Source organism: Borrelia sp. P9F1 (assembly GCF_030436115.1).
Lineage (GTDB): Bacteria > Spirochaetota > Spirochaetia > Borreliales > Borreliaceae > Borrelia.
This window is the reverse complement of sequence record NZ_CP129407.1, coordinates 456,688-514,358: the sequence shown is the minus strand read 5'-3', so window position 1 is coordinate 514,358 and position 57,671 is coordinate 456,688. Positions and strand designations below refer to the sequence as shown.

Annotated in this window: 66 protein-coding genes, 4 tRNA genes, 1 other RNA gene and 1 pseudogene (2 of these 72 only partly in view); 13 read left to right on the top strand and 59 right to left on the bottom strand. The window is 34.4% G+C overall.

The features are described from left to right. The 23 genes in view from secY to tuf are tightly spaced (at most 46 nt apart) and all read right to left on the bottom strand, a layout consistent with a single transcriptional unit that may run on beyond the window. Positions 1-917 carry the 5' portion of a preprotein translocase subunit SecY gene (gene secY / locus QYZ68_RS02560; protein WP_301384010.1) on the bottom strand. Its footprint begins 388 nt before the window's first position, so only the first 917 of its 1,305 coding nucleotides appear in the window; its start codon is at positions 915-917; its stop codon lies off the left edge, out of view. Positions 918-929: 12 nt separating this feature from the next. Beyond that, a complete protein-coding gene (gene rplO / locus QYZ68_RS02555; protein WP_301384009.1) occupies positions 930-1,367 on the bottom strand; it encodes a 50S ribosomal protein L15 in 438 nt (145 codons plus the stop codon). Further along, positions 1,360-1,671, bottom strand: coding sequence for a 50S ribosomal protein L30 (gene rpmD, locus QYZ68_RS02550; protein ID WP_301384008.1), 312 nt, complete (start codon positions 1,669-1,671; stop codon positions 1,360-1,362). The genes rplO and rpmD overlap by 8 nt, the downstream gene beginning before the upstream one ends. A gap of 3 nt (positions 1,672-1,674) precedes the next feature. Next, positions 1,675-2,169 (bottom strand): 30S ribosomal protein S5, encoded by a 495-nt coding sequence (rpsE, locus tag QYZ68_RS02545; RefSeq protein WP_231760511.1) that lies wholly within the window; start codon positions 2,167-2,169, stop codon positions 1,675-1,677. 12 nt (positions 2,170-2,181) lie between these two features. Next, positions 2,182-2,541, bottom strand: a complete 360-nt coding sequence (gene rplR / locus QYZ68_RS02540; RefSeq protein ID WP_301384007.1) for a 50S ribosomal protein L18 — start codon at positions 2,539-2,541, stop codon at positions 2,182-2,184. Between the two features lie 17 nt (positions 2,542-2,558). Beyond that, positions 2,559-3,101 carry a 50S ribosomal protein L6 gene (gene rplF, locus QYZ68_RS02535; protein ID WP_301384006.1) on the bottom strand — a complete coding sequence of 181 codons (543 nt, stop codon included), beginning with the start codon at positions 3,099-3,101 and terminating at the stop codon, positions 2,559-2,561. 12 nt (positions 3,102-3,113) lie between these two features. Further along, positions 3,114-3,512, bottom strand: coding sequence for a 30S ribosomal protein S8 (rpsH, locus tag QYZ68_RS02530; protein ID WP_301384005.1), 399 nt, complete (start codon positions 3,510-3,512; stop codon positions 3,114-3,116). Positions 3,513-3,521: 9 nt separating this feature from the next. Then, entirely contained in the window at positions 3,522-3,707 is a 186-nt protein-coding gene (locus QYZ68_RS02525; protein ID WP_301384004.1) for a type Z 30S ribosomal protein S14, read from the bottom strand. A gap of 14 nt (positions 3,708-3,721) precedes the next feature. Then, positions 3,722-4,270, bottom strand: coding sequence for a 50S ribosomal protein L5 (rplE, locus tag QYZ68_RS02520; RefSeq protein ID WP_301384003.1), 549 nt, complete (start codon positions 4,268-4,270; stop codon positions 3,722-3,724). 3 nt (positions 4,271-4,273) lie between these two features. Continuing rightward, complete coding sequence (gene rplX / locus QYZ68_RS02515) at positions 4,274-4,579, bottom strand: 50S ribosomal protein L24 (protein ID WP_301384002.1); 306 nt, start codon at positions 4,577-4,579, stop codon at positions 4,274-4,276. A 10-nt stretch (positions 4,580-4,589) separates the two neighbouring features. Then, positions 4,590-4,958 carry a 50S ribosomal protein L14 gene (gene rplN / locus QYZ68_RS02510; RefSeq protein ID WP_301384001.1) on the bottom strand — a complete coding sequence of 123 codons (369 nt, stop codon included), beginning with the start codon at positions 4,956-4,958 and terminating at the stop codon, positions 4,590-4,592. A gap of 27 nt (positions 4,959-4,985) precedes the next feature. Continuing rightward, positions 4,986-5,240: a 30S ribosomal protein S17 gene (rpsQ, locus tag QYZ68_RS02505; RefSeq protein ID WP_301384000.1), complete on the bottom strand. Its 255-nt coding sequence runs from the start codon at positions 5,238-5,240 to the stop codon at positions 4,986-4,988. A 4-nt stretch (positions 5,241-5,244) separates the two neighbouring features. Then, on the bottom strand, positions 5,245-5,445 hold the full coding sequence (gene rpmC / locus QYZ68_RS02500; protein WP_301383999.1) for a 50S ribosomal protein L29: 201 nt from the start codon (positions 5,443-5,445) through the stop codon (positions 5,245-5,247). Between the two features lie 3 nt (positions 5,446-5,448). Beyond that, complete coding sequence (gene rplP / locus QYZ68_RS02495; RefSeq protein ID WP_301383998.1) at positions 5,449-5,865, bottom strand: 50S ribosomal protein L16; 417 nt, start codon at positions 5,863-5,865, stop codon at positions 5,449-5,451. A gap of 42 nt (positions 5,866-5,907) precedes the next feature. Then, the gene (gene rpsC / locus QYZ68_RS02490; protein ID WP_301383997.1) at positions 5,908-6,726 is read right to left on the bottom strand and encodes a 30S ribosomal protein S3; all 819 of its coding nucleotides are present in this window, start codon (positions 6,724-6,726) and stop codon (positions 5,908-5,910) included. Between the two features lie 3 nt (positions 6,727-6,729). Further along, complete coding sequence (rplV, locus tag QYZ68_RS02485; protein ID WP_301384425.1) at positions 6,730-7,092, bottom strand: 50S ribosomal protein L22; 363 nt, start codon at positions 7,090-7,092, stop codon at positions 6,730-6,732. A 4-nt stretch (positions 7,093-7,096) separates the two neighbouring features. Next, entirely contained in the window at positions 7,097-7,375 is a 279-nt protein-coding gene (rpsS, locus tag QYZ68_RS02480; RefSeq protein WP_301383996.1) for a 30S ribosomal protein S19, read from the bottom strand. 9 nt (positions 7,376-7,384) lie between these two features. Further along, the gene (gene rplB / locus QYZ68_RS02475; RefSeq protein ID WP_301383995.1) at positions 7,385-8,218 is read right to left on the bottom strand and encodes a 50S ribosomal protein L2; all 834 of its coding nucleotides are present in this window, start codon (positions 8,216-8,218) and stop codon (positions 7,385-7,387) included. Positions 8,219-8,239: 21 nt separating this feature from the next. Continuing rightward, positions 8,240-8,536 (bottom strand): 50S ribosomal protein L23, encoded by a 297-nt coding sequence (gene rplW, locus QYZ68_RS02470; protein WP_301383994.1) that lies wholly within the window; start codon positions 8,534-8,536, stop codon positions 8,240-8,242. 24 nt (positions 8,537-8,560) lie between these two features. Beyond that, positions 8,561-9,190 carry a 50S ribosomal protein L4 gene (rplD, locus tag QYZ68_RS02465; RefSeq protein ID WP_301383993.1) on the bottom strand — a complete coding sequence of 210 codons (630 nt, stop codon included), beginning with the start codon at positions 9,188-9,190 and terminating at the stop codon, positions 8,561-8,563. A 1-nt stretch (position 9,191) separates the two neighbouring features. After that, entirely contained in the window at positions 9,192-9,821 is a 630-nt protein-coding gene (gene rplC / locus QYZ68_RS02460; RefSeq protein WP_301383992.1) for a 50S ribosomal protein L3, read from the bottom strand. Between the two features lie 38 nt (positions 9,822-9,859). Further along, on the bottom strand, positions 9,860-10,168 hold the full coding sequence (gene rpsJ / locus QYZ68_RS02455; RefSeq protein WP_120104268.1) for a 30S ribosomal protein S10: 309 nt from the start codon (positions 10,166-10,168) through the stop codon (positions 9,860-9,862). Positions 10,169-10,214: 46 nt separating this feature from the next. Further along, positions 10,215-11,399, bottom strand: coding sequence for an elongation factor Tu (tuf, locus tag QYZ68_RS02450; RefSeq protein WP_301383991.1), 1,185 nt, complete (start codon positions 11,397-11,399; stop codon positions 10,215-10,217). 531 nt (positions 11,400-11,930) lie between these two features. On the opposite strand from tuf, the gene QYZ68_RS02445 reads away from it, so the two are divergent. Next, complete coding sequence (locus tag QYZ68_RS02445; RefSeq protein WP_301383990.1) at positions 11,931-12,257, top strand: hypothetical protein; 327 nt, start codon at positions 11,931-11,933, stop codon at positions 12,255-12,257. Between the two features lie 99 nt (positions 12,258-12,356). On the opposite strand, the gene QYZ68_RS02440 is transcribed toward QYZ68_RS02445, so the two are convergent. The 17 genes from QYZ68_RS02440 to QYZ68_RS02355 form a co-directional block, all read right to left on the bottom strand. Next, positions 12,357-13,715, bottom strand: a complete 1,359-nt coding sequence (locus QYZ68_RS02440; protein ID WP_301383989.1) for an MATE family efflux transporter — start codon at positions 13,713-13,715, stop codon at positions 12,357-12,359. A 104-nt stretch (positions 13,716-13,819) separates the two neighbouring features. Further along, on the bottom strand, positions 13,820-15,181 hold the full coding sequence (locus tag QYZ68_RS02435; RefSeq protein WP_301383988.1) for an MATE family efflux transporter: 1,362 nt from the start codon (positions 15,179-15,181) through the stop codon (positions 13,820-13,822). Positions 15,182-15,204: 23 nt separating this feature from the next. Then, complete coding sequence (gene murA / locus QYZ68_RS02430) at positions 15,205-16,488, bottom strand: UDP-N-acetylglucosamine 1-carboxyvinyltransferase (RefSeq protein ID WP_301383987.1); 1,284 nt, start codon at positions 16,486-16,488, stop codon at positions 15,205-15,207. Between the two features lie 47 nt (positions 16,489-16,535). Next, on the bottom strand, positions 16,536-17,357 hold the full coding sequence (locus tag QYZ68_RS02425; RefSeq protein WP_301383986.1) for a YmdB family metallophosphoesterase: 822 nt from the start codon (positions 17,355-17,357) through the stop codon (positions 16,536-16,538). A 245-nt stretch (positions 17,358-17,602) separates the two neighbouring features. Continuing rightward, positions 17,603-18,109, bottom strand: a complete 507-nt coding sequence (lspA, locus tag QYZ68_RS02415) for a signal peptidase II (protein WP_301383985.1) — start codon at positions 18,107-18,109, stop codon at positions 17,603-17,605. A 9-nt stretch (positions 18,110-18,118) separates the two neighbouring features. Next, on the bottom strand, positions 18,119-18,865 hold the full coding sequence (locus tag QYZ68_RS02410) for a Nif3-like dinuclear metal center hexameric protein (RefSeq protein WP_301383984.1): 747 nt from the start codon (positions 18,863-18,865) through the stop codon (positions 18,119-18,121). A gap of 2 nt (positions 18,866-18,867) precedes the next feature. Continuing rightward, positions 18,868-19,557, bottom strand: a complete 690-nt coding sequence (gene pgeF, locus QYZ68_RS02405) for a peptidoglycan editing factor PgeF (protein WP_301383983.1) — start codon at positions 19,555-19,557, stop codon at positions 18,868-18,870. Next, the gene (gene lptB, locus QYZ68_RS02400; protein ID WP_301383982.1) at positions 19,554-20,345 is read right to left on the bottom strand and encodes an LPS export ABC transporter ATP-binding protein; all 792 of its coding nucleotides are present in this window, start codon (positions 20,343-20,345) and stop codon (positions 19,554-19,556) included. Before lptB ends, pgeF begins: the two co-directional genes overlap by 4 nt. After that, positions 20,323-21,018 carry a hypothetical protein gene (locus QYZ68_RS02395; protein ID WP_301383981.1) on the bottom strand — a complete coding sequence of 232 codons (696 nt, stop codon included), beginning with the start codon at positions 21,016-21,018 and terminating at the stop codon, positions 20,323-20,325. The genes lptB and QYZ68_RS02395 overlap by 23 nt, the downstream gene beginning before the upstream one ends. Next, the gene (locus tag QYZ68_RS02390; RefSeq protein ID WP_301383980.1) at positions 21,015-21,551 is read right to left on the bottom strand and encodes a hypothetical protein; all 537 of its coding nucleotides are present in this window, start codon (positions 21,549-21,551) and stop codon (positions 21,015-21,017) included. Before QYZ68_RS02390 ends, QYZ68_RS02395 begins: the two co-directional genes overlap by 4 nt. 474 nt (positions 21,552-22,025) lie before the next feature. Next, on the bottom strand, positions 22,026-22,535 hold the full coding sequence (locus QYZ68_RS02385; RefSeq protein WP_301383979.1) for a nucleoside-diphosphate kinase: 510 nt from the start codon (positions 22,533-22,535) through the stop codon (positions 22,026-22,028). A gap of 279 nt (positions 22,536-22,814) precedes the next feature. Then, positions 22,815-23,399 carry a recombination mediator RecR gene (gene recR, locus QYZ68_RS02380; protein ID WP_301383978.1) on the bottom strand — a complete coding sequence of 195 codons (585 nt, stop codon included), beginning with the start codon at positions 23,397-23,399 and terminating at the stop codon, positions 22,815-22,817. A gap of 3 nt (positions 23,400-23,402) precedes the next feature. Then, positions 23,403-23,702 (bottom strand): YbaB/EbfC family nucleoid-associated protein, encoded by a 300-nt coding sequence (locus QYZ68_RS02375; protein WP_301383977.1) that lies wholly within the window; start codon positions 23,700-23,702, stop codon positions 23,403-23,405. 3 nt (positions 23,703-23,705) lie between these two features. Further along, positions 23,706-25,328, bottom strand: coding sequence for a DNA polymerase III subunit gamma/tau (gene dnaX / locus QYZ68_RS02370; protein ID WP_301383976.1), 1,623 nt, complete (start codon positions 25,326-25,328; stop codon positions 23,706-23,708). 156 nt (positions 25,329-25,484) lie between these two features. Further along, positions 25,485-25,582: signal recognition particle sRNA small type (gene ffs, locus QYZ68_RS02365), an RNA gene on the bottom strand. Between the two features lie 2 nt (positions 25,583-25,584). After that, positions 25,585-25,671, bottom strand: a tRNA-Ser gene (locus QYZ68_RS02360). Positions 25,672-25,686: 15 nt separating this feature from the next. Continuing rightward, positions 25,687-25,760 (bottom strand) — tRNA-Arg (locus QYZ68_RS02355). A gap of 135 nt (positions 25,761-25,895) precedes the next feature. Here QYZ68_RS02355 and QYZ68_RS02350 point away from each other — a divergent pair. Beyond that, positions 25,896-26,585 (top strand): RsiV family protein, encoded by a 690-nt coding sequence (locus QYZ68_RS02350; RefSeq protein WP_301383975.1) that lies wholly within the window; start codon positions 25,896-25,898, stop codon positions 26,583-26,585. A gap of 37 nt (positions 26,586-26,622) precedes the next feature. On the opposite strand, the gene QYZ68_RS02345 is transcribed toward QYZ68_RS02350, so the two are convergent. From QYZ68_RS02345 to QYZ68_RS02330, 4 genes are all read right to left on the bottom strand, one after another. Beyond that, positions 26,623-26,709, bottom strand: a tRNA-Ser gene (locus QYZ68_RS02345). Positions 26,710-26,771: 62 nt separating this feature from the next. Beyond that, positions 26,772-26,860 (bottom strand) — tRNA-Ser (locus QYZ68_RS02340). Positions 26,861-26,924: 64 nt separating this feature from the next. Then, positions 26,925-28,232 carry a tetratricopeptide repeat protein gene (locus QYZ68_RS02335; protein ID WP_301383974.1) on the bottom strand — a complete coding sequence of 436 codons (1,308 nt, stop codon included), beginning with the start codon at positions 28,230-28,232 and terminating at the stop codon, positions 26,925-26,927. After that, positions 28,225-29,745, bottom strand: a complete 1,521-nt coding sequence (locus QYZ68_RS02330; protein ID WP_301383973.1) for a fibronectin type III domain-containing protein — start codon at positions 29,743-29,745, stop codon at positions 28,225-28,227. Before QYZ68_RS02330 ends, QYZ68_RS02335 begins: the two co-directional genes overlap by 8 nt. Before the next feature lie 121 nt (positions 29,746-29,866). Between QYZ68_RS02330 and uvrC the strand changes: the two genes are divergently transcribed. Continuing rightward, on the top strand, positions 29,867-31,666 hold the full coding sequence (uvrC, locus tag QYZ68_RS02325; protein ID WP_301383972.1) for an excinuclease ABC subunit UvrC: 1,800 nt from the start codon (positions 29,867-29,869) through the stop codon (positions 31,664-31,666). Positions 31,667-31,712: 46 nt separating this feature from the next. Here uvrC and QYZ68_RS02320 read toward each other — a convergent pair whose 3' ends face one another. Both QYZ68_RS02320 and holA read right to left on the bottom strand, forming a co-directional pair. Continuing rightward, positions 31,713-32,390, bottom strand: a complete 678-nt coding sequence (locus tag QYZ68_RS02320; protein WP_301383971.1) for a hypothetical protein — start codon at positions 32,388-32,390, stop codon at positions 31,713-31,715. Positions 32,391-32,422: 32 nt separating this feature from the next. Further along, the gene (gene holA / locus QYZ68_RS02315; RefSeq protein ID WP_301383970.1) at positions 32,423-33,412 is read right to left on the bottom strand and encodes a DNA polymerase III subunit delta; all 990 of its coding nucleotides are present in this window, start codon (positions 33,410-33,412) and stop codon (positions 32,423-32,425) included. A gap of 60 nt (positions 33,413-33,472) precedes the next feature. Here holA and QYZ68_RS02310 point away from each other — a divergent pair, with 60 nt between their 5' ends. Continuing rightward, on the top strand, positions 33,473-34,642 hold the full coding sequence (locus QYZ68_RS02310) for a glycosyltransferase (RefSeq protein WP_301383969.1): 1,170 nt from the start codon (positions 33,473-33,475) through the stop codon (positions 34,640-34,642). Here QYZ68_RS02310 and QYZ68_RS02305 read toward each other — a convergent pair. Further along, positions 34,626-35,492, bottom strand: coding sequence for a mechanosensitive ion channel family protein (locus QYZ68_RS02305; protein ID WP_301383968.1), 867 nt, complete (start codon positions 35,490-35,492; stop codon positions 34,626-34,628). The two genes, QYZ68_RS02310 and QYZ68_RS02305, sit on opposite strands and share 17 nt — an antisense overlap. Before the next feature lie 102 nt (positions 35,493-35,594). Between QYZ68_RS02305 and QYZ68_RS02300 the strand changes: the two genes are divergently transcribed. Genes QYZ68_RS02300 through aspS form a run of 7 tightly spaced genes read left to right on the top strand, consistent with a single transcriptional unit; the run spans position 35,595 to position 42,429 of the window. Further along, a complete protein-coding gene (locus QYZ68_RS02300; RefSeq protein ID WP_301383967.1) occupies positions 35,595-36,179 on the top strand; it encodes a chromate transporter in 585 nt (194 codons plus the stop codon). After that, positions 36,176-36,709: a chromate transporter gene (locus QYZ68_RS02295; protein WP_367317277.1), complete on the top strand. Its 534-nt coding sequence runs from the start codon at positions 36,176-36,178 to the stop codon at positions 36,707-36,709. Before QYZ68_RS02300 ends, QYZ68_RS02295 begins: the two co-directional genes overlap by 4 nt. A 2-nt stretch (positions 36,710-36,711) precedes the next feature. Beyond that, the gene (rpoN, locus tag QYZ68_RS02290) at positions 36,712-37,968 is read left to right on the top strand and encodes an RNA polymerase factor sigma-54 (protein WP_301383965.1); all 1,257 of its coding nucleotides are present in this window, start codon (positions 36,712-36,714) and stop codon (positions 37,966-37,968) included. Further along, positions 37,958-38,254 (top strand): HPF/RaiA family ribosome-associated protein, encoded by a 297-nt coding sequence (locus tag QYZ68_RS02285; protein WP_301383964.1) that lies wholly within the window; start codon positions 37,958-37,960, stop codon positions 38,252-38,254. Before rpoN ends, QYZ68_RS02285 begins: the two co-directional genes overlap by 11 nt. 6 nt (positions 38,255-38,260) lie before the next feature. Then, complete coding sequence (locus QYZ68_RS02280; protein ID WP_301383963.1) at positions 38,261-38,539, top strand: HPr family phosphocarrier protein; 279 nt, start codon at positions 38,261-38,263, stop codon at positions 38,537-38,539. Positions 38,540-38,583: 44 nt separating this feature from the next. Next, positions 38,584-40,659 (top strand): cation:proton antiporter domain-containing protein, encoded by a 2,076-nt coding sequence (locus tag QYZ68_RS02275; RefSeq protein WP_476390637.1) that lies wholly within the window; start codon positions 38,584-38,586, stop codon positions 40,657-40,659. 3 nt (positions 40,660-40,662) lie between these two features. Next, the gene (gene aspS, locus QYZ68_RS02270) at positions 40,663-42,429 is read left to right on the top strand and encodes an aspartate--tRNA ligase (protein WP_301383961.1); all 1,767 of its coding nucleotides are present in this window, start codon (positions 40,663-40,665) and stop codon (positions 42,427-42,429) included. 17 nt (positions 42,430-42,446) lie between these two features. Here the strand turns inward: aspS and QYZ68_RS02265 are convergent, their stop codons facing one another. From QYZ68_RS02265 to dnaA, 11 genes are all read right to left on the bottom strand, one after another. Further along, positions 42,447-42,857: an Hsp20/alpha crystallin family protein gene (locus QYZ68_RS02265; protein ID WP_301383960.1), complete on the bottom strand. Its 411-nt coding sequence runs from the start codon at positions 42,855-42,857 to the stop codon at positions 42,447-42,449. Positions 42,858-43,073: 216 nt separating this feature from the next. Continuing rightward, on the bottom strand, positions 43,074-44,153 hold the full coding sequence (gene fbaA / locus QYZ68_RS02260; protein WP_301383959.1) for a class II fructose-bisphosphate aldolase: 1,080 nt from the start codon (positions 44,151-44,153) through the stop codon (positions 43,074-43,076). A gap of 138 nt (positions 44,154-44,291) precedes the next feature. Then, positions 44,292-45,347: an NAD-dependent epimerase gene (locus tag QYZ68_RS02255; protein WP_301383958.1), complete on the bottom strand. Its 1,056-nt coding sequence runs from the start codon at positions 45,345-45,347 to the stop codon at positions 44,292-44,294. Positions 45,348-45,474: 127 nt separating this feature from the next. After that, a complete protein-coding gene (gene jag / locus QYZ68_RS02250; protein WP_301383957.1) occupies positions 45,475-46,185 on the bottom strand; it encodes an RNA-binding cell elongation regulator Jag/EloR in 711 nt (236 codons plus the stop codon). Between the two features lie 10 nt (positions 46,186-46,195). Beyond that, positions 46,196-47,818, bottom strand: coding sequence for a membrane protein insertase YidC (gene yidC, locus QYZ68_RS02245; RefSeq protein ID WP_301383956.1), 1,623 nt, complete (start codon positions 47,816-47,818; stop codon positions 46,196-46,198). After that, entirely contained in the window at positions 47,794-48,159 is a 366-nt protein-coding gene (gene rnpA, locus QYZ68_RS02240; RefSeq protein WP_301383955.1) for a ribonuclease P protein component, read from the bottom strand. Before rnpA ends, yidC begins: the two co-directional genes overlap by 25 nt. Further along, positions 48,140-48,295 carry a 50S ribosomal protein L34 gene (gene rpmH / locus QYZ68_RS02235; RefSeq protein ID WP_301383954.1) on the bottom strand — a complete coding sequence of 52 codons (156 nt, stop codon included), beginning with the start codon at positions 48,293-48,295 and terminating at the stop codon, positions 48,140-48,142. Before rpmH ends, rnpA begins: the two co-directional genes overlap by 20 nt. A gap of 91 nt (positions 48,296-48,386) precedes the next feature. Continuing rightward, on the bottom strand, positions 48,387-48,686 hold the full coding sequence (locus QYZ68_RS02230; protein ID WP_301383953.1) for a DciA family protein: 300 nt from the start codon (positions 48,684-48,686) through the stop codon (positions 48,387-48,389). After that, complete coding sequence (gene recF, locus QYZ68_RS02225; RefSeq protein ID WP_301383952.1) at positions 48,667-49,734, bottom strand: DNA replication/repair protein RecF; 1,068 nt, start codon at positions 49,732-49,734, stop codon at positions 48,667-48,669. The genes QYZ68_RS02230 and recF overlap by 20 nt, the downstream gene beginning before the upstream one ends. A gap of 18 nt (positions 49,735-49,752) precedes the next feature. After that, positions 49,753-50,916 (bottom strand): DNA polymerase III subunit beta, encoded by a 1,164-nt coding sequence (gene dnaN, locus QYZ68_RS02220; RefSeq protein ID WP_301384423.1) that lies wholly within the window; start codon positions 50,914-50,916, stop codon positions 49,753-49,755. Positions 50,917-51,168: 252 nt separating this feature from the next. Further along, complete coding sequence (gene dnaA, locus QYZ68_RS02215) at positions 51,169-52,623, bottom strand: chromosomal replication initiator protein DnaA (protein WP_301383951.1); 1,455 nt, start codon at positions 52,621-52,623, stop codon at positions 51,169-51,171. 272 nt (positions 52,624-52,895) lie between these two features. Here dnaA and gyrB point away from each other — a divergent pair, with 272 nt between their 5' ends. Both gyrB and gyrA read left to right on the top strand, forming a co-directional pair. After that, positions 52,896-54,800, top strand: a complete 1,905-nt coding sequence (gene gyrB / locus QYZ68_RS02210) for a DNA topoisomerase (ATP-hydrolyzing) subunit B (RefSeq protein WP_301383950.1) — start codon at positions 52,896-52,898, stop codon at positions 54,798-54,800. Between the two features lie 11 nt (positions 54,801-54,811). Beyond that, positions 54,812-57,244, top strand: a complete 2,433-nt coding sequence (gene gyrA / locus QYZ68_RS02205; protein WP_301383949.1) for a DNA topoisomerase (ATP-hydrolyzing) subunit A — start codon at positions 54,812-54,814, stop codon at positions 57,242-57,244. A 333-nt stretch (positions 57,245-57,577) separates the two neighbouring features. Here gyrA and QYZ68_RS05895 read toward each other — a convergent pair. Further along, a pseudogene (locus QYZ68_RS05895) lies at positions 57,578-57,671 on the bottom strand (hypothetical protein); its annotated part runs 421 nt beyond the window's last position; the annotation flags it as partial.

The window sequence follows — 57,671 nt, the reverse complement described above, 5'->3', positions numbered from 1 at the left end:
GTATAATAAAGTCCATTGGGTCTTAAATAGGACAAAACCTGTCTTGCAAGCGCAGAAGCTTCAGCAAACCCACTCAAAATCTGCAAGGGCAAAGTAATGAGAACAGACGCAAAAATGACAGGTAAAACACCTGATGGATTAAGTTTTATTGGCAAGTATGAACTCACAGCACTCCTTGAATTTGCTCTAGCATAGTGTATAGCAATTCTTCTTTGTGCCTTATACTCATATACAATCAGCACTACTACCACAACAAAAACGCCTAAAACCAATATCACAAAAACGGGATTAATATTTTGAGATGGGTCTCTCATCCCCTGAAACAAATTAAACAAAGCCGCCTGCAGTCTTACTACTATTCCTGAAAAAATTATCAAAGACACACCATTCCCAATTCCCCTTTGATTGACTTGTTCACCAAGCCACAAAAGTATAAAAGTCCCTGCCGTAACCGTCAAAATAGCAATAAAAATATATCTGTTAAAAGGCATATTAAGTGCACCTGGAATACTTCTAGCATAAAGACTAGTAGCATACCCCTGGGCTACAGCCGCGATAATCGTTAAATATTTTGTATATTTCTTAATCCTTTTCCTGCCTCCGTCACCCTCCTGCACTCTCTTAAGAGAAGGGAAAGAATAAACGAGAAGCTGTATGATAATCGAGGCTGATATATAAGGACCTACACCAAGCATAAACACAGAAAAATTACTAAAAGCACCGCCTGAAAAAAAATCAAAATAATTAGTGATTGAAAAATCCGCCTGCGCCTTAAAATAACTCCTAAGAGCCACAGGATTTATTCCCGGTATTGGCAAATACGAACCAACCCTAAAAATAAAAAGAATAGACAGAGTAAATAAAAACTTAGTCCTTAAATCCTTAATACTAAACAAATTGAAAAACAAATCTTTCATACCACTACCATTCTAAATTAATTTAACACCACAACCCACTTTTACTACAAGTTCAGATGCAGACTTTGAAATACGAGAAACTTCAAAATTAACCTTCTTAGTAAGCTTACCGTTAGCCAAAATTTTAATATTCTTAACATTCCTACCTACAAGCCCTTTTTCAAACAAAGTGCCACAGCTTACCACATCACCAGGTTCAAATTTCTTTTCTATATCATCAAGCCCCACAATCTCATATCTTACTTTATAATCATAATTAGAAAATCCTCTCCTTGGAAGTCTTCTATAAAGAGGAGTTTGCCCCCCCTCAAATCCAGGCCTTGGCGAGGTATTCCTAGCTCTCTGCCCTTTCTGACCTCGACCAGATGTCTTCCCAAGACCAGACCCTGGTCCCCTACCCAAAACTTTTCTAGCCTTATTAGCCCCCAAGGGACTCCTCAACTTAATCACTTGCCACCTCGCTTATTAAAACCATATTGATTACCCTACCAAGCATCCCCTGTACCGACTTGTCCAAACTATGCCTTCTTTTATCTCCTATTCTCTTCAATCCCAAAGCTCTCAACGTTTTAACCTTGTTACCCAATTTTCCAATCAAGCTTCTCCTGAGCTCAACCTCGACCTCAACACCACTCCTAGAAATAATCTCTCTATTTCCCTTCATCCTCTTAATAAAAGCCTTGTTTTTAGCTCTAGATCTTGAAGACTTAAACCTACTCTTCTTAAGCTGAAGTCTTAATTTTCTCTTAATCATAAATTAACCCCATAAAGTTCTTAAAGTCTTCCCTCTTATTCCAGCCACTTTTCTACCATCCAAAACCAAATCGAATGCCCTAAAAGTCGCCTTCACCACATTCATAGAATTATTTGACCCAAGAGATTTACTCAAAATATCATGCACCCCTACAGCCTCCATTACAGCACGCACAGGCCCACCCGCAATAATACCAGTACCCTCAGTGGCCGGCTTAATTAAAACCTTAGCCTTTTTAAAATCTCCAATAACCATATGAGGAAGCGTACCCTTCTTAATGGGAACAGACCTTAAATTTTTTCTAGCATTCGTAGAACTCTTCTTTATTGCATCACTAGCATCATTAGCCTTGCCAAATCCCCAACCAACACGCCCTTCTCCATCACCAATAACCATAAAAGCAGCAAAAGAAAACCTCCTCCCCCCTTTCACAACTTTAGTAACCCTATTAAGTGATATTAACTTCTCTATTTGTTTCTTCTGAACCTGAGCTTCCACTCTATCTCCCTCCTAAACATCAATACCAGCTTCCCTTAAAGAATTCGCAAAGCTTGCAATAAGTCCATGGTACTTATAACCGTTCCTATCAAAAACAAGTTTATCTATATTTTTCTCCTTAAGCCTACCTACAAGAACCTCTCCAAGTTTCCTTACATCATCAATATTTTTGCCCAATTTAAGGCTCTTCTCAAGAGTGGAAACACTCGCCAAGGTGCACCCCGCCACATCATCGACAACCTGAGCATAAAAATATCTATTGGACTTAAAGACAGTAACCCTGGGCCTGGCCGCCACTCCGAGCCCGATTCTGCCTCTTATTTTCTTCCTGCGTCTTATATTCCTTTTTTCAGCCTCTTTTATTCTCTTCATAAATAATCACCTAAAACCTATTTCTTTACTCCCGATTTTCCTACTTTACGCCTAATTATTTCATTGTCATATTTAATCCCCTTCCCCTTATAAGGTTCTGGCACTTTCAAGCTTCTAATCTCGGCAGCGACTTGTCCAACTCTGCACTTATCCACCCCCTCAACTGCAATCTTAGTATTACCATCAAGCTTAATAGAAACTCCCTCTGGTATCACATACTCAAACTGAGTTGAATACCCCAGATTGAAAAAGAGGCTACCCTCCTGCTGTTCCACCCTATAACCCACACCATTAATAATAAGAGATCTTGAAAACCCATCCGTCACTCCCTTAACCATATTAAAAATCAAACTTCTATAAAGCCCATGAAAAGCCCTCGTCTGCTTATCCTCAAAAGAACGCTCAACAAAAATGCTATCGCCCTCAACCCTAACCTTAATACCACCCCCCACTACCTGACTCAATCTACCTCTCTTCCCCTCAATCGTTACCAAATTGTCCGTAACGCCAACTTTAACAGAATCTGATATCTTTATGGGAAGCTTACCAACACGTGACATACATGCACCTCTTTACCAAACTGAACAAATGAGCTCACCACCCACCTTGTTATCTCTAGCCTTCTTTCCAGTAATAACGCCCCTAGAAGAAGACACAATCAAAATACCATAACCATTCTTTATCCTCGGCATTTTTTTATACGAAGAATAAACCTTTCTACCAGGAGTTGAAATAGCGTCTATCCTGTTTATAGCCGGATTCCTCTTATTATCATAATTCAACACCACCTTAATAAAAGAAATACCATTTTTGTCGAACAACCCATATTCTTTAATATACCCTTCTTCCTTGAGGATATTTAAAATCGACTTATTTATCCTAGACACCTTCAGCTCTACAGACTCATGCCTAACCCTACTTGCATTTCTTATCTTAGTTAACATATCCCCAACCGAATGCGTAACCGACATAAACTCTCCTTACCAACTTGACTTTGAAACACCAGGAATTAATCCAGCAGACGCATACTTCCTAAAACACACACGACACATACCAAAATCCCTCATATAACCCCTTGGCCTCCCACAAAGCTTACACCTACGATTTTGCCTTGTTCTATATTTTGGCTTCCGCAAAGCCTTAATTACCATTGACTTTTTAGCCATAAATACAAACTCCTTTAACTACTAAACGGCACACCAAACCTAGAAAGCAAAGCCTTCCCCTCCCTGTCACTTAAAGCCGTGGTCACTATCGTAACATTCAAGCCAGCCACCCTCTCTATTTTATCATAATCTATCTCAGAAAATATTATCTGCTCTGCTATCCCAAAAGAATAATTACCGTTACCATCAAAAGAATTGCCATTAACCCCCCTAAAATCTTTAACACGAGGCAATGCTAAATTGATAAGCTTGTACAAAAACTCATACATAACATTGCCCCTAAGGGTAACCATAGCACCAATTTCCTGTCCTTGTCTAATTTTAAAACCAGCAATGGCTCTCCTAGCCTTCGTCTTTACAGCCCTCTGGCCAGTAATCTGACTAAGCTCCGCAACAGCTGAATCTAAAAGCTTTTTATTCTTAACAGCTTCTCCAACCCCCATAGAAACAACTATTTTTTCTATTCTAGGGGCCTGCATGATAGACTTATACTGAAATTCCTCAGCAAGCTCTTTTACAATACTTTCCCTATAATATCTCTTAAGCTCAGGCACGTAACTCATAATCTAAACATTCTCCCCATTCTTCTTAAGAAATCTCTTCTTTTCATTGCCTTCAGATCTAAACCCTACCCTAGAAGCCACGCCACCCACAAACAGCATCACATTAGAGATATCCATAGCTGCCTCTTTATCAATTATCTTACTCTTTTCCTGAGGCGTTCTTGCCTTAACAACCTTTTTAACCATATTACAAGCTTCAACGGTAATCCTAGATTTCCCCCTATCAATACCAATAACTCTACCTATCTTCCCTTTATCTTTACCACAAAGAATCTTTACATTATCCCCCAATCTCAACTTTGTCTTCATAATTATACCTCTATATTACCTCTGAAGCCAATGAGACAACCTTCATAAAATTAGCGTCTCTCAGCTCCCTTGCGACAGGTCCAAAAACCCTCTTACCTCTTGGATTCAAATTAGCATCGAGTATAACACACGCATTATCATCAAATCTAACATAAGTTCCATTCCTGCGTCTTATCTCTTTTGAGGTCCTAACAACAACAGCCTTATGTACATCTCCCTTTTTAACAGGAGAATTAGGAATAGCCTGCTTCACAGCGACAACAATTATGTCTCCAACCCTAGCATAACGCTTCTTACTACCACCCAAAACTTTTACGCACTGAGCCAACTTACCGCCCGTGTTATCAGCAACCGTTAAATACGTCTGCATCTGCACCATATTACTCTCCTCTATAAAATAACAAAACTACTTTGACTTTTCCAAAACCCCAACAAGCATCCACCTCTTCTCCTTACTAATGGGTCGGGCCTCAATAATCTTTACCTTATCCCCAACTTTCGATTCTTCCTTCTCATCATGAGCCTTAACTCTTCTACTAACCTTTAGATATTTGTGATAAATAGGATGCATTCTTCTCTGAACAATTTCAACAACTATAGACTTACTCATCCTATCACTAACAACCCTACCGACCAACTCTCTCTTATTCTCTCTTGCCATACAACTAAACCTTCCTAACACCCATTTCATATTCATGAATCACTGTATTAAGTCTTGCAATATCCCGCCTTATCTCCCTTTTCTTTAAAGGATTCTCAACATGGCCCACAACCGTCTTAAACCTCAAATCCATATACTCTCTCTTCAGCGACATGCGCTTAGCCTTCATGTCATCAAAAGACATATCTTTAAATTTTTTCAACATAACCTACCTCAAATCTCTCCTTACAACAAATATCGTTTTAACCGGCAATTTGGAACTAGCAAGCACCATAGCTTCCTCGGCAAGCTCCTTAGCTACTCCAGCCATCTCAAACATAACAGTCCCAAGCCTAACAGGAGCATTCCAATGGTCAACACCCCCCTTGCCCTTACCCATTCTAGTCTCAGCTGGCTTCTTAGTGTAGGGAATGTCCGGAAATATTCTTATCCAAACTTTACCACCCCTCTTAACCCTACGAGTCATGGCAATACGAGCTGCCTCAATCTGCCTTGCAGTGATAAAATCTGTCTCAAGAGAAACAAGTCCATATTCTCCAAAAGATATTTTATTCCCCTTCTGCGCCTGTCCAGTAAGCCTCCCTCTTTGCCTCTTCCTATATTTAACCTTTTTAGGACTCAACATTTAACTCTCCTTAGGATCCTAGATATCAAAACTCTTCTTTTTTCAAAGAGAATCATCTCCAACCCCCGATTTTTCCTTAAAAAATTTACCCTCATCTACAACTCTTCTATTCTTACTATCCTGATTATTCCTATCTTGAAATACCACGCTCTTATCAAAATTTTCACTTCTTTCTCTTGCAGGCTTTTTATTTATTACCTGACCAGCATCCGAATTAATCTTCCTTCCCAAAAGTTCACCCTTAAATGCCCAAACCTTAACACCAATAATGCCATAAGTCGTCTGCGCCTCAACAAAACCATAATCTATGTTAGCCCTAAGAGTATGTAACGGGATTCTTCCTTCTTTAACCTCAAAACTTCTGGCAATTTCAGCCCCACCAAGCCTACCCGAAACCTTAATTTTGATCCCCTGAAGACCCTTCGAAATAGAAGATGAAAGTGCGGTTTTTAAAAGCTTTCTGTAAGAAACTCTATTCTCAATTTGCCTTGCTATTCCATTAGCAATAATCTGAGCATCAAACTCGGGCTTCTTAATTTCTTTTATCTTAATATTTATTTTTTTAGAAATCTTTCTAGTTAACAACTGTCCTATCTTTTCAAGGTTGGCGCCTTTAACCCCAATAACAGAGCCAGGCCTTGGAGTAGAAATCACCACTGTCACCCGTTGAAGATTATTTCTAATAATCTCTATGTCGGAAATATCAAACTTAATACCCCTGAGAAACTTCATAGTCTCCCGTCTTATTACGAAATCTTCATAAAGTATCTCTGAATACAACTTCTTATCAAAATACCATTTCGATTTCCAGTCTTTATTAATCTTTATTCTTAAGCTATAAGGATGCACCTTTTGACCCATATCTTACTCCCCACTTCCCATCTTTTCATCAACCTCAACAAAAATATGACAACTTCTATTAACCAGTCTATCGGCCCTCCCTCTAGCTCTAGGCCAAACACTCTTGCGACGCTTTCCATCATCAATCATAATAACCTTCACAATGATCATATCCTCAGAAAGATTTTTATTATGGTACATAGCATTTGATGCAGCCGATTTAACTACCTTACCCAAAAGCTTAGCCCCCTTATTGGGCATAGAATAAAGTATAGCAACAGCTTCAACATAAGACCTACCCCGTATGTTGTCAGCTATAGGCCTTACCTTCTTCGGGGAAGATGGCAGATTCTTGCCCCTCGCCGTGTATCTTCTATTTACAACCATACCCCTACTTCCTTCCCTTCTTATCTGACTTAGCATGCCCCCTAAAAATCCTTGTCGGAGAAAATTCACCAAGCTTATGCCCTACAAGATCTTCAGTAATATAAACAGGAATAAAAGACTTCCCGTTATAGACAGATATAGTAAGATTTACCATATCAGGTATTATTGTTGAAGCTCTAGAATATGTTTTAATAACCACCCTTTTCTCCTTACCAGAAGCTGCCAAAACTTTCTGGTAAAGACTTTTTTCTATAAAAGGTCCTTTCTTAATAGATCTTGCCACTACAATCTCCTACTTACTTCTTCGCTTAACTATAAATTTATCTGAGTATTTCTTCCTTTTTCGAGTTTTATATCCCTTGGTAGGCTGTCCCCAAGGAGATACAGGATGACGCCCCCCAGAAGTCTTCCCCTCTCCACCCCCATGAGGATGGTCAACAGGGTTCATGGCAACGCCCCTCACCTTAGGCCTCCTCCCAAGCCACCTACTCTTACCGGCCTTACCCCAAGAAACATTCATATAATCCCCATTTCCAACTTCTCCAAGAGTAGCCATACATTTCTTAAAAATCATGCGCATCTCTCCTGACGGAAGCTTAACGGTCACATAATCTTCATCAGAGGCAAGTATCATAGCATAACTACCAGCACTCCTTACAAGCTGCCCACCCCTTCCAAGATTAAGCTCAATATTATGTACCATCTTACCAACTGGAATATTCTCAAGAGGAAGCGAATTACCACTCCTTATTGGAGAATTTGGCCCGCTCTCCAATACATCACCAACTTTAATCCCCTTAGGAGCAATGGCATATCTCTTATCTCCATCCCTGTAAACAAGTAAAGCTATATTAGAACTCCTATTTGGATCATATTCGATAGACGCAACCCGAGCAGGTACCCCAAATTTATCCCTTCTACCAAAATCAATTTCCCTATACCTTCTCTTATGCCCACCACCCCTTCTCCTAACACTAATTCTCCCAGAAGAATCTCTTCCAGCCCTAGACATCTTTCCCTTAGTCAAAGACTTTAAAGGATCATTACTTTTACTCAAATCATCAAAGGACAAAGTTGTCTTATACCGCAAAGAAGACGTCTTCGGTCTATAAGTCTTAATACCCATATTTTTCTTTCTCCAAAACCACTAAAATATATCTATTTTATCTTCTTTTCTAAGATAGATATATGCCTTTTTCCATGAAGAAGTCTTTCCCTTGCCAATAGGATACCCCTTCTTTGAAACCACTACCTTACTTTTGCTTTTAACATTAAGAACGCTACAAGACACCGGAACAACACCAAAAAGCTCCTTAATCGCAGCACCAACATCTTTCTTATTCGCCTGCTTCTTAACCCTAAAAGTATAAACATTCATATTCTCCCGCTGAATATTAGTTTTCTCGGTAAGCACAGGCGAGATCATTATATCAAAAGCTTTCATATTTCATCCTTAACATTCCTTCTATTATTTAACATAAAATTCATTAAGCCCCCTGATAGCAGATTCAAGAGCTATTAAATTCTTGGCATAAAACAAATCAACAATCCTAAGTCTATTAAAAGATAAAATCTTCAAATCTCTAATATTTTTCCCTGCTCTCTTAACCATCTGATCATCATTACCCAACAGAATAACCGTTTTTCCATTGGTGCCTATAAAATTTTTCATTATCAAAGCAAGTTCTCTTGTCTTTCCCGACTCAACAGTAAAATCCTCTATAATTTTAAAACCATCTTCCACAGATGCACGCAAGCTAAGCACAGACCTAAAAGCAAGCCGCTTTACCTTCCTCGGTAATTTATAACTATAATCTCTTGGCTTTGGCCCCAAAGCAACACCACCACCAACCCAAATTGGATTCCGCCTAGTGCCCACCCTTGCACGCCCCGTGCCCTTTTGCTTCCAAGGCTTTTTAGAACTCCCCTTAACCTCAGCTCTAGTTTTAGTTGAAGCTGTCCCAACTCTCAGATTGGCTAGCTCATTCCGAATAGCATTATATATAGAGCCATAGCTAATATCAACGTTAAAGACCCTATCTTCCAAATCTATAGATCGAAGCTCTTGTCCTTCTTGAGAAAAAACTTTCCTTTCCATACTAAACACCCACTTTTCTAGCCTTTTTAACAATAACAAAAGAACCCTTAAATCCTGGCACAGCTCCCTTTACCAAAATAGCTCCCTTCTCTTCATCGATAAAAATAATTTCAAGATTTTGAATAGTTTGCTGAATACCACCCATTCTACCAGCCATTTTGGTCCCCTTAAAAGTCCTAGCAGGAGTAGTAGCCTGTCCGGTGCCGCCAAGGTGTCTGTGAAACTTAGACCCATGAGAGGAAGGGCCACCACTAAAGTTATGTCTCTTCATAGCTCCCTGGAAACCCTTACCCTTAGTAGTGCCAGTAATATCCACATACTTAACCTCTCTGAAAACATCAAGTTTAATCTCATCACCAGCATCATAACCCTTAAAGTCTCTAAATTCTATAACATACTTCTTAGGCTCAATATTCTCTAATTTTTTATACTGACCTCTTATCGGCTTTGAAACCTTCGAACTTTTAAGATCAACAGATCCCATTATAAGAGCGTCATATCCATCTTTCTCTACTGTTCTTTTCCCTATAACATAATTGGACTCAAATTCTATTACCGTAACAGGCACCACAACCCCATCTTCTTGAAATATCTGAGTCATGCCCACCTTTTTTCCAATCAATCCCAACATTAAAACACCTCAAATTAATATACTTAGCATCTCATCGCCTACTTAATATCCACTTCCACCCCCGCAGGCAGTTCCAATTTCATCAAAGAGTCCATCAAAGCAGAAGTAGGGTCCAAAATATCAATAAGCCTTTTATGAGTTCTCATTTCAAATTGCTCTCTCGATTTTTTATTAACATGAGGAGAACGCAAAACAGTATATTTCTTTATCTTTGTCGGCAAAGGAATAGGCCCCTTTATTTGAGCTTTAGATTTCTGAACAGCCCTAACAATAGACTCAGCGCTCTGGTCCAATATCTTAACATCAAAACTAAAAAGCCTTACCCGTATCTTATCTTTAGCAATCAATTTAATCTCCTAAACTTTAGGGACACAAAAAGTATCCCTATCCCCACTATTCCAATATTTCAAGAATACGTCCCGAAGCAACAGTTCTTCCACCTTCTCTCACAGCAAACTCAACATTTTTATCCATAGCTATTGAAGAGATAAGTTCAACAGAAATATCAACATTATCTCCCGGCATAACCATCTCTTTTCCTTCTAAAGCTACCATACCCGTAACATCTGTTGTTCTGAAGAAAAATTGTGGCCTATATCCTGGGAAAAACGGCTTATGTCTTCCACCCTCTTCCTTAGTCAAACAATATATAGATGCCTTAAATTTCTTATGAGGAGTAATTGTACCAATAGCGGCAATAACCTGTCCTCTTTCAATATCCTTCTTATCAACACCCCTAAGCAAAAGCCCAACATTATCCCCCGCTTGTCCTTCCTCAAGAATTTTTTGAAACATTTCAACACCAGTAACCGTTGTTCTCCTAGTTTCCCTAATTCCAACAATCTCAACTTCTTGCCCAACCTTAATAAGGCCTCTCTCAATACGTCCAGTAGCAACGGTACCGCGTCCGGATATAGAAAAGACATCCTCAACAGCAAGCAAAAACGGCTTATCAATGTCTCTCTCAGGAAGATCGAAGTAATTATCCATAGAATCAAGAAGCTCCTTTATGCACTTAGTTGCCTCAGGATCATCCGGATTTGACATAGCGCCAAAAGCCGACCCTTTTATTATCGGAGTATCACCAGCAAATCCATACTTCTCAACAAGTTCCAAAACTTCAACTTCAACAAGTTCAACAAGCTCAGGATCTGCTAAATCTAGTTTGTTCAAAAACACTATTATTTTTTTTATTCCCATTCTCTGTGCAAGAAGCAAATGTTCTTTAGTCTGAGGCTCTGCCCCACTGTCAGCCGCAACCAATAGTATAGCAGCATCCATCTGAGCTGCCCCCGTAATCATATTTTTAATGTAATCGGCGTGCCCAGGACAATCAACATGAGCATAATGCCTACTTGCGGTCTCATACTCAATATGCCTAGCATTAATCGTTATCCCCCTCGCCTTCTCTTCAGGCGCATTATCAATATCTTCATATTTAAGTGCACGAACATCCTTGTTTACCTTTGAGCAATAAATGCTAATAGCCGCCGTTAATGTTGTCTTTCCGTGGTCAACGTGCCCTATCGTACCAACATTCATGTGCGGTTTTGTTCTCTGAAAAACTTCCTTAGCCATGAATCACCTCCTAAACTCATATCCAAATCTTTATCTTTATACCCAGCCTCAAAATCCTTGTTTAAAGAATTCCACACTATTTCCCTAATAATATACAACAATTACAAAATAAATAGAACCGCCGCATTGTGCTGCATATTAAAAAGACTATCTCTTATTAGAAATTGACCCGACTTCCGTGTTTTTCTAAAAGAAACCCCCAACAACTCTGACATTCTACAAATTATTTGACATGTAGTCAATAACTTTATCATTTTATTCCAGATACAATCTTCTTTGAAATTGGTTAAATGAAGCAAAAAACAAACATAATGACGTACCACTTCCACAAGACCAAGTAAGCCATTTACATTTCTTATTCTCTTTGATATTACTCTATAATCAGCATAAATAAAGTGTATAAGAAGACCGCCTTAGGTACAATCGCGTAAACACTATGCATTATTATTTAATAATTGACTGTTAACTACATACAACAAGGTACAGCTAGTGAAAAAAATATCAAAAATTATTATAATATCCGCTATATCCATGAACGTGTCATGTATAAAAAACAATCCTGTGAGGGCGCAAAATACCACCAGAGAGCTCACCTATATTTTTAGTATAAAAAATACACAAAAGGTTGAAATAGTAGAATTTGAAGCTGACAGTAAAAACAACTTAATAATTACTCTTAAAAACAACAAAAAAACGGACATAAAACAAAACTCACTAGCAATTTTTAAAAAAGGTAACAAAACAGGTCATATAATAAAAGAAGGTCTTAAGGCAGGAGAAAAGAAAAAATTTAAATTGAATATCAGTGTAAACAAAAGAAAACAAAACAAATTCCATGTTTTCCTAAAACAAGATTGATAAATCGATTCTAGCTCTTGAGTTAGAACATTACTGCACCCACACACAATTTCAAGACTACTGGTCTGATTGCATAACTTCTTATAACTACTAAAATTACTATGTTGAACTACGCTGCGTCTTCAACCAATATTTTGTAAGAGTAAAGTACAATAAAATCCCAAAGGCCACATAATTTGAAATTATGAAAGCATATCCTAGAGAATCTTCCATGATTCCGAAATATTGAAAAATAAGCACAACCGGCAAGCGAATAACCCAAAGACGAACACAAACAATAACCATGACAAGTTTTGTAAATCCTGAACCAATCAGCCCTCCAAAAAAAACTTGCTGTAATCCATATCCAACAGTTCCAATTGATGCCAATAACAAATAATCATTAGCATAACTTAAAACTTCAAAATCATCTGTAAAAAAAGCTGCAATACTTTCTCTGAAAGATATTATAATTACATTAATTGTAAATAAAACTATTAAAGACAAAAAAAACCCCTTCTTTAAGGCATCTCCTATTCTATCGAAATTTTTAGCTCCAAGGTTTTGCCCAACAATTGTAATAATCCCAGTACCAATACTCATTCCGGGAAGGAGCAAAAATGCAATAATACTATTTGTAAGTCCGTAAGCGGCTAAAAATTTAGGACTAATTTGAATCACAAGATAATTGAAAACCAAAAAAGAAAGAGAAGTCATAATCTGTCCAAAAGCTGCTGGGAACCCTAAATTAAAAATATTTCTCATTACAGCAATATCTGGCATCATATCCCCTAAACTTATCTTAAATCCACGATTTAATCCATAAGTTAGAAACAAATAAGAAAAAACTGTTACTAATTTTGAAAAAAAAGTAGCCCAAGCAGCACCAGCAATACCTAAATCAAAAGCAAACATTAAAATTGGATCAAGAATAAAATTAATAACATTTGCAATCAAAATTATTATCATCGAAATAATGGTTTCACCTTGAGAATTCAATATATATACAATAGAAATACTTAAAAACATTACTGGTATCGCATATGCTGTTACATAAAAATAAGACTTGGTAAGCTCCCTAAGGTCGCCCTTAACAGACATAAAATCTAGAATAGAATCTATAGATAGTAAAATAAAGACCATAACAAACAGAGATGATATGAAATTTAAAAATAATAATTGTCCTGCATATTTTGAAAACTTAGAAAATGTTCCCTCTCCAATAGCTTTAGACATCAATGATATGCTTCCCATAGCCATTCCCATAGCAAAAACCATAATAAGAAAATTAATAGGACCTGTAAGAGACAGTGCAGCAAGGGGAACAGCACCAAGCTTTCCCACATAAAACATATCTGTCAGTTCGTAAAAAGCCTGAATAACATTAGTCACCAAAATAGGGAAACTAACAACTGACAATACTTTATATAAATTCCCTGCCAATATTAACTCTCTAGTTTTAGCCTGATTCGTTGCCATATGAAGCTCGCCTTTCATCACTTATTTTTACTAAACCACAAAGTTTCTAAAATAAGTTATTTAATTATAATATCTAATTTTAAACCACAAACAAAACAGACTACTCAACTAGTAAACTTTTTGTGCTTCCAAGAACCGTTAAGAACAATAACAAGAGTAATAAAGAACCCAGCATAACTTGGAATTACAGCAAAAACCCAAATATACTCAAAAATTACACCAAAATATTTAATAATTAACATAATAGGCATTGCAACAAGCCACACTCTAGTAAAAGTCACAACCATAACTAAATTGGTTAAACCAGAACCAATTAGAGCACCCTGAAGAGCAAGTTGAAAAGAAAACCCAACACTACCAATCGCAATAAAAAATAGATAGTGATTTGAATATTCTAAAACTGTTTTATTGTTGGTAAACAAAGATATTAAAAAATTTCTATTGATAATTAAAATTAATGTTGTAGAAATAGAAACTAAGCCTATGACAAAAAATCCCTTGCGCAAAGCCTCACTGGCTCTTTTTATTTTACTTATACCTAGGTTTTGTCCGATTATTGTTGCTAAAGCAGAACTAAAAGCCATTGCGGGCAGAAATAAAAATGTATCTATCATGTTAGAAATACCGTAAGCAGCCAAAAAATCAGTTCCGATTGTTACAATAAATGAATTGAAGATGATGAAAGAAAAAGATATCATAGCCTGACTCAAAGATGCGGGAATACCTCCTTTGAGCATTCGAAGCAAGTAATCAAAGTTAGGAATTAAATCTTTAACATAAATTTTTAGACATTTATTAAAACAGAAAGCCGCAATGGGATAACTTATAACGGCAACCAATTTTGAAAAAAGAGTAGCCCAAGCAGCACCAGCAATACCTAGATCAAAAGTAAATATCAAAATTGGATCAAGAATAAAATTAACAATATTTGCAATCAAAATTATTATCATCGAAATCACTGTGGAGCCTATTGCATTTAGTATGAATACAATAGCCATGCTTAAAAACATTACAGGTATCGCGTAAATAGCTATAGAAAAATACTCTCTTGCATAATTTCTAAGCTCTCCTACAGCACCGATATAACCCAAAATCGAATCAATAAAAATGAATGCTAATAAAGCTACCAGTATAGAAAGAAGAAAGCTTAAGGTTAATAGCTGCCCTGAGTATCTAGCTGTTTTCTTGTAATTGCCCTCCCCAAAACTTCTAGCTATTAAAGACACGCTACCTATGCCCATACCCATCTCCAGAGAGACAATAAAAAAGTTTATGGGCCAAATAAGAGAAAGCGCACTTACATATAGAGTACCAAGTTTCCCTACATAAAACATGTCAGTTAACTCATAAAAAATCTGAATAATGTTAGTGACAACTAAAGGTAGACCGATGACAAAAATTACTTTGTATATATTTCCATTAATAACAAGATCTCTTATCTTATCTTGCTTTACTACCAAAAGCATTCTCCTTCAATAAAATAAAGCTTCTATTCTTCTGAAACTTTCTTGATCCTGGCCCCTAAAGAATTTAGCTTACTAACAACGTCCTCATACCCCCTCTCGATCTGATAAACATTTTGAATCTGACTCTCCCCTCTAGCACAAAGAGCTGCAATAAGCAAAGACATACCCGCCCTAACGTCAGGAGAAGATAGAATGCTCCCTTTAAGGATCGTTTTCCCCGTAACTACCACTCGGTGTGGATCACAAAGAACAATTTGAGCACCCATTTTTATCAGTTTATCTACAAAAAACATTCTCGATTCAAACATTTTTTCAAAAATAAGGACAGTACCCTGCACCTGAGTAGCAGTCACTATAACTATACTCATAAGATCTGTCGGAAAAGCAGGCCATGGCCCATCGTCAACTTTAGGAATATGCCCTCCAAAATCCAGCCTTACCCTTAAATCTTGCCTCTCCTTGACGTATATATTCTCCTCATCACACTCAAAATCAATGCCAAGCTTTGAATATACATGTTTTATTAAAATAAAATGCCTAGGATCAGCTCTATTGATCTCAAGCTCCCCTCCTGTTAAAGCAGAAAGGCTAATTAATGAACCTACCTGCATAAAATCAGCTCCTATACGAAACCTAGTTCCCCTTAGTTTTTCAACACCCTTTATTTTAATAATATTAGAACCAATACCAGCGATATTAGCCCCCATAGTATTTAGCATTCTACATAAATCTTGCACATGCGGTTCACATGCAGCATTCATTATCACGGTTTCCCCATAAGCAAAAACAGCGGCCATGATAATATTTTCAGTGGCAGTAACTGATGCTTCATCCAAAAACATCTCAGATCCATTCAGTTTATCTACTTCTAAAATAATCCGATGCTCGTCATCTATTAACTTAACACCAAGCTTTCTGAGCCCATAAAAATGAGTATCAAGTCTCCTCTTTCCAATAACATCACCACCAGGAGGAGCAATGTTAACCTTTCCACACCTAGCAAGGATAGGTCCAACAAATAAAATAGAAGCTCTAATTAGATCCGTTAAAGAAGAATCCATATCAGTCTTGGTAATATTTAAAACCTTAATTCTGACAGTATTACCATCTCTTAAAACCTCAGCACCCAAATCCTTTAAAATTTTTAAAATAACATCTACATCCTTAATATTTGGGATATTTTCCAAGACAACCTCTTCATCTGTAAGTAGAGCAGCTACAATACAAGGCAAAGCTGCATTCTTATTGCCACTAGCAGTTATTTTCCCACTTATTTTAAAACCACCCTCTACAAGATATTTATACATTGTTTCTCCTCCAGCTCGTGTGCAATATTGATCTGGCCATCAATATCTTAAATATCACTTTGACTTTCCAAACCGCCTTTAAAACTGATATACTCCCTTACATTCTCCACAAAAACAGCCTTACCATTATCATCAATCTCAACTATGGCGCCATTGAAACCAAGCCCTTCCCAAGATTCAGTAAATCGATTGTGTAGAAATCCTTTTAAAAATTTATCTATCTCAGGTTCAGGAACGCAACCAATAACACTATTTAAACTTCCAACCCTACCAAGGTCAGTGATAACAGCAGTGTCATCTAGAACTCGCAAATCGGCTGTTAATATTCTCTTTCCAATACCAAAACAAACACTAACTCTAGATTTTAAATAAAAAAACATAGCATTGGTTTCAGCCGTTGTGTTTGAATCAAAAAGTACGATTATGTTGCTTGTATGCAATTTTATTTTTTCATAAAGGTAATCAAAGGCAAAAAAAGGATTATTAAAGTTATGTTTCATAACACCAGTCTGTCCGACAAGTCTAACCACAGCAACTTTAATGCCACTAACGTTGTAAACAAAGTAAGAGTAACCCTTCAATCTAGCAGGATAATTTAGAGGCTTTAAAACAAAACTATATTTGTCAAGCTCACCACCCAAAGCAGACCTTGCGAATGCATTCTCTCCTAAAGTTAAGACATCAACACCATACTTTCTTAACAGAAAAACATGACGCTTACAAAGTCCTCTAAATCCGGTAGTAAAATTATTACCAGATACTACAAAATCAATTTTTTTGTTCTTTTTAAAAGTAGACAAAAACTCTTTTATAACAATAATACCAGGCTTGCCTACAACCTCCCCGGCAATTAAAACTCGCAAAGCCACTAAAACCTCTCTCTTTATTTATCTAGATTGAAAAACTTAGAAATAATACTTTTTGCAATAACGTTTGATAAAAAATAGCTTATGGTAATTGAAATAACAATCATCAATAAAACTAAAATGAACTGAAAAAAAGGAGAAACGATGATATTAAGTTTGGCTACAAAAACAAACTCTAGAAAAAAAACCAAAAGCATTAAAGACAAATTAGTCAATGAACACAAAATAAAACAGAAAATCTTCATAGGTTAATTCTTTCTATTCTTTATAAATAAATCACAAATTGCAAATAACCCTATACCTATGACAACATAGCTGTCTGCAAAGTTAAAAGTTGGCCATCTCTGGAGTCCAAAAATACCAAAAAATTTTACATCCAGAAAATCTACAACTCCTAACGGTCTACACAATCTATCAATAATATTTCCAATCCCACCAGATAAAATCAATAAAAGCGAAACCCTAATCATGCCATTTTTTTCGTTTAAGGAAAAATAAAAAACAAAAATTAAAACAACAATAGGAAGAACAAGAAAAAATAAATTCTTCAAATTATTATCCATACTAGATCCTATTGAAAATAGAATCCCAGTATTCCTAACGTGTATTATTTTTAAAAAATCTCCAAAAATAGATAAATATTCGGATCCAAGTTCAACGTATTGAACAATTAAATACTTAGATAATTGATCAAAAAAAACTAAAACAGAAATAAATACATAACTATTAATCAATCTGGTTCTACTCATACCCATACAAAACCCTCACAAACTGGTGTCTTTATCAATAAACTTAACTTGCAATTCTGCATAACTCCTAAAATACTCCATTAATTTTATCAAACCAAATGTTTCAGTAAAATAATGACCCGCAAATATTAAATTCACGCCACATTCTTCAGCTAAAGAATATATTTGATGAGAAGTGTCTCCTGTTATGAATAAATCAACGCCATGTCCCAGGGCTTCCTCAAAAAAAGAATACCCAGAACCACTAACAATAGCTACTTTACAAACATATTCCTTAAATTCTTTGTAATAAAGAATATGTTTATTGTGTACCCTAATCTTGTTGAGGATATCAGAGAAATTAGAGTTAGCAACGGAAATAACACCTAAATCAGCTCCCCTATAATTTGCAAACGGAATAGAATCTTCAAGCCCCAAAAAATCGGAAAACACCTTGCTATGAGAATAGATAGGATGTGCATCCATCGGTAAATGCACAGAGTAAAGAGCTATCTCGTTTTCAATAAGATACTTAATCTTTTCATACATCACAGAGACAATTCTCTCAGATTTCGACCAAAAAATACCGTGGTGAGTTATTAAAAAATCATAATCCCTAGCTTCTTTTAAAGTCATCATACTTGCATCAACAGCAAAAGCAATCCTGCTAACCCCGGTCTCCAAATTACCCACCTGAAGACCGTTAAGACCCTTGTCAATATCCTTAAAATCCTTTACCCGAAACATATCATCCAACTTGAATGCTAAATCTTTAACGTTCAAAACTAAACTCTCCAAATTGCAGCATAACTTCTCCCACTTTTGTGTTTCCTATGAGAATAAAGATTATGCCCACAATAGGTACAAAGCCCTGAATCCTTAATATCTAAATTAAAGCCAGAAACTAACTCTAAGTTAAAATCACCATTATCAAAGTAGATTCTATCATTTCTCCTACAAAAAGATACATCTAGCAACTTCTTACTAAATTTTGATTTTACCTTTACTAAAAATTCTGAAGAAATTTCATAACAACATGCCTTATTATAAGGGCCAAATACAACTCTTAAATCTCCAAAATTTGATCCCATTTTCTCAAACATAAGCAACATCTTAAGGATAATAAGTTTAAAACTCCCCCTGTATCCACTGTGAATAAGCCCGATATATTTTTTCACGCTATCAAAACAATATATCGGAAGACAATCTGCATAGTAAGCAAGAAGAGCAACATTATACGAAGAAGAAACAAGCCCATCGCCCACCTGAAAATTAACAAAATCATCAAAAACTTCATGCACAATATTTGTATGCAATTGTTTCAGATACTTTATTTTCTTGCCCCTGGGAATAAAACCCAACTTATCACTACTGATGCTTTTAACACTTAAATCAAAGGGTTGCTTGGTATAGATTAATTTAAATCTAGGATCCAATTCAAACTCGTAATGAAGATCCTTCTCAATTACCCTCATAGTCTAAACTCTTCACCAAGATAAAGCTTTTTAGCCTTTTCACTATTTACGATATAGGAAACATTCCCCTCATCAAGCACCTGACCCTGGTAAATAATGTAAGCCCTGTCTATTATATCAAAAGCATCTCTTACATTATGATCCGTAATTAAAACACCAATATTTTTACTTTTCAAAACCCTTATTATGTTCTTTATATCACCAATCGCAATAGGATCAATACCTGCGAAAGGTTCATCAAGCAATAAAAAATATGGGTTAACCGCTAAAGCCCTAGCTATTTCCGCTCTCCTTCTCTCTCCACCAGAAAGAGTATAGGCCTTTTGATGTTGTATTCTCTTTATCTCAAATTCTTTAAGCAAATTTACAAGCTCAATCTTACGCTCAGCTTGAGACAAGTCTTCTCTCCTCTCAAGCGCAACTAAAATATTATCTTCCACCGTAAGCTCCCTGAAAATAGAAGGCTCTTGGGGCAGATATACAATCCCTATCCGAGCCCGCTCATACATATTAAGACCAGAAACATCATAATTATTTATCAATACACGCCCACTATTAGACTTAATAAACCCAACAATAGTATAAAAGGTAGTAGTCTTACCGGCTCCATTTGGGCCAAGTAAACCCACAACCTCACCTCGGTGAATATCAATAGTAACACCACCAACGGCTACTTTCTCTCCGTACTTCTTAACAATATTATCTGCCTTAAGAACTACATCATTAACACAGCCAACATTAAGCCTTGCCTTTACCGATTTTATTTTATCTCTTTTCTTCAGAAACATCTTCTTCTATCTGGGTAAACCTACCCTCAACACGCCCTTCAAGATTATATTTATTAGTCTCAGTATTAAAAATTATTCTTGCCGCAGAATAATAATTATCATCTTGATAAATAACAGGAACCCCTTCAAGAACAATTTCTTTTTCTTCTTTATTATAAATGCCATTCTCGGCTCTTGCAAAAGTATCTCCTTTATATATCCTAACAGAATACTGCATAACATAAATGTTTGATTTATGTCCTCCCTCTAGCCTTTCAGCCTTAACAACAAGTTCATTTTCCAAATCCTCAAGTTCAACGTCTCTTTGAAGATAGAAATTATCCAATTTCCTATTAAAGAATAAAAATTGTGCCTTGACGTTCATTTTATTTTTGTAATCTTCATAATACACACTTCCACGCGCCTCAATATAAGAGCTACCCTCCCCATAAATTTCAATCTCATCAGCCCTAAGTTTAAAATCAGATGAAATCACCTCAGGATTTCCCTTAAGAACAACTCTCCTGTAAAGAGAAGACATAACCCCCTGGGAGAAATCCGCTTTGAAAGTAAAGCTACTCTTCTTTTGTTTTTGTGAACTGTTTTCTATTTTAGTTTCGTCAAGCCTCTTTTTATCTTGAGCATAGCTGCTAAACAAAGACATAAAAATTAAGAAAATAACAGCACTTTTCATCTTACTAGCCCTTCCATACCAGAGTAAAAATAAAAATGATTATGATTTAAAAAGTATGAAAACCCCTTTCCTTTTATACTGCTATCATCAAACCTGATTAACACTATCTCATTTGGTGGTGAAAGCATTTTCTTGTCATTATCTCTCCATAAAAGTCTATTGGTATTAATTAAATAATAATTGTTCGTGTCTTCTATTTTCAACTCCACAGAATCTTTCATATCTAAGTTTTTAGTGACATGAGACCCTTCTAGTTTATTAAATTTACCTGAGATTTTATTATCCAAAGAATGATACAAAAACCGTCCATTCTTCACCTCATAAATTTTATAATCATGAAAATAATTAAAACTTAAAGATTCCAGCACCGTTTGTTTCTTCCCACCCACAATGTTGTGATAACTAATCCCCAATATCTGTATTGAAGGAGTCCCCTTAACAGCTTCTGACCTACTAGAGTACTCATTGTAATCAAAAGTACAGCCTACAAGAAACAAAGACAATAAAAAGGAGAGAGGATCAAATCTCTTCACAAGAACACCCTGGACAAATTTACAAAACTCTCCATAGTTCCCTCAACGAAACAAGTAAACATTAAAATCTTGAAACAAACCTCACTAACCAAATTTAGGTAATCACATTCTACATCATCAAACCTAAAAACCCTATATTTTTAAATTGTCAAGGCTTCCATTGATGCTAAGATTCTTTAATCTGCCCCCAGAAAAAACCCAAGAATCACAACAAAATATTTCTCAAGATCCATCATAAAACTTATTTTACATACAACACGCTACTTAAATCGAATAAATTAAATTTTTATTATTTAACAAACTCATAATAACCTTGCATCAATCCCATAAAAATTAAAACTTTAAACTCAAAAAGCTAGCGTTTATCAAAAACAGTTCAATATGATTAAAAAGAGAAATACTGCCTTGGACAGTTTCTAAATAAATTATTTATCACTGACTTAGCCTAAATGTTTTCTACCCAAACATCAAAAATTAATCATAATAATGTTCAATCTCATCGTTCCTTTTATAAGCAAAAATTTCATTTTCTTTAAACCAAATCGGTATCTCACGAAGAGCATCTTCAACATTAGCTGCAGCATGAATGACATTATAAATTGAAAACTTTTTCTCATTTGCATAGTTAAAACTATGATAGGAAAAATCACCCCTTATTGTACCAGGGGAAGCCGTTTTTGGCTCTGTAGAACCACAAAGCTTTCTGACAACTTCAATAGATTCAACGCCTTCAACCACAAACGCAAACACCGGAGAACTCATTATAAAATCAATTAAAGACTGCCAAACAATTTCTCCATGCCTTGCAGCAATATCATCATACAAATAATGTTCCTCTGCCATTTTCCTATTAGCTAAAACCATCTTAGTAGCTACAATTTTTAACCCCGATCTCTCTAACCTAGCAATTACACTACCAATTAAACCTCTTCTAACACCATCGGGCTTAATAATACATAAAGTCTTTTGTATTAAACTAGACACAAAAACCTCCTCATTTTAAAATACAAGTCAAGCCAATTACAAATTATAATTAACCTTGTTAATAAATACCCGTTTCAAGACGCATACATTATAAAGACTAACAACAGGATAAAACAACTCACATGAATATTCCATTATATTTCAAGTAATATGCCTTACAATAAAATAAAGACCACCATAAGTAAAACTTATCCTTAAAATCATAAATTAAACTAATTAATTAATAACGATTGCTACTACACATCAAACCCATTCGCCATCCTGACAATAAATCACCATTTATATTTTAAGTCTTAGCCGAAATGCCCTAAGAGTAGTAACTTTGTCTGAACTACTAACACTTCCTCCAACAGGAAGCCCAGAAGCTATTCTTGTAACATTAATATCTAAATCCTTTAAAATACTCTTAATATAATTGGCTGTTACATCTCCCTCAATACTAAACTCTGTAGCAACAACCACCTCCAGTGCCCCAAGTCCTCTGGCATATCCTGCCAATTTATCAAGATTTAGTTTACCAGGACCAATGTCTTTTAAAGGATCAAGGTGTCCATGAAGCACAAAATAGACCCCATCGTACTCTCTGGTAGACTCAATAACTTCCAAGTCTTGTGGTGTTTCCACAACACAAATCAAGCCTCTATTTCTATTTAAATCTATACAAATGTCACAAAATTCTCCCTCAGTAAAATTATAACAATTCTTGCATTTCCTTATCCTAGAATGAAGATTAATTAAACTTTGACCAAGATTTTTCGCATACTCCTCGCTGCTAGATAAAATATCATAAACCATCCTTACTGCTGTTTTTTTGCCTATACCTGGCAACCTAGAAATTAAGTTAATTAAATCTTTTATAATCAAATCTTAAATCCCAAACGGAATAGAACCCATTGCCTTTGACTTTAGCTCTTCCTTAACCTTGAAAATGGCATCATTAAAAGCCGCCTTTATCATCTGCTCAAGAGCTTCATTGTCCAAATCACTAAAAAATTCTTCCTTAACTGTGACCTTTTTAACAAAAAATTCTCCATTCATCTCAACAACAATAACATCGCTCCCCGCTTTGCCATAAACAACAATCTGAGACATTTCCTTTTTAATACTGTCAACATTATCCTTAAGGTTTGACATATTTTTTAAAAAATCTAACGGATTGACTGCCATACTCTACTCCTTCACCTCAACTGCTCCAAAAATGTTTTTAATTCTCACCACGTCGCCTTCAAACCCATCATCACTATTATTAAAATGGCTCTGAAATACAACCTCTAATTCAGGAAATTCCTTGCAGAATTCAGTTCTTATCTCACCTTGATAAGCCTGAAGTTGATTATACTCAAATAGACTAAAAACTCTATAATAAAGTACACCATTCTCAATCAAAATCTCTCCCGAATACATTAGAGTTTGCACATACTTAGATACGAAATAAACAAACCTCTCCTTGATTTTATCACTCTCTTCTAACTTATTAAAGTCGTCTTCCGTCTCTATGAAAATATCATCAATAGAATCAGAATCTAAATTTTCAACAGGCTCCACCCTAGATTTTAAGGAAGCAAAACCACTTTTATCTGACTCATCCATTGCGTCAACACTTTTTACCCCCAAGTCTAAGTCAACATCAGCTACGCTAAGCCCAACCTCACTACAAACTCTATCTTCAATGCTTTGTATTTGTTTAATTAAAACATGATTTGGTACATAACCCTTAATTCTAACTATTTTAATAAGACTAATCTCAAGTTCATACCTAGGATTTACCGAAAACTGCAAATCCCTGTAAGTGTCAAGCAATATACTAATACTCCTTTCAACGTGGTTTAAATCAAACTCTAATAATTTTGATTTTAAAGACTCAGATTTAACCCCAATAAAAGCAAGTTTTTTAATATCTAGTTTCAAAAACAATATTTCTCTAAAAAATTCAATTACATCAAGAAGAAACTGCTCACATGAAATCCCCGTCAAGAAAGCTTCGTCTAGGACATAAATCAACTCTTTTAAATCCTCATCAAGGATACTTAATGCTAATTTTTCCAAAAATTCATCACTAGCCAATCCCATCTTAGATTTTATTTGTTCAAGCTTTATATCAGAATTGCTAAAAGAAACAATTTGATCAAAAAGTGTATAAGAATCTCTTACGCTCCCTCCGCTCTTGTATGCAATCCATGTCAACGCTTCGTCTTCATATTTAATATCATCTTCAAGACAAATTCGCTTTAACATCTCATAAATCTTATTTAAAGGTAATAGCCTAAAATTAAAATGTTGACATCTACTCTTGATTGTATCGGGAAGTTTATGTACTTCTGTAGTCGCAAAAATAAAAACAATATAACCAGGGGGTTCTTCGATTGTCTTTAAAAGGGCATTAAAAGCGGAGTTTGAAAGCATATGCACTTCATCAATAATATAGATTCTATAATTCGAAGTAGCAGGAGGAAACATTATTTCTTCCTTAATTTGCCTAACATCTTGTACAGAAGTATTTGAGGCACCATCAATTTCAATAATATCAAGACTATTGTCATTATCAATGGACTTACAACTGCTACATACTCCGCAGGGAGTAATCGTTGGACCTGTTTTACAATTTAAACACCTAGCAAAGGCTCTTGCAGAGGAAGTCTTACCAACACCTCGTGGACCTGAAAATATGTAAGCATTAGCTATCTTATTGTTTTCTATTGAATGTTTTAAAGTCTCAGCAACAAAATCCTGTCCCTCAAGAGAATTAAAATCCCTAGGACGCCTCTTAATAGCAGTGCCCCTTAAAGATATCATCTCATCTCTCCATACACAAACAAAATCTCAATCCAAACCCTAGATGCAAAAACACAACTCACTAAATAGAAAAAGACCACTTTTTAAACGACACAGCGCACCGTTAATACCCACAAAGTGCCAACCCAAAGAAAACATTACCTACCCAAACAAAGCTAAACCTAAGACGTACGCACTCACCAAGCAATTACTTACCGCTGCTACCTTCCAGTCCTGACGGGATTAGGCAATCCTTAATAGTGCGGGTCCTAGGAATCGGAAAGAATGGGATTCGAACCCATGATACACTTACATGTATACACGCTTTCCAAGCGCGCGCCTTCAGCCACTCAGCCATCTCTCCAAACTCAGCAACTTCCGTGCCCAAGAGGACTCGAACCTCTGACCTTCAGAACCGCAATCTAACGCTCTGTCCAGCTGAGCTATGGGCACAACAAATATTAAATTTATTGTAATAAAAAACATTATTTATTACAATAAATTTAACTTACAAAGCACAAACAGATATCTGTCAGGTATCTTTAGGTTCAAGAGCTTAGGAACAATTATTTGCTAAAGGAGAAACGGATGACGATCAAATTTTCAGCTATCATTACAGTACTTTTGTTGCTTATTTCCTGCTCAAAATCAGGAAAAGATACAGAAAAAAATGAAATCAGTATTGAAACAAAAATTATAAAAAAAACTGACACTGATCAAAATAACAATATCTTTCACATAGATGCCCAGGTTCCAATGATATTAGGATTAGATCTTGGTCTTGAAAACCTTATAAAAGAATGGAAAGTTTATAAGGAAAACGCAAGTTTAGAGAAAAAAAACTCAAAAGAAACTGAGCATGAATATTTTTATCATTCTGAATTTGAAATATTTAAAAATGAAGACCTTCAAATAACATCAATCCTGTACTCACAGTACACAATAGAACAAGGGGCTGCAAATGGAATTACAACGTACCATCCCATCAATCTGAAGGGAAATAGAATAATACAAATATCAGACATCATTTCAAAAGACCAATTAGATTCTTTGATTCAAGTACTGAAAGAACAAGTGAAAAAAGAAATTAAAGAGTTTGGCAGAAGCACTCTCAATCACGACCTATTTAACAATAGCTATGAAGAGATCTTTCAAAAAAACAAATACTACTTTAAAAACAATAATGTAATTTTCTTCTACGACCCACTTACAATAAGCAACCATGCAAGCGGAAAGATCGAATTTACATTTCCAATCAACAAAAACACCGAGAACTAGAAAACCAATGCTCAGCTCTGGGTGTCCTATAACCAAACGGAGAGGGTGAGATTCGAACTCACGGTAGGTTCACACCTACGACGGTTTTCAAGACCGTAGCATTCAACCACTCTGCCACCTCTCCCGAATCACTACACATTTTTAAATCAAAGAAATTCTCGTCAAGGCACTCAACAAGAGATCCTACGGAGAGAATGGGATTCGAACCCATGGTCCCCTTTTAAAAGGACAACTTCTTAGCAGGAAGCCCCATTCGGCCACTCTGGCATCTCTCCTTAAGTACTAATAAATAGTATATTAGACAAATAACAATGTCAACAAACAATACAAATGCTCATATTAACAATTAATGCTAAAATCCCTATAAGCACCAATTAAATCCTTAATTTCTTTAACTGAAACATCAGTGTTAATGCTCCCAAGCTCATTTAATAAAATCTCTCTAGTAATAGAAATTTCATTACTGTTAACTCTAAGCTCAATGTGTTCGTCCTTAATTTTCCAAATATATGGACAAATTCTAATATCATAATCGAACACAAAAACAGGATCTTTTAAATTTAAGGAATTATCAATAAAAAACAAATACTCTAATACCCAATTACCCTTTAAAAACATTGCCAACTCTTCTAAAAGTTCTTCAATCAAAACATCTTCCCTAGCCTCAAGTAACTTTAAAAATTCGGAGTAAATTCCTGGTTTAAGTGCGCAAAGCTTTTTCATATAAAAATATGCGTCTTCAAGATCACGGTTCCTTAAGAAAAACAAAAAAGCATAAAAACAAACCAAGTCCATATCAGGGTAATCCAAGACCATTCTCTCAATAGCTTTCCTAGGAGAAAAATTTAAGAGATCTACCGTAGCTATGTGCATATTATATATTGTATAAATATTGGGAAAGCTTAAGATAGCTCTCACGTAAGATTTGGTAGCCTGTGTCATGTTCCCTATTTTATGCAAAACGGTGGCTCTATTATGCCAAATATACTTAGAATAACTAGAGTCCGTTAAAAACCTCTCAGAAAGCTTAACCGCACTTCCTATCTCTCCTATAACGTAGAGGTGGTATATTAAATAGTTAACAACAAGAGCAAGATTAGCTCCGCAAAAACTCTCCTCAATTTCTAAAGGCTTTGCGCCTTCAAATGCAAAGTTGTTCTCTAAAATCCATCCATTTAATTTAACAAGAGGATTATCTTTGTCTATATCCATGGCCCTAAGGATACTACGATTGGCATCTTCTCTTCTGTTTAACATTTCAAGCAAAACAGCAGCATTATTAACAGCTTGAATAAGACTAGAGTTTTGCTCACTAGCCTTTAAAAAACAAGCCAGAGAATTTTCGTATTTTTTTAGTCCAAAATAAAAAACACCAAGATTATAATTTTCAAAATAATTCAATTCATCAACATGTCCTTCAAATTTGCCATAATTTAAAAGCTTAATTAAAAATCTACACTCACTCAAAACAGGATAAGTATCTAAAATATACAAAAGTGCCTTATAATCCTTAAGTCTAAAATAAATTAGAGCTTTAAGGGATAGAGAATCAAAATTATCGTCAAAAACATCCAAATTGAGAAGAGCATTTGTGAAATCGCCCTTCTTATAAAACTCCAACGCCCTCTCAAAATCACCATTATTCATACTTTTTAAATATCTCCATAGGCCTTACGGAAATTTCTTTTGAAAATGAAGTTTCATTTACTCTCTTGTCTAAACTATAAGAAGCAACACTAATGTAATAAAGTCTCCCATCCTCAAGTCCTGTAATTTTGAAAGCAGTTTTATTGCCTACATCAATAGGAGACGACAACACACCCCCAGATTTACCATGATAATTACCAGGACTAGACCCTATGTAAATGTAGTAACCCAAAATATTGCTACTAATGACAGGAACCCATTCAATAAATACCTCTCCCGAACTTGGAACAGCTTTTGTTATCACAGGCGGGAAAGGAGCTGCTTCAGGTATATAAGTAAGCATCATGCTATAAAGAGCTGGGCTATCTAGAGGATTGCCATTAGGATAAAATTCAACCTTAAGCTGTATATATTTTGACACACTAGATTCAGGAAATCCTATCTTAGGGTCAAAATGAATCCAATCCCCCGTCAAATTCTTCCTGATTCCTCCCCCCCTCACATTTGTCCCATAAAACACCTTGTTATCTAGCCTATAGTAATAAACAATCTCTGTATCTTTAGGTTTCATACTGTCAAAATCAATAGAAAGAATTTGAGAATAATCCTTAGACAACCTTATCGGTTCGGTAATAATGTACCCCTTATCTCTTGAGAAAAAAGCATTACTTACTTCCTCGAAACTCTTATGAATTTCAAAATTTTCAATAGCTCCTGTAAAATACTGCCCTAAAGTAAAATCAATAAAATTACCAATACTTAATAAATAACCAGAACCCTCTCTTCTATCGTTCGTAACATACTCTACAGCTTGTGGTCTAGAATCTATTAAATATTCGAGCAATCCCTCTTTCTGCTTATACCTTATGGTATGTAAATGCCATTCTTTTGGAACAAAATCGTCATCACTTTTTATCTTAACCTTAATAGGATCTCCTCTTTCATTCAAAAATACATTGTTAAAGCTCCAAACAAAAGTTCCTTCTTCACTCTCCAACCGAATAGCTTGGTCCAACCAAGCGCCCTTGACATTCTTATATCCATTCCAACTCACAATCATTTCTCCGGTAACAGAAGTGGTACGGTACAACCAAAACTGAATGGTAAAATCGGAAATCACGTTGCCTGAATAAAAAAAAGCCTTCTTAGTTATTGGCCTAAGCCTAAGAGTGTTTCTACTTGAATAAAAAATTAAAGAATTACCTGAAATGTTATGAAAAGAATTTGAAATCTTGGCATTACTTGAGTCAACAAAATAATTTAAAGAAGTATCTTCAAGAAGACTATCTTTCTCAATTTCCAACCGCAAATCAATGTTACTAAAATCCAGAACACCCCTATGTCTATCCAAATAAATTCCAAGAATGCCCCTATTATCCTTCTCAAAGCTAACATTATGAGATTCCTGAATAAACTTAAAGCCCTCTTTCGAATCAAGAATTAACTTAAGCTCTTGCGAAAAAACGCAACCAAAACACAAAAAAAACAACAAAAATGCAAAAACAAATCTCATTACAACATACCTTCAGCTTTTCAAATACAAAAACAACGCGCTTAACAATTTACCCAGACATGATATAGTATTATATCACAAAAGTAAAAATGATTACTTAAACAAGCAACGGTGAGGCAACATGATCGAACGTTTACAGGGCTTGTATGAGAAAGTACAGAGATTTCCGACTACTAGTGGGTGTTATAAAATGTACTCTGCATCCGGTAGGATACTGTACATTGGGAAAGCAAAAAATTTAAGAGCAAGAGTAAAGAGCTATTTCCTGGAAAGAAATGGCCACAAAACAAAAATACTGATGAGAAATGTAGAAAGAATAGACATAATTACTACAAATAGTGAATATGAGGCTTTACTTTTAGAATGCAATTTGATAAAAGAGCACAAACCGGACTACAACATCAAGTTAAAAGATGATAAGGGATACCCTATGATAAGAATAACTCGCGAAAAGTATCCAAGAGTCTTTAAAACTAGAAAAATAATAAATGACAGAAGTGAGTATTTTGGGCCATATGTTAATGCAAAAAACTTAGATCTAGCACTAGATCTCATTAATAAAACGTTTAAAACTAGAAAATGCAAAAGTAAATCAAACACTCCATGTCTTTACTTTCACATGGGCCAATGTCTTGGAGTGTGTTACAGAGATGACCTTGAAGAAGAATACGGAAAGGAAATAAACAAAATAAGATCAATATTAAGTGGAAACATATCTGAACTTCTAGATGAAATTGAAAGAAAAATGAAAGAGGTAATTAAAAAAGAAGATTTTGAACAAGCAATAAAATTAAAAGAAACTAAAAAATCGTTAATAGAATTAAGTCAAACTCAAATAATTACAAAAATTAACAAGCTGAGCGCAGACTACGTATACATTTACAAATCCGCCACGCTAAATGTTATAGTAATACTTAAATACAGAGACGGAAAATTAGTAGAAAAAGATATCAATTTTGACGAGAGTATATATGAAGAGGACGAACTAGTAGCAGAATTTTTAGTTCAGTACTACACCTCCGTGAACATGATAGTACCCAACAAGATATACGTTTTCAAAGATATTGAGACTACAAATATTACTAAACTAATAAGTGAACTTAAAAACACACAACCTGAGATCATTTATGAAGAGTCTAGAAATACCGTAAAAATAATGGAAATGGCAATTTCTAATGCAGAAATCGCACTAAAAGAATATGAAAATGAGAAGAACAAAGCACTAGAAAATTTAAGAATTATTCTTGAAATGAAAAAACTCCCAAAAATAATTGAGGGATTTGATATTTCCCATATTAATGGACACAAAACAGTAGCATCTTTGGTTACCTTTTTTATGGGGAAACCCCTCAAAAGTGGATATAGAGTTTATAGAATAAATTCATTAAGCAACGGAGAAATTGATGATTTTAAGTCAATAAGAGAGGTTGTATCGAGAAGATATACAAAGCTAATCAATGAAAATTTAGAACTTCCTGATCTAATCTTGATAGACGGAGGTAAAGGGCAATTAAGTTCTGTTTACTCTATATTAAAAGGATTAAAAATTGCAGATAAGGTAGCTATTTGTGCACTAGCAAAAAGAGAAGAAACAATATTTGTACCAAACAAAACACAAGGCATTAACCTTGCAGAAGGGAATCCTGCTCTTAGAGTATTACAAAATGTTCGAGATGAAGCTCACAGGCGAGCAAACAAGTTTAATAGTATGCTAAGCAGGAAGATAAAGTTAAGTTACAGTGACATAGAGGGAATCGGTGAAAAACTTGCAAAAAATATTTTAAAAACACTTGGAACACACGAAGATATATTGTCCTTAACTGAAAATGAAATAGCTGAAAAGATGAGTATTAATATTGAGCTCGCAAAAAAAATAAAAAAATTTTCAGAAGAGAAACACTTACAAAATAAGGGGTTATAAAACAATCTGCTCTTATAAAATTTGCATACAACGATTTCATTACAAGTTAATTGGCCTTAATCTGACCTTCCTTTAAGTCAACAATATCATGACTGCCTGACGATTTTTGAGATATTCCAGGAGATAATTTTAAGAAAAGTTCACCAAGCACCTTATTCCTGCCAGATGTGGTTGAAACATCTCCCAATAGGTCTATTTTATACTTACCAGCCTCTGTTTTTACCAGATTAAATGTGTGTAAAACTGAAACATAATCTAAATCACTTAAACTATTTACAACATCATTTATCACTTTATCAAATAGACTTTTACGTTCATGTACTGAAAGATTTTTTATGCTTCCCAGTTCTGATTCCAATTCTTTAAGCCTATTTAGAAATTTTTCCATGCCACTTTTAAATTCAATATTTCTAATCTCAACCTTAAAATTAACCTCATCTGCAGCAACGGTTTTATCTTTAATTACATATTTCATGTTATTAAAAAACAATGGATAAAGAATAAAGTCATCTTTTGCCTCTTTTGCAAGCCCAGCAATCCTTGAAGCCATGTCATCATCATTGGCAATATTGAGAAATCCATAAAACTTTTCAGGATTATTTTGCAAATCTTTAACAGAATCCAAAAATTCCACCAGTACAGCCCGCTCAGCCTCATGCTTTGACACACAAGAGACAAAAAAACACACGAATAAAGCCAAAAACTTAAATTGCGCAAAACTCAAACCAGACCCTTTCAATCTGAAACCAAACATTGTTAAAAATCACACCTAAATTTAGAAGAAAAATTGCTAAGAATGGTCTCATCTCGTCTCAATAGTACAAAGACCATAAAATATGCTAAATTCAAATGTAAATTCTTACCATAAATTCTTGAATACAAATCAAACTTATGAAATGCCTTTAAAACAAATTTAATATCAAAATCTGAATAATTTTTAAGTCCTATTCTATAAATTTTCTCTAGCGAGGAAAATATTTTATTTTTCTTAAAAACAACTGAGATATTACCTGAATTTTGAAAATCTATCTTTATCTTTAAAAGCTTCCTAAATTGCCAACCAAGACTCATCAACAAACTAACAAAATCTTCTCCTTGATCTAGAATGGATTTAACCTTAACTAAAGAACTCTCCATATCTTTTTTTAAAATTGATTCAAACAAAGAAAAAGAATTCTCCGGTCTCACATAGCTAATCCAAGAATTCACATCATGTTCATCAATAGTTTTATTCTTAATAAGAAGAGAAAGGGAGTTTACATAAAATTTCAAAATTTTAGTATCTGATTCCAGCATGAAAAGCATTAAGTTTATGGCCTTATCTGTAACTTTCACACCAAGCTCAAAAAAACTTTTCTTCACGAACAAAAACTTATCAGGATTGGATAACTCATAAAAAATTTTCTTAATTAGCTTCAAAGAATTCTTAGGATCAAAGCTAACTGAATTTTCAACGGACACAAAAATAACAATCTTATTTAAAGATTTCGCAATGGTACTATAGATTAATTCTAATTCCTTCTTGTTTTTTAAATTCTCAGCTTCATAAACAATAAAAACCTCTTTTTTTGCAAAAAAAGAATTAGTTAAAAGCAACTCAGAAAGCTCCACTGAAGACAAATCCGACAGAAAAACTTTATTCACCGCCAAATCACCATGCGAAGCGCTAAACTTCTTTAAAATATCCTCTAAATAAGCTTCCTTTAACCCCTGCTCTTTGCCCAATAACAAGTAGACTTCTTGCATGTAAACAATATTATAATTCAACTGACAAATATATTATACTTTAATCGTTAGGGCAGGAAAATGAGAATTGCAATATTTACGGACACATATCTTCCAGATAAAAACGGGGTAGCAACGTCTATAAAACAAATTAAGGAAGGTTTCGAAAAAAAAGGACATGCTGTTTACATTTTTTGTCCGAATTCCAGAAGAGCACCTTTAAAGGAAAATAATGTTTACCGTTGTCTGTCAATCAAACTTAATCATAAGGTAGATGCTAGAATAGCCTTCCCAAACAAATCACAAATAAGAAAGGTAATACGTGAATATAAACCTGAAATAATTCATACCCACTCCGAATTCACGATGGGCAAGATTGGGAAAAGAATGGCTTTGGAACAAAATATCCCAATAGTGCACACAAATCATACAATGTGGGATTTTTATCTACATTATTTAGGAGTTTTAAAATATTTAACCAATCCAGACAAAATAATGAAAAATTTTTACTCTCAAGTACATCATTTTATCTATCCATCAATTAAGGCACGGGACAAGTATTTTAAGCTTGCAAAACAGTCCGATTACAAAATAATTCCAAATGGAGTTGACAGAGATCTTTTCATAAAACATATGGATATGGATACAACAAAGCGAAAAGAAATTTTAAACAAACATGGACTATGTGAAAATGATAAAATCATAGTATTTGTTGGCAGGTTAAATAAAGAGAAAAATATACACTTACTAATAGAACACTTAAGAAAACTTTTGGTTTACAACGAAAATTATAAATTAATTCTTATAGGAAAAGGACGAGAAGAAAACGAGATAAGGCGTTTTAGACAGAAGTTTGAACTTGAAAAACAAATAATACTTATTGGAACAGTTCCATGGGAAGAAATGTATTACTACTATAAGATCTCTGATGTCTTTGCAAGCTTATCAAAAAGCGAGGTGTATCCAATGACAGTAATTGAAGCTTTAACCGCTGGAATACCTGCTGTACTTATTAACGATGTAATATATAAAGACGTAATCTCACAAGGTAAAAATGGCTTCTTAATAGACAATTATGAAGATATACACAAATACATTAACGAAATAATAGGAGACGAGGAGAAACTGAAGGCTTTTAAGAAAAACACAGAAGAAAGCTCTTCCTCCTTTTCAAGCTCGTTTTTCATAGAAAAAATTGAAGAGTACTATTGTGAAATAATTAAGAGTCATATTACTAACACAGTTTGTTAAAATCAATAATATGAATGGGGAATTTTATTCCCATGTTGACCAAAACGACCTTGATGTTTTCTGCTATGAAATACTGAAAATCCCAGAAAAGTTCAGTATTTACAAAACATCTTACCTGCATAACCATGTAGTAAGGGGTATAGCTTTCTACAACAACACTAGGATCTACAATGCCATATAGCTCTTTGTCCAGTGAAAACGCCAAATTTTCTATTCTATCTTTAAGCAACCCAATATCTGTATTATAGGGCACCTGGAAGCTAAAAGAAATCCTCCTTTTAGGATTTGTAGAAAAATTAACAACTGATGTGTTTGTAAATTTACTATTTGGAACCTTTACAACCTTGCCATCCACAGTCTTGAGTGTAGTAAAAAATATCTGAACATCGTCTACTTGTCCCTCAACATCATCACATTTAATGTAGTCCCCGATTTTAAAAAAATTAGAGTTTAGAACAATTAAACCACTAACAAAATTAGATAAAATTCCCTGAGCAGCAAGCCCAATTGCAATGCTTAAAGATCCAAATACGGCAAAAATTGAAGTTGTAGAAAACCCAAGATAAGGCAAAATGATCAAAATTAAAACCATATCTACCATTACTCTAAACAGAGACTTTAAAAAATTAAAAACAGTAGAATCTAGCTTTGTCTCCAACTTTGCTCTTTCTAAAGTTTTAAAAAATAACTTACTCAATTTCTTAATAATAGTCCTTAGGCAATACCATACAAAAACCGCCATAAGAATTTTAAACCCGTAGCCTATTACGCTCTCAATAACTTTATTAACATAGTTTTGAAAGACAAATACCTCCTTAACTACGTTAGATGTTATTGGTTGATCACTCATAAGCGAGCAAATTATAGCATATAAAACAACACAAAATAAAATTCTGCAACATGATATAATTACACCCGATATGCCAGTCATTAAATTTAAAGTGAGGGACTCATGAAGGAACCAAGAGAGGGGTCATATGGTTTATTTAAGTTATTCTACCTCGTACTTAAAATAACGACACTGACTATCGGGGGAGGCTTGTTAATAATATCTGAACTGAGGAAAAAAATCGTGAATAACAAAAAATTAATATCTGAAAAAGATTTCAATGAAATACTTGCCACATCCAATGTAGTTCCCGGAGTAACTGCCATAAACTTTGCGTTCTTAATTGGGAAAAAGCTTAAAGGCTTTAGGGGGGCAATCTTATTAACTATAGCTGGGATCTTGCCTTCCATAGTCGTAATAACAGTACTAGCAATCTATGTAACTTTAGATTCAAATAACATTTATTTAGAAAAATTTCTTGAGGGGGCAAAAATATCATCAACCATACTAATGTCAATAGTTATACTTGAATTCTCAAAACAAATGCTGAGGAAATCAATAATCAAATGGGTAACATGTTTGGGAGTAACATACATAATATATGGATTACGTATAGACATAACATACATACTGCTAGTCTTCTTACTCGTGTGTTTTACAACACATACAATAAAGAAAAGATTTTTTCAAAACAAGGCTCAAATTTGACTTTAATAAATCTGTTTATAACTTTCTTTAAAATAGGAATTCTAAATTTCGGTGGAGGGAATGGAATTACGGCAATAATTAATAAAGAAATAATTACTAATAAGCAATGGATAACAAAGGAAGAATTTATCAATATTATTACAATATCTAGAATTACTCCTGGGCCCATTGCTACCAATATAGCAACATATGTGGGTGCAAAAATTGCCGGAGTTAGTGGTGCCGTCGTTGCCACAATAGCATTAATCACCGCACCGTTACTAATTATTACACTTGTCACACTGGTACTACATAAAATAAGTTTTCTAAAGTATTATCTTGAAAGCTTAAGGCCTGTAATTATAGCATTGTGGTTGATTACCGTATTTATTTTACTTGAAAGTATATTCATGAGAATAGGTGATAGTGGTACAGAATTTTTCAAGAGCTTTTCACTTGCAGCACTAAATTTAATTATTTTATTAGTTTACAAAAAAATTAGCCCTGCAATCCTGATAATATCTAGTGGAATACTATATATTTTTATGTAGAGATGATTAAGCAAACCCTGCAACTAGCACAAAGGTTGCACATATCCCAGATAAATACAATCAAAATGCTAAGTCTTGATACAAAGGCTCTGGTAAAGATTATACTGAATGAGGTTGAAAATAACGAATACCTTCAAGTAGACTCAAATCAAATATTTTTTGAAACACTGCGAACCTATAAGTTTAGGAAATTTTTCTATAAAGAAGATGACAATACTAAAACCCAATACGAAATTGCACTGGAGAAAATATCAATTAAACCATCTCTTAAAGAACATCTTTTATTCCAACTAAGAATTCAAAAATTGAGTAAAGATGAGATTAAAATAGGAGAAACTATAATAAACAATTTAGACAGCAAAGGATTTCACATAATCAATCCCTATGAGTTATTCAAAAAGGAAGATTGGCCACAAGTCACTCAAATAATTGAACTAATTCAAAAATTTGATCCCATAGGAATTTGTGTATTCAACATAATAGAATCACTAATACTGCAAGCAAGACACCATAAATTAGACAGTAATGTAATTAAAATTCTTGAAAGAGCAGATTTACTGGATAATGGTCAAGAAAAAATAAAGGAAGAACTTAAAATTAATACTGAAGTTTTCAATCAAGCTCTTGAAACAATTAAAACTACGCTTAATCCTAATCCAACATTTGAATTTAAAGATATAAAAGACACAAATCACTGCATTGAACCTGACATCATCGTCATAAATAAAGATAATAAACTTAAGATAAAAATTAAAGAAGTAAACATTTTTAAAAAAGAGTTAAGAAAACCTGAAGTTAAAGATTTAAAAAAATATAGGCAAGCAAAATGGCTGATTGAATCTTTAAGATACAGAGATGAAGTACTAGCTAAAGTAGCAATAGCTATTTTTACACTGCAAAAAGAATTTTTACGAAGAGGGTTTAAGAGTCTAAGACCAATGAAACTGGCTGACATATCTGAAAAAATTAACCTATCAAAATCAACGATATCAAGAACAATAAAAAACAAATATCTAAAATTCGACTGGGGCATAATCGCTGTTAGAAAATTATTTAATTCAGCAGGGGGAGCAAAAACAAATGAATTTTCAAAATTAAGTATTAAACTAGTAATAAAAGGAATTCTAGCCAAAGGTAAAAAGGTGTCTGATGGTAGAATTTCTGATATACTGAAATCCAAGGGAATCTCTATTTCAAGAAGGACCGTTAACAAGTACAGGAATGAATTAAAACTTGAGGGGGAGGGTTATGGAACCTAAAATACAAGCTATCAACTATCACTTGAGTGCTGCTACAGAGGATTTTATTTTAAAAAAGTTAGGTAAAATTGGAACTCATATCAAACAAAACTCAGAAAGCCTAAAAATCACAGTAAAAAAAGAGAACGATATTTTTGACATAGATGCCCATCTTCATTTTAACTGGGGCAAAATAATCCACATTGAAGAAAAGGGTAAGGAGTTGTATCCACTAATAGAAAGCCTGGTGGATAGGCTTCAAAGCACGGCAAACAAAGAAAAAAATAAAAAAGAAAATAATAAGTAAAATTAAATGCAAACAGTAGAAATCGAGATAACCAACAAAGAAGGCATTCATTCAAGGCCGTCTAGCATGATTTCGTTGCTTGCAAGTAAGTATCCTTCCTGCGATGTAAAATTGGTCACAAAGGACGGCAGGCAGGCCGATGCTAAATCTACGGTTGAAATCATCATACTCGGAGTCATATATAGACAGAAGATAACCATCACAGCAAGTGGAGAGGGAGAGAACGAAGTCATTGAAAACCTATCAAAACTATTAAAATCAAATTTTAAAGAAGAGATTAAATAATGAATGTAAAGTTCCTATATAAAATATTGCTCATTCTAAACCCCATGGCTGCATTTGGAACACTAGACTATGTGCAAGATGCGAGCCATCATGTTGAAGCTAAAATGTCTTCGTTTGTAATGACTCTGGCTGTTATCGTAATTGGCGCCAGTTTCCTTGGTAACCTAGTAGGGAAATTCGGGATACCTAAAGTTATAGGACAAATAACGGCCGGGATTATCTTAAGTCCGACGTTTCTTGGAAAGACTAAAATACCTTTGTTGTTTCCATTAGGAATTACTCGCGTTGGGGACAATTACCTAATAAACGAAGAAATATTTGCAGTCTCAACAATAGCTTCAATCATTCTTCTCTTCACAGCAGGCCTTGAGACTGATCTAAAGCTATTTCTTAAATTCCTACCTCGTGGAGGGCTAATAGGAGCTACAGAGGTCATTGGTACCTTTTTAAGTTTCGTACTAGTGTCTACGATTCTTTTTGATGTCCAACTCATTAGTCCCACATCTCTTTTTATAGGGATCATTGGAACCCCTACCTCAGCAGGGATTGCTGCTAGCATACTCTCAGCTAAGAAAAAGATGAGTACCTCGGAGGGAGTTACAATAATATCTACTTCAATAATTGATGATGTCCTCTCCATGATAATGCTAACAAGTGTAATAACAATAGCAAGGTCAATCTCAGAACTTGATATTGCAAGTTCAATTATGGCCACAATCCAGAACATACTGATATGGCTCTGCCTAACATTCATATTGATTTTACTATCAGAACCAATCTCAAAATTACTTAAAAGGTTAAATAGTGTTACTCTAGCTACTGTCATAACTATTGCCTTAACTTTTATTGTCTCAAGTTTTTTCCAAAATTTAGGAATGTCATTTGTGATTGGAGCCTATGTATTCGGTCTTGCCATGTCAAAAACAGATATTGTATATGTAATTCAAGACAAATTGACAATATTTGAAAGATTTTTTATACCAATATTTTTTACATCAATAGGACTTATGGCCGATATTAACGAAATACTATCAAAAGAAGTTCTGGTATTAGGAGTCCTGCTTAGTTGCGTAGCAATAGCAACTAAGCTTGTATATTGCTTTATCCCAGCATGTTTCCTAGGGTTTAATAAACTTGGTGCATTAAGAATAGCTTTTGGGATGATTCCAAGGGGGGAGATATCATTAATTATTGCAAATGTAGCACTTTCTTCCGATTTCATAAGTCAGAAAATATTTGGAATAGTCATAATAATGGTTTTCTTGCCAACAATAATTTCAACACCAATAATAAATCTGCTGTTTAAAGTAAACAAAAATGGATTAAGAAAATTGTTAAGAACAGAAAAAAATACTCAAATTACAGTATCATTTGCATATGATAATTTAGCAAAAATACTCACTTGGGATTTAAAAAATGAACTAAGGAAAGAGGGGTTTTTCACTCAACAAGTAAAGAATGATTTCTCACAATACATCAATGCAAGACGAGACGACATTTCTTTATCAATCAAAAGAGAGGGAAGTAAAATTACATTTGAATGCCCAAATAAACATTTAATGATAATACAAGACCTATTCAGGGAAACCATTCTACATTTAGAAACAATAACTGAAGAGGTTAAAACCGTTTCTTTGAACGCAAAAAAATTGGACTACTCAATAAATTATGACAAAATACTGAGGAACATTAAACTTAATAAAAGAATTAAAAGGGAAAACATTATTCTAGAGTTAAAAGCAACAAATAAAATCGAAGCATTAAGGGAACTCTTAAGTGTAATAGAAGTTGAAATTGACAAGGAGATGATACTGCAAGATTTAATGGCAAGAGAAAAGATCATAACTACAGCACTTAAAGAAGGATTTGCAATCCCACATTTGAAGACCAATTTAATCAAAAAGATGCATATAGCTATAGGAATAAGCCATAATGGGATTGATTTTAATGCTATTGACAAAAATCTAAGCCACATATTCATATTAATACTATACCCAGCAAAAGATTATGTTAACTATCCTCCCATTTTAGCATCTATTGTAGGAAAAGTTGATTTGAATAAACAAGAAATGCTTAATGCTAAAACCGACAAAGAAATTTATAATATCATAGTAGGATAGATTATGTTTAAAGTCATTAGATGCAATCAAATAAACGATAAGCTTGTAAATAAGAGAATAGAAATAAATGCTTGGGTCAAAAAAATTAGACATCATGGAAAAGTTGCTTTTATCAACATTAGAGATAGATATGATGAAGCACAGGTACTTGTAAACGATGAGAATCTGCTGGGAAGAGTATCTCACATCAAGATGGAATACTGCATTAAGGTACAGGGGAAATTAGAACTCAGACCTGTAGAGCTTTTAAATAAAGAAATGAGAACAGGAGCCTTTGAAATACTTGCAGAAAACATAGAAGTAATCTCAAGATGCAATGAATTACCCTTTATGATTGGAGACAATAATAATGCAAGTGATAACGCGAAGCTTGAATACAGATATTTAGATTTAAGAAGAGAAGAACAAAAACAAAAAATAATACTAAGAAGCAGGGTAATACAAATAATTAGGTCTCACTTAACAAAGAAAGATTTCTTGGAACTAGAAACTCCAACCTTTGTAAGGTCAACTCCAGAGGGTGCAAGAGACTTTTTAGTGCCATCAAGAATACACAAGGGACAGTTCTACGCATTACCACAATCACCGCAAATTTATAAACAACTTGCAATGATAGCTGGTTTTGATAAATATTTCCAAATAGCTAGATGCTACAGGGATGAAGACTCAAGGGGAGATAGACAACCAGAATTCACACAACTTGACCTGGAAATGAGTTTTATAAAGAAAGAAAATATCTTTAAGCTAATGGAAGCCCTTATCTGTTGCGTTTTCAAACAGGCACTCAATATTAAGCTTCCCAGAAAATTTAGAAGAATATCCTATAAGGATGCAATGAATATCTATGGAAGTGACAAACCGGATACGAGGTATGAATTACTAATACAAGATATGAGTCGTCTCCTTAAGAAATCTTCATTCAATGTATTCAAAGAAGCACTGAAAAATAAGAATACAATAAAAGCACTTATAGTCAAAAATGAAGCTCATAATTTCTCAAGAGCTAGGATTAGTAAATTGGAGGAACATGCTAAACTTTACAAGACTCGTAATCTTTATTTTACAAAAATAGAAAACAATAAATTTACGGGTGGAATTGCCAAATTCTTAACTGATATAGAACCAATTTTAATTGAAAATTATTCTTTGAAAAATAACGATATCATATTCTTTATATCTGATTTATGGGAAACTGCTTGCAAAGCCATGGGGCAAATTAGAATAAAGATCGCAAACGAGCTCAACTTAGTAAGAAAAAATGCATTTGAGTTCTTATGGGTCAACGATTTTCCTATGTTTGAATACGACGAGGACAAAAAGAGATACAAAGCAGCTCACCATATGTTCTCTCTTCCTCAAAAAAGATACATTAATACTCTAGAAAAGGATCCTAGCAAGGTTTTAGGCGAAGTGTATGACCTTGTATTAAACGGAATGGAACTCGGGTCTGGATCTATCAGAATACATACGAGAGAACTTCAACAAAGAATTTTTAATATAGTGGAGTTTAATGACACAGTAGCAAAAGAGAGATTTGGATTCTTTTTAAAGGCATTGGAATACGGAGCCCCCATTCATGGTGGAATAGCAATTGGGGTCGATCGTCTATTAATGCTGATGACAAACTCGAGTTCAATAAAAGACGTAATACTTTTCCCAAAAAACTCATTTGCAGCAAGCCCTCTTGACAACTCTCCCTCTGAAATCTCGGATGAACAACTAACAGAACTAAATTTAAAGCTTGAAAATTATAAAAGTAAGGATGCCTAGTGGCACCCTTACTTAATTTATTCGATTGAAATCTTTTTCTCTTGAGCTTTCTCAATAACCTCAGTCTTTTTAGGAAGATTAATATTTAACACTCCATCTTTTAGTTCAGACTTGATTTTGTTCTGGTCAATATTGCCAGACAGCCTAAAACTTCTTGAGAAAGAGATGTCTCTTCTTTCTACCCTTAGGTACTTATCATTTTTTTCCTCAGCCTCGTCCTTGCTCTCATAACTTATTGTCAAATAATCATTTTTCAGTGAAATGGACACATCCTCTTTCTTGATCCCTGGCAAGTAAGCCTCAATAATAAATGAGCTTCCCTCATCCTTAATATTGACTGGAACATCTTGAATCCCTTTAGGGCTCATAAAATCAAAATCATCATTCAAAAAATCTAGAAAACTTTTCTTATAATTTGTCAACCACATATACGCCTCCTATCTTATCACTTCATGCATAAGACTATGCAAAAAATATACCAAACACCTACCTCACATATTAAAACATAAAAGACAGAAAAAACAACAATGAAAGAACAGATTACGCATTGATTATGATCAGAAGGTCATTTATGTGTATTTATTATACAAAAAAGTCGCCCCTCAGGCGACAAAACTTATTTGCTTATTTTTGTTATACTCATTTCAATTTCTGTTAACGTTATTAAGATTCCTGCATGCAAGCTTAACACGCTCTTTCATACTAACTTCAGACTCTCTAAGCCACACCCTTGGATCATAAAATTTTTTATTTGGAACATCAGCATCCTTCCCATCTCCAAGTTGGCCCTGTAATCTATCTTCATTCTTTTTATAATAATTCAATACACCTTCCCAAGCAGCCCATTGGGTATCCGTGTCGATGTTCATCTTAATAACACCATAAGAGAGTGCCTCATTAATCTCTTCTATAGTAGATCCAGATCCCCCATGAAACACATATGAAACAGGCTTCGGATTACTTGTTCCTGTCCTAGATATAACGTAAGCTTGGCCATCTCTTAACACCTTAGGAGTAAGTTGAACATTCCCAGGCTTATAAACTCCGTGCACGTTTCCAAAAGCCGCAGCAATTTGGAAATTAGGACTAACCCCCATAAGCTCAGAATATCCATAGTAAATATCCTCAGGAGTTGAAAATAATTCTTGAGGAGCCCGATTCGAATTATCAACACCGTCTTCCTCGCCACCAGTAATTCCAAGTTCGATCTCTAAAAACATTTCAATTTTGTCCATTCGCTCCAAAAATTTCTTAGATATCTCAATATTTTCCTTAATTGTCTCTTCTGATAAATCTAACATATGTGAAGAAAATAAAGGCTTCCCATGTTCCATATAATATTTCTCCCCATACTCCAAAAGACCTTCAACCCAAGGAATTAACTTTTTTGCACAGTGGTCCGTATGAAGCACAACAGGAACACCGTAGTGCTCAGCCATCAAATGAACATGTAAAGCCCCAGAAATGGCTCCAAGCACAGAAGTCCCTTGAGGTTTTTCAACCTTCAATCCCTTACCAGCAACAAAAGCAGAACCGCTATTTGAAAACTGTATCATGATAGGAGAATTTATTTCCCTAGCAGCCTCCAAAACAGCATTAATTGAATTCGTACCTATGCAATTAATTGCAGGGATAGCAAACCCTTCGCTCTTACATATTTCATACAGAGCATGCAAATCCTTACCGTAAACCACACCAGGCTTAATCTTGTCTAACACACCCACCTAGACCCTCCTTATAACATATATCTACATTTATCTACATTATACACCCAAACCCCAAAAGCGACTCTAGATTAAAAAGATTAAAACAAAACTCCTATGAACATAAACAGAGCCAGTTCATTCCACAACAAAGACTGTCTAAGTTACTTTAGATTTATACCAATTTGCAAATTTTTTTATTCCCTCTTTAATGGAAGTCAAAGGCCTGTAAGCAAAATCATTTTTAAGCTTTAAAATATCACAACAACTCTCTACAACATCTGCTTTCTGCATAGGCAAAAAATTTTTCAAAGCCTTATTTCCAAGATTTACCTCAAGTTCATCAATAAAATCTATCAGTTTAGTAGCATGTCCCGTCCCTATATTATATATTTTGTATGGTGCAAGAGAACTTGAAGAATTAGGATTTTTTGTATCAAAAGTGGAATCACTCTCAGAAGGTTTTTTAAGTACACTATAAATACCACCCACAACATCATCCACATACGTGAAATCCCTAGCCATGTTGCCATTATTAAAAACATCAATAGCAGTATTTTTTAAAATCCCATCTGCGAACAGATACAGCGCCATATCGGGCCTGCCATAAGGACCATACACCGTAAAAAAACGTAAACCCGTTGTTGGGATACCAAAAGATGAACTATAAGCATGTGCTATTACTTCATTAGCCTTTTTACTAGCCGCATACAAATTTAAAGGATGATCTGTAATGCCATCCTCATCTGAAGGCATGCTTTCATTCATTCCATAAACAGCAGAGGTCGAGGCATAAACAAAATGTTTGATATTTTCTTTGTATACCCTACACGCATCTAGGACATTAAAAAACCCAACAATGTTAACTGAGACATAACTATCGGGATTTTCCATACTATCTCTAATCCCCGCTTGAGCTGCTAAATGGCAAACATGAGTAAATTTATGCTGAGAAAAAAGATCTAATATTTTTCCTTTGTCTAGAATATCAAGACAAACAAAACTCAAACCACCATGCCTGTTGCTCTTAATAATCTTCCCACTCTTCATCTCCCCGCATTTCAATCCCAAAACTTCCAGTCTCTCATATTTTAAGTCAGGGTCATAATAGTTATTCAATACATCCACGCCCAAGACCTCATGCCCATCACCAACAAGCCTTTTGGCCACATGAAACCCAATAAATCCCGCAATACCTGTTAAAAACACTCTCATACATCAATCCCTTAGTAACACCACACAAGCAACACCCCTAACATCTAATCGAGCAACACTAACCCCTAATAGATGAAAGTCAACTAACCAAAAGCTTCAGCTCCAAAAGCCACAAGCTTTGCTCTTTTTAATATCCTCTTCTTTGATAATTACGAACATTACCATTGTACTTACTGTTTCTTACATAAGAAATTCTTACTCTCTTTAAGTTTCCATCCCCCTCACTTTCTGTTTTAACATCACTATAACGATTTAAAGTAGTGTGAATAATTCTTCTCTCAAAAGGATTCATTGTTGGTAAAAGGACAGACCGTCTGCTTCTTTTTACCTTATGAAAAGAAGTTATCGCTAAATTAATAAACCTTGACTTAAACCTCTCCCTATAGTCTTCAATATCTAGTATTACCTTATTAAAATTACCATTCTGCCCAACAAGCTTAGATGCATAAATATTAGCCAAAAGCTGTAAAGCATCCAAATTCCTTCCCTCTCTTCCAATTAATATACTGGGACTGTCTGTCTCAATAGAGATTTTAATGTACTCACCCTCACTAGATTCAATCTTTAAATCAGCACAATACCCCATCCTATCTATTGTACCCTTAACAAAATTCAAAACCTTACCATAAACATCTTCACTATACTTAACCCCAGAACTTCTATCTTCCTCTCTTGCGTGAGGAGAGACTCTTATTTTAATCATCTCTTTTTTAAACAAAAATCCAACTTTTTCCTTATCTAAAATCTCTACATCAAATTCCCCTTCTCTTAAATCAAGATCCCTCATTGCCTTTTTAATAGCTTCTTGTTCTGTTTTTCCATAAAATTCGTAACTCATTTATTCCTCCTTAAGACATATTTTTCTTTATGTAGTATTGCTGTAGAATGGTGAAGATATTTGTTGTAACCCAATAAATTAAAAGCCCTGACGGCATATCATAAAGTATGAAAAAAAACATAATGGGCATTCCAAAATATAAAAACTTTTGTTGACCACCAAGATTTTTAAGATCAACATTAGAGCTAACAATTGTAGAAAATAACTGAGTAAACATCATAATAAAGGGCAGAATCCTAATATCTGTCCAGAAGAGAACCTTATACCCAAAATAATATACGCTATCCCCAATTGATAAATCATCAACCCAACCTGGAACAAAACTAGCTCCTCTTAATAAAAAGAAATTATTTACAAGACCATAAAGAGCAAAAAACACAGGAAGCTGTAAAAGAATAGGAAAACATCCACCAATAGGATTAACACCCTCCTCCTTGTAAAGCTTGCCCATTTCCTCATTTAATCTCCTAGGATCATTCTTAAACTTAGCCTGTATCTCTTTCATCCTAGGCTGCAGTTTAGAAAGCTCCGCTGTGGCCCTAAACCCCTTAAAAGTCAAGGGGAATATAAGGATCCTTACAACAATTGTCAAAAACATTATTGAAAGCCCCCAGTTAGGAATAACATTATAAAAAATTTGCATTATCAGTTGCATGGGAACTTGAATAAAATATAACAAACTCTTCTCAACAGACATACCAAACTCCATACCAGACAAGCCAAAACTGTTTTCATATTCTCTATCAAAAACATCTAAGTACTTATTATCCCTAGGGCCTGCATAGATATAAAAGCTATCGTCAATACCCCTACTATCTACTTTGTTTAAAATGAAAGTCCTTAAAATCCCATTCTCATTTCTAAACTCAACATCCACATCCTCCTTTGAAACCAAAACCTCAAAATACTTGGTGCTAGCCCCCGCCCATTTAGGACCGACAACATCAAGACCATCTTTGCCATACCTAAGCTTAGTATCATAATAAACAGCATGAGATAAATAGCCGCTGTATTGAAGCTTACCTCTATCACTCAATTTTTCAACATCAGAATTTAATACAAATCTATAAGAATTAATATCAAACTTACTGCCAGAGTCAAGACCATTTAACAAGATTTTAAGCTCTATTAAATACTCATCTTTATTTGAAAATTTATATCTTTTTATGTATTCATAATTTTTACCATTGTATTCAATACTGGTTTTAAAATCATGTGTATAATCATTCACCTTTTCATAAGAAAACAAATTTTTAGCCAATCCATCAAAACTAACGTAGTAGAAGCTCTCTCTAGCCTCTCCAGCATTAATCAATTCGGTGGGTTCCTTTTCTAAATTCAAATGATTCTTAAGTCTTAAAGAAGTCAAGTTTCCCCTAAACGTTGAAAAAGTAGCATAGTACACACCAGTCTCAACTTTGATATCTTCAGAATTAACACTTAAACCTAAAACATGATCTTCGTCATCCAAAGAACTACCAACATCAAAACTCTTATTTAAGTCAAAACCAACCCTTTTTTCCACCACAGAGGGAGCTTTCTGGGAAAAGAAGACGTCATTAATAAGCATAAAAATACCAATAAAAACCAATGATAAATAAACAGCCCTTAAAATTCTTTTGTTCTGCCCCACATTTCCCTCTCAGCAATATCCAAAACTAGAGTTCTCATCATCACTTCCACTTCAGCATAATTAACATCAGATTTCTGGGGAGAAATTAAGAAAATAAAATCAACACTACTGCCTTTAAACAAATGCAACTGAGCCCTAAAACATTCCCTAAAGAGGCGCCTAACACGATTCCTCCTAACAGCACCCTTGAAAACTCTGGGAAACGTAACAAGTATCCTAGAAATTGCCAAGCTAGTACGCTCATAAAACACACTAAATCCATTCATCCGAATCAACTTACCTTTCCTGAAAATGTTTTGAATTTCTACCCTTGTTTTTATGCTAATACTTCTTCTTTTCATCAGAAACAGTTAATCTAGCCCTTCCCTTAGCCCTTCTCCTTGCAAGAATAAGTCTCCCCCCTCTAGTCTTCATTCTAGTCCTAAACCCAAACTTTCTGTTCCTCTTAACCCGACTCGGCTGATAAGTCCTCTTCAAAAAAGCCCTCCAATTAAAAACATTCCTTACTGCTAATGCATAAATTAAACACTGTAATGTTATATTATACAACTACAATTGTCAACAAAATTCACCTTATTAAAACTGTTATATCCACTACCTCAACACCCGTAGATTCTTTTATTAATTTTATTATTTTTGATTTCCGCATAGAAATATTATATAAAACACTTGAATTCTTAACTCCAATATACAACACCTTATTGTCCTTTAAGTCCAATAGTTTTATACCATCTGCAAGCTCGCCAAATATTATCTTCCAATTTTGAGAAAGTACCAAGCTAGCATTTAAGTTTTTATTAGGAACAATATCTGATCTTAAATATTTATTAAGTACATCACTCGCTTTTTTAAAGTTCAAATCTTCCATTTTTAACCCTGTACACCACAAAATTATTATCCCTTCCAAGATCATAACAATCATCTAGAAAGGTAAAAAAACACTGAGAGCTCTTCGGTAAAATTTCAAACATTCTTCTTCTCTTTCTTTTATCTAGCTCTAAAAACACATCATCAAAAAGCAAAATAGGAGCTGAGCTATTCCTTTTATCGAAAATAAGAACTTGTACAAGCCTATAAATTAAAGAAAGTGATCTGTTTTGACCTGTTGAAGAATGGTTTGTAAAAATCCTCTCACCATTTAACACCTCATATAAGTCCCTGTGAGGGCCTATTAAGGTTTTTCCAGCAAGAAATTCATTTTTCTCATTCAAAAACAAAGTTTTTAAAAATTCATCTCTTTCCCCACATTTAACAGAGGGCATATATCTAATTTCTAGACGATAAGACACATCAAAAATTAAAGAACAGTAGCGTCTAAAAATTTCACAAAAGTGTTTGATAAAATCTGCACGCATCTTTGTTATCTTAAGAGCATAATCAACAAAAATTTCATTGTAAACTTTAAGCAAGCTTTTATTTCCTTGTCTTAATATGAGGTTTCTTTGTTTTAAAATTTTTCGATATTTCCTAAGAAAATCTACATAACTTAAAGAAATAAGACTTATTGCTTGATCGAAAAACCATCTCTTCCTATTGGGAGCTCCAACAACAAAATCAATGTCATAATTTGAAAAAATAATCACTGGTATATTTAGTATCAATTCTTTTCTATCCCTTATAAGGCTATTGTTAACCCTTATTTCTTTCTTCTCATTCCTAAGCAATATACTAATCTCTCCATCACTCCCACCGGTGTTGTAATGACATCTTAAATAGCACTCCCTTTCTCCGTACCTGATAAGCTCTCTACCTGTGTTTACTAGAAATGAAGAAGCAAAAGCAAGATAATAAATAGCATCAAGTAAATTCGTTTTTCCCGCCCCGTTCTCTCCACAAAAATAAACATTGTCAAAGTTAAGGTTGATAACCTGATTCTCTATGTTTTTAAAATTGCGAAGCTCAATTTTACTGATCATCTTGTCGTCAAAGAAATGTCAATTTAAGATCATAGGCATTATTAAGTGCGTAAAGTCATCATTCCCAGGTTCACCTAGCCTTAACACGTCCCCTTGACTGAATTTTATTTCTAACCTAGAAGTATCAAATGCACTAATTGCTTCGGAAAGATACGCACTATTAATAGCTATTACTTCTTCATCCCCTTCGTATTCGTAATTGGGAACTTGTACAAAAAATTCTCCTCTTCTTCCCGTAATTAAATCTTCTGCCACAAGCCTTAATTGATCAGCTAAAAAGCTTAAGATGACCTTTTTGGTTCTTTTATCCGTATAGGAACTCACTCTTGAGAGTTTATCTTTTAAAATGCTAATTTCAGTTAAGCATTTGTTTTTTTGTTCCTTTGGTAAGATGCTTTCGTAATCGGGATAATTTCCACTTATGAGACTGCATGCCATTTTATAGTTATTAAACTCAACATAAAATTTCTTGTTCGAAACTTTTATCTTTACCATGCCCTCTCCCGAAATCATTTGTCTTAAAAAATTAAACATTTTAACGGGTATAATGAAGCTAATATCTTCTTCAAATATCAGTTCTGTTTTGTATATAGACATTCTATGCCCATTGGTTGCTACAAATATCAATCTAGATTCTTTGTCCTTCGTAAAATAGACTCCGTTTAAAACGTTCTTAGATTCATCTGAGGACGCCGCAAACGAAACCTTATTTATGATCTTCTTAAACTCGTTTTGGCTTAGCTCAACTGCAAAATTATAAGTTTCTCCATTTATTTCACAGTAGTAACTCTCAATTTCATCGCTGGGGAAAGTCGGTTCACTCAAGTGATCATTTAGCTTGTTAGTATGCTTATTCTCAGATTCTCCAATGATATTTAGTTTATTTTCATTCTCATCAAAAGTTATTTTCAGTTCATTGTACAGATTTAATGCCTTAACTGCATCTGAAAAATTTGAAGCATTGATTAATACCTTGAAATTCTCTGTGGAGACAATCGGAGCCGTACTTTCAAAAAATATATTTCTGTCTGTTGATTTTATTGTAAGATTGGAGTTATTGACCTCAAGTAATATTGCACTCCAGATGTCATTTATGTTTCTGTTCACAATTATACTTTTGGCTTTGTCAATTTCATTCGAAGTTTGTTCCGTATCGCACAGTATAAATTTTTCATTCAAGATTTCATCCTCCTTGGCTATTATATTATCATTATTCGATTTTGATAAGTTTAATTTTTTGATGGAGTTTTTGTTTGTTTGTTTTTTATATTTGTTAGTAGTTATGTTAGTAGAGTATTGTCGAATTGTCTAATTCTTTTTATTTGCATATATTAAAATAAATAACATGTGTTAAATTGTCTGTCGAATTGTCATTTTTTCTGTCGAATTATTTGTTTAATTTGTTCAAAAGTATTTTAATTTTCGTGGATTTTATCAATTTTTGTTAATTTTGTTCATAAGTTCTATGATTAAATTGTTAATTTCTAGGTCATTATTTCTTTCTTTGTCAATCTTATTTATTGAATAGAGCACTGTTGAGTGAGTTTTGCCTCCTATAATTTTTCCTATTTCAATTGTCGAAAGCTCTGTAAAATTCCTCAGTAGATATGCATAAATATGTCTTGCCTTTGTAATTTCTGGTTTTTTGCTTTTCCCCTCAATGTCTTTATTTGTGAGTTTTAATTCTCCTAGTATAACTTTTTTTATGTTTTCAATATTTATACTGTTATGTTCGTTTTTATCATTTGCTTCGCGAGCTATTATCTCTTTAATAATTTTGTCTACTGTGTTGGTGTCAATTTTTATATTTTCAAGGTCTACGTGAGCTTTTAATTTTGTTACAGCTGCTTCTAAATCTCTTATATTTGTTGTGACTTTCCTAGCAACTAAGTTTAAGATATCTTTTGGAACTTTAATGCCGTCTTCTTCGGCTTTTTTTTCTATAATAGCTACTCTTAATTCAAAATTGGGTTTTGATATATCTACATTCAATCCTCTTGTAAATCTACTTTTTAATCTATCTGTAAAATTTGTGAGTTCTGAGGGTTGCCTGTCGCATGTAAATACCAGTTGTTTGTTATCTTCGTAAAGAGCATTAAATGTGTGAAAAAGTTCTTCCTGTATTCCTTCTTTTTTTTGTAAATCATGAATATCGTCTATTAAAAGCATATCTAAGTACCGATATTTCTTTTTAAATTTTTTTGTCTCGTTTGTCTTTATGCTTTCTACGAACTCGTTTAAAAAATTCTCAGCAGTTACATATAGTATTTTAAGTCCTTTATGTAATTCTTCCGCTTTATTTCCTATGCTTTGAAGCAAATGTGTTTTACCAAGGCCAACCCCACCATAAATTAAACACGGATTATACTTTTTTCCGGGAGTTTTTGCAATTGATAAACTTGCATTGTACGCAAGTTTATTATTTGGTCCTACGATGAAATTGTCAAATATATATTTTTTTTTTAAAAAGGGATTTTTATATGTAGTATTCATATCTTCTTTTATGAAATGTTTAGACGTCCTTTCTGTTATGTTTTTGGTGTAGCTCTTAGAAGGCTCTCTTTTTTCATGTAGATCCTGATATACAAAAATTTCTTTTAAGGGGGGATTTTTAGATTCTATATTGGAAGAATTAGATCCATTGTTTTGGCTTGTAAATTCGACGTTAGCCCTTTTGTAACCTTTCTCAACTAAGATTTCTTTTATTCTTTTGGAGAATCTTTTTTCCACTTGGTTTTTGTGGAAAGAATTTGGAGTAGATATTTGTATATTTTCATTAACTACACTTGTGAAGTATAAATTTTCAAACCATATATAAAATTCTTCTTCAGAGGTTTCCTTTTTTATTTCTGCTAAAATCAAACTCCATATACTTTTTCCTTCTTGCATTCCCTTTCCTCGTTGTTAATTTTTTCGATCATAAGCACATCCTTGTTGATTTTGGTGATGTATGTTAAGTATATTAAGTATATAGTATAATCACCAATCATCGGATGTAATATTATTCGAATGAGTTGTAAGTTCTGGAGTTTTATTGAGTTAGCCTCATTGAGGAGTTTAGGGCAGCTCACAATATGTTCTATTTTGTTTGATGGATATTATCTTATTTTTAATGTAGAATTTGCTTATTGGTAATTCGTTGTTAATTATGTGGAAGGTGTATGAGTTACGTTGCTAGTGATATTCAAGTTTTAAAGGGGCTTGAAGCTGTTAGAAAGAGACCCGGTATGTATATTGGATCTGTTTCAATTAATGGACTGCATCACTTGGTTTATGAGGTAGTTGACAATAGTATTGACGAAGCTTTAGCTGGGTTTTGTAATAAGATAGAGGTTGTTATCAATTCAGACAGTTCCATAACAGTAAATGATAACGGGAGAGGGATACCTACTGATATTCATGAAGAAGAAGGGATTAGTGCTCTTGAGCTTGTTTTAACTAGGCTACACTCTGGGGGAAAGTTTAATAAAGGTACTTATAAGGTTTCTGGGGGGCTGCATGGTGTTGGTATTTCTGTTGTTAATGCTTTGTCGTCCTTTTTAGAGGTTTTTGTTCACAGAGATGGTAAGGTTTTTAGGCAAACTTTTTCAAGAGGGATTCCGACATCTGAGGTTGAGGTTGTTGGGGAAAGTTTTTCTAGGGGTACTAAAGTTACTTTTTTGGCTGATTGCGAAGTTTTTGAAACTTTGGAATACAGCTTCGAGATTCTTTCCAAGAGGCTTAAGGAGCTTGCGTTCTTAAATGATAAAATAAGAATTTCAATTGAAGACAGAAGATTGGGAGAGGAGAAATTTAAGGAATTTTATTTTGAAGGTGGAATAAAAGCTTTTGTAGATTATTTGACAAATAATAGCAGAAATATTCAAAGCGAGCCCTATTTTATTGAAGGAACTTTTGATGAGGTTGTTGTTGATGTTGGGCTTAAGTGGACGGAAGGGTATTCTGAGAATATTTTATCTTTTGTGAATAATATTAACACCAGGGAGGGTGGGACTCATGTTGCTGGGTTCAGGAGTGGTCTTTTTAAAGCGATGAATGAGGCTTTTAAGGGGATGAAAATAAGTAAGAAAGATATTCCAGCTCTAACATTGGATGATTTTAAAGAGGGGTTGACGGCGGTGATTTCTATTAAGGTACCTGAACCGCAATTTGAAGGACAGACTAAGGGAAAATTGGGGAATTCTTATGTAAGAAAAATTGTTGAGACTATTGTACAAAATGGGCTTTTGGGGGTTATTAGTGATAATCCTCTAGAGATGGAGATTATTTTTGATAAAGCAATAAGAGCAGCGCGTGCCCGCGAGGCGGCAAGGAAGGCAAGAGAATCTGAGAGGAAAAAGAGCACTTTTGAGAGTTTGGCATTACCTGGTAAGTTAGCAGATTGTTCTTCCAGAAATCCTGTTGAGAGGGAAATTTATATTGTAGAGGGTGATTCTGCGGGGGGGAGTGCAAAAATGGGAAGAGATAGATTTTTTCAAGCTATTTTACCATTATGGGGGAAGATGCTTAATGTTGAGAAAACGAGAGAAGATAAGGTGATTACGAATGATAAACTTATTCCGATAATTGCGTCTCTTGGTGCTGGTGTTGGGAAGACCTTTTGCGTTGAGAGACTTCGTTATCATAAGGTTATTATCATGGCTGATGCTGATGTTGATGGTTCCCATATTAGAACTTTACTCCTTACTTTCTTCTTTCGTTACATGAGGTCTTTAGTTGAAAATAGCCATGTGTATATAGCTATGCCGCCTCTTTACAAGGTTAAATTTGAAAACAGGGTGCATTACTTTTATGATGATTTGGAAAAAGATTCTTTTTTAGGATCAATTGATAGCGCAAAGAGGGATAATGTTAATCTTCAAAGATACAAAGGGCTTGGAGAAATGAATCCCACTCAACTTTGGGAAACTACTATGAACCCTGAAACTAGGAAGATGAAATTAATAGGGATAGATGATGCCGAGCAAGCTGATAAGATTTTTGTTACTCTTATGGGAGATGATGTTGAGCCTAGGAGAGAGTTTATTGAGCAGAATGCGCTCGATGTAGTAAATCTTGATGTGTAATTGGAGCAGTAATGCCAACCGAAGAAAATGTTGAACAAATATTAAATATTAAAATAGAGGATGAGGTTAGGACTTCTTATTTAAATTATGCGATGTCTGTAATTGTTTCAAGAGCTCTTCCTGATGTAAGGGATGGACTTAAGCCTGTGCACAGAAGAATCCTTTATTCAATGCATGAGATGGGACTTAGGTCGGATAAGTCATTTAAAAAGGCAGGAAGAATAGTTGGTGATGTTCTTGGGAAGTATCATCCTCATGGTGATCAATCGATTTATGAGGCACTTGTAAGGCTTGCACAGGGATTTTCTCTAAGATACCCTGTGATAAGTGGACAGGGTAATTTTGGTTCTGTTGATGGTGATCCTCCTGCTGCTATGCGATATACTGAAGCACGGATGGCAAAGATAGCAGAGGAACTTGTTAGGGATATAGATAAGCAAACTGTTGATTTTAAACCTAACTATGACGATTCTTTAAATGAGCCTGAGGTTTTGCCTGCTGCGTTTCCGTTTCTATTGGTAAATGGGTCTAGTGGTATTGCTGTTGGAATGGCAACGAATATGGCTCCGCATAATCTGGGCGAGATCTGTGATGCTTTGGTTTATATGTTGGATAATGATTGTGTCTCTGTTTATGATTTGATTAAAATAGTTAAGGGACCAGACTTTCCAACTTCTGCTGAAATTATATATAGCGATAGTTTGGTTAAAGCTTATACGACAGGTAAGGGTAGTGTTGTTATTAGGGCCAGGTATCATATCGAACAAAAAGCAGAAGAGCTTGCTTTTATTGTAGTAACGGAAATACCTTATGCCGTTAATAAATCTTCCTTGCTTATGAAAATTGCATTGCTTGCAAAAGAAGAAAAATTGGAAGGATTATCTGATATAAGGGATGAATCAGATCGCGATGGAATTAGGGTTGTACTTGAAATTAGGAAAGGATTTGATCCTCATGTTGTCATGAACTTGCTTTACGAGTATACTGAACTTAAGAAAAATTTTAGCATAAATAACTTGGCTCTTGTTGATGGAATGCCAAAGCAATTAAATTTAGAGGGACTTTTATCTGAATTTATTAGCCATAGAAAGGAAATTGTTAAAAGACGAACAGAATTTGAATTAAAGAAAGCAAAGGAAAAGGCGCATATACTGGAGGGATTGAGTGTAGCCTTAAGAAATATCGATAAAGTAATAGAAATAATAAAGTTTTCTAGAGTTGTAAAGGAGGCTAGGGAGCGAATAGTTAAGGAGTTTAGCTTATCAGAAATTCAGTCTAATGCTATTCTTGACATGAAGTTGCAAAAGTTAACGTCCCTTGAAATAGAGAGGATTGAGGAAGAGCTTAAACTTGTTTTGTCTTTAATAAGAGATTATGAAGACATTCTTTTAAATCCGGCAAGGATTGTTGGTATTATAAGGGAAGAGATTATTAATTTGAGTTTAAAGTTTGGTGATGAGCGCCGAACAAAAATAATTTATGACGAGGAGGTTTTAAAAACTAGTATGGCAGATTTAATGCAGAGAGAAAATGTTGTTGTCATTCTTACGAAGAGAGGCTTTATTAAGAGAATCTTGCAGGATGAATATAAACTCCAGGGTATAGGCGGTAAAGGTTTGAGCTCTTTTGAGATGCAAGAAGGCGACCAGGTTAGTGTTTCTTTATGCGCAAGCACGCATGACTTTTTGTTTATGATTTCAAATGAGGGAAAGCTTTATGTAATTAATGCATATGAGATTAAGGATACTTCTAGGTCTTCAAAGGGACAGAATATACGTGAGTTTGTTAATTTGGGAGAGACAGAAGAGATATTGACTATTAAGAACTGCAGCGAGTTAACAGAAAATAATTATTTGTTAATAACAACTGCTAGCGGAAAGGTGGCTCGCATTGAGATGGAAGGGCTTAAAACAGTTAAGACAAGGGGAGTGATTGTCATTAGGCTTGTTGATAAAGATTTTGTTACAAGCGCTGAGGTTGTTTCTAGAGACGATAAGATTGTTTGTATTTCTAAGAAAGGAAATTCTTTTATATTTAATTCAAATGATATCAGGCTTACACACAGAGGAACCCAGGGCGTGTCTGGTATGAAAGTTAAAGATGGCGATATTTGCCTTAAGGCTTTAGCTGTTAGACAAAAATCTCATCTTTTAATTGTTTCTGAAAATGGGTATGGTAAGAGATTAGATGTATCTAAATTGACCGAACTTAAGAGAGGGGCTACAGGCTATACTAGCTATAAAAAATCAGATGAAAAGGCGGGTGAAGTTGTTGATGCTATTACAGTCACACAGGAAGATGAAATATTACTTATAAGTAAGAGCGCGAAGGTGCTAAGGACATTAGCAGATAAAGTATCTGAGCAGGGTAAAGACGCTAGAGGAATTCAGGTGTTGTCCCTTGATGGGGATAAGTTAGTGTCTGTTTCCAAGTTTATTAAATGATAAATTAGTAAACTGTACATTTAGAATGTTCTAGTGGAGCATTCTTTTTTGCCTGTCTGATTGAATTTTATGCAGTAGGATGAAAGTGGAGTTTTTTATGCTTTTAGTTCCGAAAGACGTGGTTTCTTTTGGAACTGGAGGTGAGTTGCTCTGCGTAGTCTATATTTTTTTGTATTTTTTTCAGCGCAAATAGAAGTTCTTCTCTGTGTCTGATTGAGCCTGGTTTGTGTTTTTAATATCTTTTAATTCTTGTAGTAACCGCTCTGTTGTTTTCATAATTTAGCAGGAGGTCTGTTGAGTTTTATTTCGGGATTTTTTTCATAATTTTTATCCTTTTTCATAGAGTAATTTAAATTCTTTTAGAGACTTTATTTTTCCATTAAGAACATCTGTTTTTAAATTAAAAGACATGATTTTTTTGAAATTT

Bases quoted from the DNA above. Each gene is read 5' to 3' on its own strand.
- QYZ68_RS02440 (WP_301383989.1), bottom strand. From the start codon at position 13,715: ATGGCAACGAATCAGGCTAAAACTAGAGAGTTAATATTGGCAGGGAAT.
- rplE (WP_301384003.1), bottom strand. From the start codon at position 4,270: ATGAGTTACGTGCCTGAGCTTAAGAGATATTATAGGGAAAGTATTGTA.
- QYZ68_RS02305 (WP_301383968.1), bottom strand. From the start codon at position 35,492: ATGAGTGATCAACCAATAACATCTAACGTAGTTAAGGAGGTATTTGTC.
- QYZ68_RS02230 (WP_301383953.1), bottom strand. From the start codon at position 48,686: ATGGAAGATTTGAACTTTAAAAAAGCGAGTGATGTACTTAATAAATAT.
- recF (WP_301383952.1), bottom strand. From the start codon at position 49,734: ATGATCAGTAAAATTGAGCTTCGCAATTTTAAAAACATAGAGAATCAG.
- rplX (WP_301384002.1), bottom strand. From the start codon at position 4,579: ATGAAGACAAAGTTGAGATTGGGGGATAATGTAAAGATTCTTTGTGGT.
- rpsQ (WP_301384000.1), bottom strand. From the start codon at position 5,240: ATGGCAAGAGAGAATAAGAGAGAGTTGGTCGGTAGGGTTGTTAGTGAT.
- QYZ68_RS02255 (WP_301383958.1), bottom strand. From the start codon at position 45,347: ATGAGAGTGTTTTTAACAGGTATTGCGGGATTTATTGGGTTTCATGTG.
- QYZ68_RS02285 (WP_301383964.1), top strand. From the start codon at position 37,958: ATGGAACCTAAAATACAAGCTATCAACTATCACTTGAGTGCTGCTACA.
- lptB (WP_301383982.1), bottom strand. From the start codon at position 20,345: ATGTTTCTGAAGAAAAGAGATAAAATAAAATCGGTAAAGGCAAGGCTT.
- rplR (WP_301384007.1), bottom strand. From the start codon at position 2,541: ATGAAGAGAATAAAAGAGGCTGAAAAAAGGAATATAAGACGCAGGAAG.
- rpoN (WP_301383965.1), top strand. From the start codon at position 36,712: ATGATTAAGCAAACCCTGCAACTAGCACAAAGGTTGCACATATCCCAG.
- rplN (WP_301384001.1), bottom strand. From the start codon at position 4,958: ATGGTGCAGATGCAGACGTATTTAACGGTTGCTGATAACACGGGCGGT.
- rplF (WP_301384006.1), bottom strand. From the start codon at position 3,101: ATGTCACGTGTTGGTAAGCTTCCCATAAAGATATCAGATTCTGTTAAA.
- rplV (WP_301384425.1), bottom strand. From the start codon at position 7,092: ATGGTTGTAAATAGAAGATACACGGCGAGGGGCAAGAATCTGCCATCT.
- uvrC (WP_301383972.1), top strand. From the start codon at position 29,867: ATGATCGAACGTTTACAGGGCTTGTATGAGAAAGTACAGAGATTTCCG.
- rpsH (WP_301384005.1), bottom strand. From the start codon at position 3,512: ATGTCGGTTACGCATTCGGTTGGGGATATGTTAACTAAGATAAGAAAT.
- gyrA (WP_301383949.1), top strand. From the start codon at position 54,812: ATGCCAACCGAAGAAAATGTTGAACAAATATTAAATATTAAAATAGAG.
- QYZ68_RS02300 (WP_301383967.1), top strand. From the start codon at position 35,595: ATGAAGGAACCAAGAGAGGGGTCATATGGTTTATTTAAGTTATTCTAC.
- pgeF (WP_301383983.1), bottom strand. From the start codon at position 19,557: ATGAGGGTAATTGAGAAGGATCTTCATTACGAGTTTGAATTGGATCCT.
- rpmC (WP_301383999.1), bottom strand. From the start codon at position 5,445: ATGTTGAAAAAATTTAAAGATATGTCTTTTGATGACATGAAGGCTAAG.
- rplC (WP_301383992.1), bottom strand. From the start codon at position 9,821: ATGTTGGGATTGATTGGAAAAAAGGTGGGCATGACTCAGATATTTCAA.
- rplP (WP_301383998.1), bottom strand. From the start codon at position 5,865: ATGTTGAGTCCTAAAAAGGTTAAATATAGGAAGAGGCAAAGAGGGAGG.
- QYZ68_RS02335 (WP_301383974.1), bottom strand. From the start codon at position 28,232: ATGAATAATGGTGATTTTGAGAGGGCGTTGGAGTTTTATAAGAAGGGC.
- QYZ68_RS02525 (WP_301384004.1), bottom strand. From the start codon at position 3,707: ATGGCTAAAAAGTCAATGGTAATTAAGGCTTTGCGGAAGCCAAAATAT.
- rpsC (WP_301383997.1), bottom strand. From the start codon at position 6,726: ATGGGTCAAAAGGTGCATCCTTATAGCTTAAGAATAAAGATTAATAAA.
- QYZ68_RS02310 (WP_301383969.1), top strand. From the start codon at position 33,473: ATGAGAATTGCAATATTTACGGACACATATCTTCCAGATAAAAACGGG.
- dnaX (WP_301383976.1), bottom strand. From the start codon at position 25,328: ATGATATCTTTAAGGGGCACTGCTATTAAGAGGCGTCCTAGGGATTTT.
- QYZ68_RS02265 (WP_301383960.1), bottom strand. From the start codon at position 42,857: ATGTGGTTGACAAATTATAAGAAAAGTTTTCTAGATTTTTTGAATGAT.
- gyrB (WP_301383950.1), top strand. From the start codon at position 52,896: ATGAGTTACGTTGCTAGTGATATTCAAGTTTTAAAGGGGCTTGAAGCT.
- QYZ68_RS02435 (WP_301383988.1), bottom strand. From the start codon at position 15,181: ATGCTTTTGGTAGTAAAGCAAGATAAGATAAGAGATCTTGTTATTAAT.
- lspA (WP_301383985.1), bottom strand. From the start codon at position 18,109: ATGGGTATGAGTAGAACCAGATTGATTAATAGTTATGTATTTATTTCT.
- tuf (WP_301383991.1), bottom strand. From the start codon at position 11,399: ATGGCTAAGGAAGTTTTTCAGAGAACAAAACCGCACATGAATGTTGGT.
- QYZ68_RS02445 (WP_301383990.1), top strand. From the start codon at position 11,931: ATGAACGTGTCATGTATAAAAAACAATCCTGTGAGGGCGCAAAATACC.
- aspS (WP_301383961.1), top strand. From the start codon at position 40,663: ATGTTTAAAGTCATTAGATGCAATCAAATAAACGATAAGCTTGTAAAT.
- rpmD (WP_301384008.1), bottom strand. From the start codon at position 1,671: ATGATTAAGAGAAAATTAAGACTTCAGCTTAAGAAGAGTAGGTTTAAG.
- QYZ68_RS02375 (WP_301383977.1), bottom strand. From the start codon at position 23,702: ATGGCAGTCAATCCGTTAGATTTTTTAAAAAATATGTCAAACCTTAAG.
- murA (WP_301383987.1), bottom strand. From the start codon at position 16,488: ATGTATAAATATCTTGTAGAGGGTGGTTTTAAAATAAGTGGGAAAATA.
- rplB (WP_301383995.1), bottom strand. From the start codon at position 8,218: ATGGGTATTAAGACTTATAGACCGAAGACGTCTTCTTTGCGGTATAAG.
- jag (WP_301383957.1), bottom strand. From the start codon at position 46,185: ATGAGTTACGAATTTTATGGAAAAACAGAACAAGAAGCTATTAAAAAG.
- rplD (WP_301383993.1), bottom strand. From the start codon at position 9,190: ATGGAAAGGAAAGTTTTTTCTCAAGAAGGACAAGAGCTTCGATCTATA.
- rplW (WP_301383994.1), bottom strand. From the start codon at position 8,536: ATGAAAGCTTTTGATATAATGATCTCGCCTGTGCTTACCGAGAAAACT.
- holA (WP_301383970.1), bottom strand. From the start codon at position 33,412: ATGCAAGAAGTCTACTTGTTATTGGGCAAAGAGCAGGGGTTAAAGGAA.
- QYZ68_RS02395 (WP_301383981.1), bottom strand. From the start codon at position 21,018: ATGAAAAGTGCTGTTATTTTCTTAATTTTTATGTCTTTGTTTAGCAGC.
- QYZ68_RS02275 (WP_476390637.1), top strand. From the start codon at position 38,584: ATGGCTGCATTTGGAACACTAGACTATGTGCAAGATGCGAGCCATCAT.
- rnpA (WP_301383955.1), bottom strand. From the start codon at position 48,159: ATGAAAAGAAGAAGTATTAGCATAAAAACAAGGGTAGAAATTCAAAAC.
- QYZ68_RS02280 (WP_301383963.1), top strand. From the start codon at position 38,261: ATGCAAACAGTAGAAATCGAGATAACCAACAAAGAAGGCATTCATTCA.
- QYZ68_RS02330 (WP_301383973.1), bottom strand. From the start codon at position 29,745: ATGAGATTTGTTTTTGCATTTTTGTTGTTTTTTTTGTGTTTTGGTTGC.
- QYZ68_RS02350 (WP_301383975.1), top strand. From the start codon at position 25,896: ATGACGATCAAATTTTCAGCTATCATTACAGTACTTTTGTTGCTTATT.
- dnaA (WP_301383951.1), bottom strand. From the start codon at position 52,623: ATGCAAGAAGGAAAAAGTATATGGAGTTTGATTTTAGCAGAAATAAAA.